Source organism: Kitasatospora sp. NPDC015121, assembly GCF_055562955.1.
Genome location: NZ_JBVHEH010000004.1, coordinates 119489 through 175744 on the forward strand (window position 1 = coordinate 119489; position 56256 = coordinate 175744).

Below are 56256 nucleotides of genomic sequence, written 5' to 3' on the forward strand. Positions count from 1 at the left end.
CGCAACCGGTCACCGAGTTGGAGCTGCCGTCCCAGACCGCGACGCCCTCCATCGGCTGCTCGCCGGAGCCGTCCAGCACGGCCGTCCAGGAGCCGGCGCCGTCGGCGGTGCCGGGCAGGTAGTGCAGGCTGTGGCCGAGCAGGTGGACGCCGGAGGTGAGGCCGGCGCTGTCGGTGAGCGCCTTGGTGGCGGCCGCGTACGAGGCGGTGCGGGCCTCGAAGTCGAAGTCCGGCATCGGGGCGGTCTTCACGCAGGCGGGGACGTCCGAGGTGCCGACCAGGTCGCAGCGCCGCCCGTCGCCGGGGCGGCTGTGCTCGGTGACGGGCAGCACCGAGCGCGGGGTGGCCGCGCCGCCGGCCGGGACGTCCAGCACGGTGGAGCGGGCGTAGAACCGGCCGGCGTCCTTGTCGTCGTCCCACATGCCGGTGCCGGCCCGCAGCAGCGAGCCGGCCACCGCGAGCACCAGGACGGCCGTCACCAGCCGGGTCCGCCGGTCGCGGTGGCCGACGCCGCTCTCCTCGGCGACGTACGCGACCGCGAACCAGCTGACCGCGAAGCCGACCGCCGCGCAGATCCAGAACAGCGGCGCGGCGTCCGGCAGGCCGCCGTGCGGGAAGAACTGGCGCAGGACCAGCAGCCGGTAGCTCTGGTCCTGCTGGCCGAAGCCGCCGAACACGACGTGCTTGACGAACCAGACCAGGAAGGCCAGCAGCGGCAGCCACAGCCACCAGGCGGCCAGGCCCACCAGGGCGTTCCGCCACGCTCCGCGGATCCGTGTGCGTGCCATCGGCGCTCCCCCGTTCCCGGCCCGCCCCCGCAGGCCCCCGGCCGTGTCCTTCCCGCCGCGCCCGCCCGGCAAGCCTGCGGACGGCCGGGCGGGCGCGGCGGGAACCGTCGAGGAGGGAGCATGCCATGACGGTCCGTCAGTCGGACGCGGCGGCCTCCCGCAGGGTGCGGGACAGCTCGCCGCGCAGCCGGGCGAACTCGGCGGTGCCGCGCAGCGCGGCCGGGTCGGTGGCGGCGTCGCGCGGCAGGTCGACGGGCAGGTCGGCGACCACCCGGCCGGGGTTCGCGGCCATCACCAGGACCCGGGAGCCGAGCAGCACCGCCTCGTCCACCGAGTGGGTGACGAACAGGACGGCGGTGCCGGCCTCGGCGGTGAGGGTGCGCAGCTCCTCCTGGAGGCGTTCGCGGGTCAGGGCGTCGAGCGCGGCGAACGGCTCGTCGAGCAGCAGCAGCCGGGGGCGGCCGGCCAGCGCGCGGGCGATCGCGACCCGCTGCTGCTGGCCGCCGGAGAGCTCCCAGGTGCGCCGTCCGGCGTAGCCGGACAGGCCGACCAGGTCGAGCAACTCGGCGGTGCGGGCGGCTCGTTCGGCCCGGGGCAGGCCGTGCCGGGCGAGCGCGAAGGCCAGGTTGCCGCCGACGGTCCGCCACGGGAACAGCCTCGGCTGCTGGAACACCAGCCCGGTGCCGTGCCCGGGCCGGGGCGGCGCGCCGTGCACCGCCGCCCCGCCCTCGACGGCCCGCTCGAACCCGGCGACCACCCGCAGCAGGGTGGTCTTGCCGCAGCCGGACGGGCCGACCAGGACGGTGAACTCGCCCTCCGCGACGGTCAGCGAGACGTCCGAGACGGCGGTGACCGCCGCCTTGCCGCGCCCCTGGTAGCGGACCGTCACGCCGGTCAACTCGACGGCCGCGGCGGCCCGTTCGGCGACGCCGGCAGCTGGCGCGGCGTCGGCGGCCGGCCCGGCGTCGGCGGCCGGCGCGGCGTCAGCCGCTGACACGGGCCAGCTCCTCGACGGCCAGCGCCTTGGCGAACACCGAGGCGTCGGGCACCGCGTCGACCTTCTGCTGGCCCTTCAGGAACACCGCGGCGTCGTGCAGGTTGTCGGCCAGCTTGCCGGGCGCGCCGGGCTTGCCCAGGTACTCGGGGCCGGCCTGCTCGGCGGCGGTGAGCAGGACGAGCTGCTTGAGCTGGGCGAGCGCGTCGGCGGGGCTGAGGTTCAGCTGCTTGGCGATCGAGGCGGCGGCCTGCTCGGGGTTGTCCTTGGCGAGCCTGACGGCCTGGTCCTCGGCCTTAAGCCAGGCGGTGACGATCTCGGGATGGGCCTGGGCGAAGGCGTCGGTGACCACGCCGAGGTCGGCGGTGCGCTTGCCCTGCTCGGCGAGCTGCCGGCTGGTCACCAGCACCTTGCCGTCCTTCTCCAGCTCGGTGAGGGTGGGCGTCCAGGTGTAGGCGGCGTCGATGTCGCCGCGCTTCCAGGCGGCCAGCGCGTCCTGCGGCTGGAGGTCGATGACGTTGACCTTCGCCGGGTCGACCCCGGCGGCCTGGAGGGCGGCGAGCAGCGAGTAGTGCGAGGTGGAGCCGAACGGGGTGGCGACCTTCTTGCCCACCAGCTGCTCGACCGAGGTGATGCCGCCGCGGGCGACCAGCGCCTCGTTCTCGCCGATCAGGTCGTGCACCCAGAGCACCTTGTACGGGATGTTCAGCGGCGCGGACAGGCCCTTGGTGACGGGGCTGGAGCCGGCCAGTCCGAGGTCGACCGAGCCGGCCAGCACGGCGGTGTTGACGTCGCCGCCGGAGTCGAACTTCACCCACTTGACGTCGGCGTCGGGCAGCGCCTTCTCCAGCAGCCGCTGCTCCTTCACCACCAGGTCGGCGTTGGGTATCTCCTGGTAGGCGATCCGGACGGTGGTTCTGCCCTTGCCGTCGGAGCTGCCGGATCCGGAACTGGAGCAGGCGGTGGCGGTGGCGGTGAGCAGGACGGCGGCAGCGGCGGCGGTGGCGGCGCGCTGGAAGGTACGGCGGTTCACGGTGGACTCCCTTGTCGGCGATGTGGGTGGGTGGGACGTCAGGCGCGGCCGCGCCAGGGCACGGCGACCCGTTCGACGGCCTTCAGCAGGCCGTCCAGGACGATGCCGGACAGGCCGATGGTGATGATCCCGGCGAGCACGACGGCGGTCTGGTTGTAGCGCTGGGCGTCGCGGATCATGCCGCCGATGCCGGGCACGCCGTTGATGGTCTCGGCGGCCACCACCGAGGTGTAGGCGACGCCGACGGCGATCCGCACGCCGGTGAGGATCTCCGGCAGCGCGGCGGGCAGCACCACGCCGCCGAGCAGCGACCAGCGGCCCGCGCCGAGCGCCCGGGCGGCCTCCAGCAGGTCGCCGGGCACGTTCCGGACGGCGGCCGCGGTGGCGGCGGCGACCGGCGGCAGCGCGGCGATCAGCAGCAGCCAGACCTTGGGCGACTCGTCGATGCCGAACCAGATCACCAGCAGGCTCAGGTAGGCCAGCGGCGGCAGGGTGCGCAGGAAGGTGACGGCGGGTTCCAGCACCACCGCGACGGGGCGCAGGGTGCCGATCGCCAGGCCGAGCGCGGTGCCGAACAGGACGGCCCAGCCGGTGCCCTGGGCGATCCGGCGCAGGCTCGCGGCGAGGTGCTCGCCGAGCAGGTGGCCGCTGTAGCCGCGGACGCCGTCGTGCACGGTGGAGGCCAGCACGAACTGGTGCCACACCTCGCCCGGCGAGGGCACCAACGCCCGCGGCCAGACCTCGAGTTGCACGACGACCTGCCAGCCGGCCAGCAGCGCGGCGAGCGCCAGCAGGCGCAGGGCCGTCCAGCGCAGCGCTTCGGCGAGGCGCTTGCGGGCGTGCGGGCGCGCGCCCTGGGCGCTCCCGGCCGCGGCCGCGGCCGTGCCCGCCGCGCTCACACCGCACCCCGCACGGCGTCCTGCCGGGCGTCCTGCCGGGCGTCCCGCTCGGCGTCCTGCTGGGCGTCCTGCTGGGCGACGAGCGCGCGGACCCGGGGGACGACCTCCTCGCCGACCCGGTACGCCTCCTCCAGGTGCGGGTAGCCGGAGAGGACGAACTCGTCGACGCCCAGCGCCCGGTACTCGGCGAGCCGGGCGGCGACCTCGTCGTGCGAGCCGACCAGCGCGGTGCCGGCGCCCTCCCGGACCAGGCCGATGCCGGCCCACAGGTTGGGGGCGACCAGCAGGTCGCGGGCGGTGGCGGTGCCGCCGCCGTGCAGGGCGGCCATCCGGGCCTGGCCGGTGGAGTCCATCGCGGCGAACCGGGCCTGGCTGGCGCGGACGGCCTCCGGGTCGAGGCCGGCCAGGATCCGGTCGGCCTCGGCCCAGGCCTGTGCGGAGCTGTCACGGGTGATGACGTGCAGCCGCAGCCCGTAGCGCAGCGTGCGGCCCAGGTCGGCGGCGATGGCGCGCAGCCGGGTGATCCGTTCGCCGATCGCCGCCGGCGGTTCGCCCCACAGGAGTTGGACGTCGGCGCGGCGGGCGGCGACCTGTTCGGCGGCGGGCGAGGCGCCGCCGAAGTACAGCGGGACGGGGTGCTCGACGGCGGGGTCGACGAGCTGGGCGGCGTCGAGGTGCAGGTGGGTGCCCCGCCGGTCGACGCGCTCGCCGTCGAGCAGGTCGCGCAGCGTGGCCATCACCTCGTCGGTGCGGGCGTAGCGCTCGTCGTGGGCCAGGTGGTCGCCGTAGGCGCGCTGTTCGGCGGGGTCGCCGCCGGTGACCACGTTCAGCCGGAGTCGGCCGCCGGCCAACCGGCGGAAGGTGTCGGCCTGTTGGGCGAGCAGGGTGGGGCTGGCGAAGCCGGCCCGGAAGGCGACCAGGAAGCCGATCCGGCTGGTGTGCCGGGTGAGCGCGGAGGCGAGGATCCACGGGTCGACGCAGCCGAGGCCGACGGGGGCGAGCAGCGCGCCGAACCCGGCCTGCTCGGCGGCCTGGGCGACCTGGGCCAGGTAGCCGACGTCGGCGGGCCGGCGGGTCGCGGAGCCGGTGCGGCCCTGCACGGCGGTGACGCCGCCGGGGTCGCGGCCGTCGCCGCCGGTGGGCAGGAACCAGTGGAACTCGGGGGTGCGGGGAGACACGGGGGTCCTCTTCTCCGGAGGTGGCCGGGGCAGGGGGGCGGGTGCGGCGCGGCCCGTCCGTCCCGTCGGTCCCCGTGCGGCCGTGCCGCGTACGGCCGCGCCGGTGCACGGAGCGGACGGGGTACGGGCGGTGCGGGGGCGGGCGCGGCGGCGGGGGCGTACCGGCGGCACCGCAGGCGGGCGTACCGGCCTGCGGACGCGGGGAGGCGGCGGCCTACGGGCGGGGGCGGGAGGGTGCGGCGCTCAGGCGCGGCGACAGGCAGGCGCTCAGGTGCGGCGACAGGCAGCGGAACACACCCGGAGAAGGTCGATGTGACCCCGGGTGGTGAGGAATACGTGCTGCGACATGCGCCGGAAGCTACCACGTCCGGGCCGGTCGGGGTCGGCGGGCGTCCACATCGTGGGACGGGTGTCCATCTGGCGTCGTCCGGTCGGAATGCGCACACCCACGCGCATTTCGGCACGGGCCCGGTGACGTTCGGTCAGGTCCCCGGTGCGCGGCGCGCAGCCCGAGCGGACATTTCGCTCAACCACTTGACCGCGTTCCGTACGCCGCTATCGTCTCCCTCAGTATCCGGTCTAGACCTATGGCCGTCTCCCGACCTGTCGCACCGGTCGCACGGAGGAGTCCCGCTCGTGTCCGCCCCACCGCGCCACGACGGCCCCCTCCCTGCCCCGACGGCCCGGGCGGACCTGAACCCCCACATCAGGAAGGCACCCCACATGCAGACCAAGAGAAAGGTGACCGCCGTCGTCGGCGCGCTGGTCGCCCCCCTGCTCGGCCTGACCATGACGGCGGGCACCGCCAGCGCGCACGGCTGGGTCACCAACCCGGCGAGCCGCCAGGACCAGTGCGCCAACAACGTCGTCAGCTGTGGCCAGATCAAGTACGAACCGCAGAGCGTCGAGGGCCCCAAGGGCCTGACCAGCTGCTCCGCCGGCCACGCCGAGTACGCCGAGCTGGACAACGACAACCTGGGCTGGAAGGTCACCAACGTGTCCTCCGTCCAGACCTTCACCTGGCACTTCACCGCCCGGCACTCCACCTCGAACTGGCAGTACTACATCGGCAGCAAGCTGATCGCCACGTTCCCGGGCAACAACGCCCAGCCGCCGGCCGACCTCAGCCAGACCGTGAACTTCGGCAGCTTCACCGGCCGCCAGAAGGTCCTCGCGGTGTGGAACGTCTCGGACACCGCGAACGCGTTCTACTCCTGCATCGACGTCAACATCGGCGGCACCGGCGGGACCACGGGCGGGACCACGGGTGGCACCACCGGCGGCACCACGGGTGGCACCACCGGCGGGACGACCGGCGGCACCACCGGCGGGACCACGGGTGGCACCACCACCGGTGGCACCACCGGCGGCACCGGCACCTGCAAGGCCACCGCCTGGAACGCGACCGCGGCCTACAACGGCGGCGAGACCGTCTCCTACGCGGGCCACAACTGGCGCGCCAAGTGGTGGACCCAGGGCGAGCAGCCCGGCAGCACCGGCCAGTGGGGCGTCTGGGACGACCTCGGCGCCTGCTGAGCTCCCCCACCACCCGTCGTACCCGGCGGACCCGGGTGACCGGCCGGGCGGCCCCCTGTGGGGGAGGGCCGCCCGGCCCGGCCACCCGGACCACCACCGGAGCACCGCACCACAGCACCACCGCACCACCGCCGTACGCGAAGCCCCCGACCACGCCCCGGCCCCACCCGGCGGCGCCCGGTCGGGGGCTTCCGCGTTCCCGGGCCCCGCCGACACCCCTTGCGTTCACCCTTGCCCACCCCCTCGTCCCCCCCTTGCGCAACCCCTCGCCCGACCCCCGCCCGACCCTTGACCTCCGGGCCCGCCATCCGTCCGCAGGCCCGCCCGCCCGCGACGGAGCACGGCCGTACCCCGCTCCGGCCCCCCGGTGGATCCCCCTGACGGCCCGTCCAGCATGATCTCCTCCCGTCCGCAGCCACAGCCGTGGCCGCAGCCGGCCACCCCGGCCCCGTCCGCCCCTGGAGTCGTCATGACGTCAGCCGTCCCCGCCCGCCCCCTGCCGACCGTCCGCCCGGCCGCCCCCGGGGACTTCGCCGAGTGGCGCGCCCTCTACCGGGGCTACGCCGAGTTCTACCGGGTCGAGCAGACCGAGGAGGCCGCCGCCCTGGTGTGGTCCTGGATCCAGGACCCGGACCACGAGGTGAACGCCCTGCTGGCCGAGGACGCCGACGGCCGCCCGGTCGGCCTGGCCCACTACCGCCCCTACGCCCGCCCGCTGGCGGCGAGCACCGGCTGCTTCCTCGACGACCTGTTCGTCTCCCCGGACGCCCGGGGCACCGGCGCCGCGGACGCCCTGCTGGCCCGACTGCGCGAGATCGCGGCCGAACGCGGCTGGAGCGTGGTCCGGTGGATCACCGCCGACGACAACCACCGGGCCCGCTCCAAGTACGACCAGGTCGCCACCCGGACCATGTGGGTGACCTACGACATGGCCCCGCAGTAGTCCTGGAGGTTGTCGCAGAAGGTGGTGGCGGGGCAGGGTGAAGTCCGCGCCGGAGCGGCGGAACGCGACGTCGTCGACCGACTCGGCATCGGACGCCCCCGCTGCTTCGCGGCGACGGCGGCGGCCCGAGCAGCTCCCCTCGCGGCTGCGGCGGCAGCGGCTCGGCGTTCAGCGTCCGGCCAGGGCACCACCGTTGACGTGCAGGGTCTGTCCGGTGATGTGCCGTGCGGCCGGTGAGGCGAGGAACAGCACGGTCTCGGCGATGTCGGCCGGTGTGCCGACCCGGCCGTTGGCCGTCTGGGCGAGCAGCGTGGCGCGGCGCTGCGGCGTCATACCGCCGCGGAAGAAGTCGGTGGCCTCGACGTAGCCCGGGGCGATGACGTTGGCCGTGATCCGGCGCTCGCCGAGCTCCTGCGCCAGGGTGAGGTTCCACGCCTCGACGGCGGCCTTGGCGGCGCCGTAGGAGCCGGATCCACCCCGGTGGGCCGCGATGGAACCGATGTTGACCACGGTGCCGCCGGAGGCCAGCCGCGGCTGCAGCGCGGTGGTGACCAGGACCGCCGAGAGCACGTTGGCGTCGAGGTTGGCACGCCACGCCGCAGCGACGCCGACCAGCCCGACCGGCGGCTCGGCGCCGATGTCGGTGTTGCCCCCGGCATTGTTGACCAGCACGTCCACCTCGCTCGGCAAGGCGTCGAGTGCCGCCTGGACCTGCGCGGGGTCGCTCGCGTCGAAGGCGACCGCGCGCACTTGGGGGCCCAGCCGGGCGGCGGTCTCCTCCAGCACGTCCTTGCGACGGCCGGTGACGACCACCCGGTCCCCCCGCGCGGCGAAGACTTCGGCCACTGCCCGGCCGATCCCGGTGCCACCACCGGTGACGACGACCTGTCGCATCCCCACTCCTCGTTTAGACCTAAATGCATGTGGGACACTACCAGCATGACCACGCCGGACCGCCCCCCCGTCGATCGCGCCGAGGAGATCTCCCGGGCCTGGCAGCGCGAGAAGCCCGGGCTGCCCGTCGACTCGATCGGCATCCTCACCCGCATCCGCCATGCCTCGAAGCTCCTCGACGACGAACGCCGCCGCGCCCTCAGCGAGGTCGACATGGACGCCGCCACCCTCGACCTGCTCAGCACCCTGCGCCGCTCCGGTCAGCCCTACCGCCTCTCCACCCGCGAGCTCGCCGCCCGCTGCCTGATCACACCCGGAGCGGTGACCCAGCGAGTCGATCGAGCCCAGCGGCAGGGACTCGTGCGCAGACTGGCCGCGCACCCCGGCACGCGCACCGTGCCCGTGGAGCTGACCCCCGAGGGCCACCGCGCCGTGGACCACGCCGTCGACGGCCTGCTGAACGACGAACAGGGCATCATCGAGGTCCTGACGCCACCGGAACAGAAGGAACTGGCCCGCCTCCTGACCGTGCTCCTGGGGGGCCTCACCCACCGCGCCCACGACCGCCACCAGGCCTGAACCGCACGAAGAGGCCCGATGGTGACCGCTCGCACGGCGTCGGCGACGCCATCGGCGACCGACTCGCACTCCCGGCCGGGCGCCGGCCGGCCGGGGCTGCCACGGGGCCGCTCCGCTAGTGGTTGTCGGCGGGTTCCGGCCGCGGTGCGGCGGCGGGCCGGGGGCGTTCCGCCCGGGGCAGGGTGCGGACGGCCGGGACCAGGAGCAGGACGACGAAGCTGACGCCGGCGATGACGGCGGAGGTGCCCTGCGCCGTACGGGCCCCGAGCAGTTCGCTGATCGGGCCGGCCAGCGCCTGGCCCGCGGGGAAGGCGATCAGCGAGCCGGCCACGTCGTAGGCGTAGACCCGGTTGAGCACCTCGCCCGGAACGTGCGTCTGGACGCTGGTCGCCCACATGACGCTCCAGAAGGCCCAGGCCGCGCCGCCCACCACGAAGCAGGCGGCCCGGCTCCAGAGCGGCAGCGCCAGCGCGTTCGACAGCGGCATCAGCGCCCACACCAGCATCGCCGTCGCCCCGGCGGCGAGGGGCCGGGGCGGGCGCAGCCTGACGCCGATCAGGCCGCCCAGGACGTTGCCCGCGCCGAAGGCCGTCCAGACCACGCCGAGGCCGGCCGAGCCGTACGCGCCGGTCACCAGCACGGTGGTGACCGGCCGGATGGGGCCGAAGGTGGTGAGGCCGTTGACGATCCAGACCCCGATCACCACGCACAGCCAGGTCCGGGACCGGAACTCCTGCCAGCCCTCGACGAGGTTGCGCCAGGTCGACGCCTTCCGGGCCGGTCGCGGTACGGCCGCCAGCCGCAGCATCAGCAGGCACAGTCCGCTGACCGCGAAGGTCCCGGCGTCCAGGGCCAGCACGGTGGCCACGTCGCCGACCGCCAGCAGCAGCGCGGCCAGGGTCGGTCCGCCCATGGTGGCGATCGCCTCGGCGATCCGGAGCGTGGCGTTGGCCCGCTGGAGGTCGGAGGCCACCTGCGGGACGACGCTGGCGACGCCGGGCTGGAAGGCCGCGGTGGCGGTGCCGCTGAGCGCGGCCAGGCCCATCAGCAGCCAGAGCGGCGGGTGCCCGACGGCGAAGGCGGTGGCGGCGCACCCCTGGACGACCAGCCTGACCGCGTCGGCGCCCATCATCATCCGGCGAGGGGTGAAGCGGTCGGCGAGCACACCGCCGAAGAGCACGAACACCGCCAGCGGGAGCATCTGCGAGGCGAGCACGTAGCCGACCCCGGAAGCGCCGTAGCCGAGCGAGACCACGCCGTACATCAGGGCGACCGGGAGCATCGCGTCGCCGAGCAGGGAGACGAGCCGGGCGGTGAAGTAGTAGCGGAAGTCCCGGGTCCACAGCGGGGCGGCGGTTCTGTCGGCGGGTTCGTGGACGCTGGCGGCCATGAAGGGTCCGTTTCTCGTTCGGCGGGTCAAAGGACGGGGTGCTGCCGGCACCCCGGCGGCGGAGGGCGCGCCCTTTCGGGCCGGTGCGGCGCCAGGAGGCCTGCCGGGGATGGGAACTGACGCCTGGTCAGCCGCCGGTGCCCGTTCAGGAGGCCGCGACCAGGCCGAGGCGGACGGCTTCGGCTCCGGCCTGGAACCGGGTGCGGGAGTTGAGGGTGGCGAGCAGTTCGGAGACGTGCCGGCGGCAGGTGCGCAGGGAGATGGAGAGCATCCGGGCGATGGCGTCGTCGGAGTGCCCGGCCGAGAGCAGTTCGAGGATGCTCGTGCGCAGGTCGCCGGCGTCCAGCCGGGGCGCGCTCTCGTCGGTGCGCTGGACGAAGGGGGCCGCGGTGTCCCACATGCGGTCGTGCAGGGTGCCGAGGAAGGCCGCGATCCGGGCGTCGGTGACCACGGTGGCGGGTGCCCGCTCGTCGGGTTCGGCCGGCAGGACGGCGAGTTCGCGGTCGAAGAGCAGCAGGCGCACCGGCACGTCGGCGGTGGTGCGGATCTCGGCACCGGCCCGGTGCAGCCGGTGCAGCCTGGAGCGGACGGCGGGGCTGGACTTGGCGGCGTGCTGGGTGAGGACCCGCAGTTCCACCCCGGCGTCGAGGTCGGCGAGCACGGTGTCCTCGGTGTCCGTGAGCAGGTCGTGCGGGTCGGTCGCCGTGTCGGCCGGGCGCAGGATCAGCAGTTCCTTGCGGCAGGCGTGGGCGGCCTCGCGCAGCCGGTGGGCCAGCGAGCCGAGGTCGTCGACCAGGAAGCTGGACCCGGCGGGGGTGTGCCCGTGCAGGAAGTCGACGTAGGTGCCGACGTAGCTGCGGATGCGGTCGCCCACCGCGGCCATCCGCTGCTGGCGTTCCTGGACCTCCAGCTGCCACGGTTCGATCAGGTCCGAGGCCGCGGACTGCGGGGACGCCGGCACCAGGACGCCGTGCGCGCCGACCGGGCGCAGCAGCCGCAGTTCCAGCAGGGCGGCCACCGCGGCCTCGGCCTCGGCCGCCGACAGGCCGAGCGCCCGGCGCACGGTGTGGACGTCGCTGCCCTCGCGGACCAGGAAGTGCAGGTAGACCGCGCGCGACAGGTCCTCGTGCCCTTCCGTTGACGCTCTCGTGATAGGTGATGCTGTCATCGAAGATCCCCCTCTTCAGGTGACTGTCCACTTCTGTCCCTGCACTTCCATGCCATGCGAGCGGCGTTGTGTTGCGAAGGATCACCGCCCAAGAATGGAGCGCGGAGCGGCTCAGAGTATAGGTGTCCGGCGGATAGGCGGACAAGGGTGTTCCGTTGCCGCGCCTGATCACCGTTCCTTGTCCGACCATGCCTACCGGTGTTCTCCGCGTGAGAAGGAGGTGCTCGTGTGGATGCATTCCCGCTGACCGCTGAACAGCGCAGCATGCTGTTTCTCGAAGGGATCTTCGGGCCCGGGATATTTCATAATGTGAGTTTCGGGGCCGCCGTCCCCGCAGGTGCCACCGGGGCTGCCGTCCTGGCCGCGATCGAGGCGCTGACCAGCGGACATGACGGCCTTCGCAGCCGTTCCGTCGGCCGGTCGAACTTCCTTCAGACGATCTCCGACGAGCCCGTCGGGACCGTGTCGAGGAAAGTCGCCGGAGGTGGGGTCGAGAGCGAGTTCGACCGCCTCCGCAGCGAGCTGCACAATGTGGACCTCGGACCCGGGAGGGTGCGATTCGACGTCCTGGAAGAGGACGACGGCACTCCGCTTCAAATACTCGGAACAGTGGCCCACCTGGTGGCGGACGGATATTCCGGCTCATTGCTCGCGGACAATCTTCTCGCCCTTCTCGAAGGGCGTCCGGTGGAATCCCCCGGGAGTTTTCCGGAGATCGCCCGGGCCCGGACGCCGGGCGACCGGGAGACGGCGGCCGAAATAGCCCACTGGCGGCGGGCCGCGGACGGGACGGAGCCGCTCGCCGGAATCCTGCGGCGCACCGCGCCGCGGAGCGCGTGGGTGCGCAATCAGGTCGACCGCGAGCTGCCGGGGGGAGCCGCGCACCGGCGGCTGCGCGCGTTGGTGCGGAGCTGCCGGGCCACCCCGTTCGCGGTGCTCGCCGCGGTGACCGCGGTCGCGGTGTGGCGGCGCTCCGGGCGCTCGGCCTTCCTGCTGCACACGCCGGTCTCCACCCGGCGCGACGCGGTGGAGCGGGCGACGGCCGGCAACTTCGTGATGGACCGTCCGATCCCCTGCCGGGTGGATCCGACCGAGCCGCTGTCCGCGCTGGTCGGGCGGGTGCAGGCGCAGGTGTGGCGGGCGGCGCGGTACGCCCGGCTGAGCGTGCCGGAGCTGCTGTGCGCGGTGCCCGAGTACAGGGCGGCACTGCTGGAGGACGGCGCCGACTACCTCCAGCTGCACGTGGACGTGCAGAGCGCGGGAGCCACCGGGGTGCTGAGCAGCCCCGGCGGGTCGACCGGCGTCCGCACCCTGGGCGCGTTCGCCCCGGCGCACGACCTCACGGTCACCACGCTGCGCTTCCGGTTCAGCGAGTCCCGTCTGTTCACTCGAACATTCTCCGGGGGTTCACCGGATGCTATCCGGGATGCCCTGGAACTGTGCTCGGAGGCGACGTCGATCTTCGACGCGATCGACCAACACACCGACACCGCTATGGAACTGGCGGCCCGCGTGGATCGGGGCGGCGCCCCGAATCGCGCGTTGATTGTCTAGACCACGAAGGATTTTGCATGGACATCACCATCGCCGACGAGTTCACGCGTTTCTTGCGCCCCTACTGTCGCGATCTGGCCGCCGACTGCGAACTCACCGACGACACACCGCTGGTGGAAGTCGGCATCGACTCGCTGCTCGTGGTCGAGCTGGTCACCGCGATCGAGGACCACTACGGGATCGAGTTCCCCGAGGAACTGCTCGAACCCGGCACCTTCGCCACCCCCGGCACCCTGCGACACGCCCTGGAGCCGCTGCTGTGACCACCCCGCTCCGGCTGCGCGGCCCCGACCGGGCGCTGCGCCGCCCGCAGCCGCTCGACCTGGGCGAGACCGTGGTCGGCCGCGTCCACCGGCAGGCCGCCCTGACCCCCGGGCGCACCGCCGTCCTGGACGGCGGGAGAGCGGTCGACTACGCCCGACTGGACGCCGAGGCCCGCCGCCACGGCGCGGCGCTGCGCGCGGCGGGCTGCGCCCCGGGCGAGCCCGTGCTGGTCCAGGGGCCTCGCTCGGCCACCGCGATCGCCGTCTTCCTGGCGATGGAGGACCTCGGCTGCGTGCACGTCCCGCTCGACCCCGACTGGAGCGCCGAACGCGTCGCCGAGGTGGCCCACCACAGCGGTGCCACCCGGCTGGTGCGCCACGGCGCGCCGGGGGGACCGCCCCCCGCGTCGCTGCGGCTGGTCGAACTGGCCGAGGAGCCCGCCGCCGCCACCGGGACGGCCGACGGGCCGGCCCCCCGCGGGCGGGCCGACCCCGCCGAGCCGCGGTACGCCCTGCACACCGCCGAGTTCACGGGCGGCGCCGAGGGCGCGGTGACGGCCCACGCCGGCATGGTCAACCACCTGTGGGCGAAGGTCACGGACCTCGGCCTCACCGCCGCGGACCGGGTCGCCTACAGCGCCCCGCAGGTGTTCGACACCGCGGTGTGGCAGATGCTCGCACCGCTGCTGGTCGGCGCGACGGTGGCGGTGGTCGACGAGGCCGACACCGCGTTCCCCCGCCGGCTGGCCGGAGCCCTGGACCGCACCGGCACCACCGTGGTCGAACTCGTGCCCACCGCCGTCGGCTGGCTGCTCGACCGCTTCGAGCGGACCGCCGGGAGGAACCCCGGCGGGCCCGGTGGCGCCCCGCCGACCGGTGGCGCCCCGCCGACCGGTGGCGCCCTGCGCCTGCTGGTCGCCACCGGCGGCGAGCTGAGCCCGGCGCTGGCCGCCCGCGTCGCCGCCGTGCTGCCTGGCGTCACCACGGTGTTCGCCAACGGCCCGGTCGAGTGCGCGGACGACGTGCTGCACCACCGGGTGGGCGTCGCCGACCTGTCCGCGGCGCGCGTCCCCCGGGGCCGTCCGATCCCCAACGCGGTGCTCTCCGCCGTGCTGCCGGAACCGGACGGCGCCTGGCGGCACGCCGAGCCCGGCGAGATCGGCGAACTCCTGGTCCAGGGCGCGCCGGTGGGCCTGGGGCACCTCGACCACGGCCGCGTCCGCACCGGAGCCTACCTGCGCGACACCACCCCCGACGCCGGACCGACCGGACTGGCCTTCCGCACCGGCGACCTGGTCTCCCTGCACGCCGGGGAGGTCCGCTACCACGGCCGTGTCGACCGCCAACTCCTCTACCGGGGAGAGCGGTTGGCCCTGGAGGAGGTGGAGCTGGAACTCCAGCGCCACCCCGGCGTGCGGCGCTGCGCGGTGCTCGCCGGCGAGCGCGACGGGGACGTCGAGCTCCAGGTGTTCTACGTCGCCTCCGACCCCGGCGACCCGCCCGACGGGCCGGCCACGGCCCCCGGGCACCCCGGCCTGCGGCTGAGCTGGACCCGCCGCACCGTCCTGCCGCTCACCCGCAAGGGCGAGATCGACCACCGGGCGCTGTCCCGCGCCCAGGACCCGTCATGAACCCCGCTGCCCCCACGAGGAGACCCGCCGTGCTGCGCGCCAACCACCCGTCCTTCCGCTCCGTCCTCGCCGACTCGGACATCGTCCGCGTCGCCGGGGCGCACCACGCCCTCAGCGGCTACCTGGCCCAGGAGGCCGGATTCCAGGCGGTCTGGTCCTCCAGCTTCGAGGTCTCGGCGTCCCGCTGCCTGCCCGACGCCAGCATCCTGAGCATGAGCGAGTACCTGGAGGCCGCGGCCAACATCCAGAAGGCGCTGAGCATCCCGGTGATCGCCGACTGCGACACCGGCTACGGCGACAACCTCAACGTGGCCCACATGGTGCACGAGTTCGAGGGGGCCGGCATCACCGCCGTGTGCATCGAGGACAAGCTGTTCCCGAAGATGAACAGCTTCGTCGGCAGCGGCCAGGCCCTGCTGGACACCGCCGGCTTCGCGGCCAAGATCCGCACCGCCAAGAACGCCCAGCACAGCTCCGACTTCTTCGTCATCGCCCGCACCGAGGCGCTGATCAGCGGCCTCGACGTCGACCAGGCGCTGGAGCGCTGCCGCGCGTACGCCGATTCCGGCGCCGACGCGGTGCTGGTCCACTCCAAGCAGCGCACCAAGGACCAGGTGCTGGCCTTCCTCGACGGCTGGGACGGGCGGGTCCCGGTGGTCGTGGTGCCCACCACCTACCCCGACTGGCACGTCGACGAGGCCCGGGCGGCCGGCGTCTCCGTGGTGATCTACGCCAACCAGGGCCTGCGCGCCTCGGTCTCCTCGCTGCGCGACGCCTACCGGGCGATCTACCGGGACGGGGACACCACCGGCATCGAGGGCTCGATCGCCTCGGTCGGCGACCTGTTCGAGCTCCAGCGGCTCGCCGAGTGGCAGAAGCTCGGTGTCTGAGCCCCGTCGCCGACCGGTCGGACCGCTTCCGAGGAAAGGCAGTTGACGTGCCTGTCGTCACCGGTGCCCACGAACTGCTCGACACCGAGGTCTTCGTCGACCTCTCCGCGTCGCTCGGCGTCAACCTCCACCTGAAGTGCGAGGGGCTCAACTTCGCCGGCTCGGTCAAGATCAGGTCCGCGACCTGGATGGTCGCCGAAGCCGAGCGGGCCGGGCTGATCGGCCCGGACACCACGCTGGTCGAGTCCTCCTCGGGGAACCTCGGCGTCGCCATGGCCGTGGTGGCCGCCGCCCGCGGCCTCCGCTTCCACTGCGTCACCGACGCGAAGTGCAACCCGTCCACGATCCGGCTGATGCGCGCCCTCGGGGCGACCGTGGAGGTGGTGGACGAACCCGCCGCGAACGGCGGCATGCTGGCCGCGCGCAAGGCCAGGGTGCGCGAGCTGTGCACCGGCGACAGCAGCCGCCTCTGGCTCAACCAGTACGAGAACGACGCGAGTTGGCTGGCCCACTACCACCACACCGGCCCCGCGCTGGCCAAGGAGTTCGGCACCCTCGACGTGCTGTTCGTCGGCGTCGGCACCGGCGGCACGCTCACCGGGTGCGCCCGCTACTTCCGCGACCACCACCCGGGGGTGCGGCTGATCGCGGTGGACGCCGAGGGGTCGGTCAACTTCGGCGGCCGACCCGGCCCCCGGCGGATCCCGGGGCTCGGCGCCGCCGAGCGGATGCCCATGGTCGACCCCGACCTGGTCGACCAGGTGCTGTGGGTCCCGGAGGCCGACACCGTCCGGATGTGCCGCCGGCTGGCCGCCCGCGGCCTGCTGCTCGGCGGCTCCTCCGGCACCGTGGTCAGCGCCGCGCTGGCCTGGCTCCGGGCGGAGGACCCGGACCGCGCCCTCACCGCCGTGGCGATCGCCCCCGACCTCGGCGAGCGGTACCTCGACACCGTCTACGACGACGACTGGGTCACCCGGCACTTCGGCGCGACCCTCGCCACCCCGCCCACCAGGGAGCCGCGCGCATGACCACGACCGCCCCCCACCCGCCCGCGGCCGCCGCCCTCGCGGTCCTGCCGCTGCGACCGGGCACCGCGGCCGCGGCCGCCGCCCGGGCGCTGCGCCGCCCCCGCGAGGTCCGGCTCGACCGGCCGCTCCACTGGTACGTGCTGGACACCGCCCGGCGCGACCCGGAACGGACCGCCGTCACCGACGCGGGCCGGTCCACCGACTACCGCACCCTGGCCCGCCGGGCCGCCGCCCTCGCCGGACGCCTCCGGCGGGACGGCCTGCGGCGCGGACAGGTGCTCGCCGCCACCGGGCCGCGCAGCGCCGACACCGTGACGGTGTTCCTCGCCGCCGACCTGCTCGGCGCGGTCTACCTGCCGGTCGACCCCGCCTGGCCGGCCGCCCGCACCACCGACGTGCTGCGCCGCTCCGGCGCGGCCCGGCTGCTCGACTACACCGGGACCTCCGGCGGCCCGGCCGCTTCGGCGGCCGCCGGAGCGGGCGTCCCGGTGGTCGAGCACCGGGACGCCGAGGAGGAGCCGCAGGCGCCCGCCGACCCCGGCGACCCGGCCGACGCCGCCTACCTGATCTTCACCTCCGGCACCACCGGCACCCCCAAGGGGGCGGTGGTGGAGCGGCGCGGCATGCTGAACCACCTCTGGGCCAAGGTCGACGACCTCGCCCTCACCGCGCGGGACGCCCTGGCGTTCACCGCCCCGCTGGTCTTCGACATCTCGGTGTGGCAGATGCTCGCGCCGCTGCTGGTCGGCGGGAGCGTCGCCGTCGTGCGGGACGCCGAGCTCGGCCACCCGCGGCGGCTGGCCGCCGCGCTGCGGCGCGGCGGCGCGGCGGTCGCGGAGCTGGTGCCCACCATGGCCGGCTGGCTGGCCGACGAGGCCGCCCGGCCCGGCGGCACCCGGCCCGCGCTGCGCGTGCTGATCTCCACCGGCGAGGAGCTGCGCCCGGGCCTGGCCCGGCGGATCGCCGACGCCTTCCCGGGCACCGCGCTGCTCAACGCCTACGGCCCCACCGAGTGCTCCGACGACGTGACGCACCACCGGGTCACGGCCGAGGACCTCGCCCTCCCCCGGCTGCCGGTCGGCCGTCCGATCGCGAACGCCGTGCTGCACGTCCTGGTCGCCGACCCGGACGGCCACTGGCGGCCCGCCGACCCCGGGGAGAGCGGGGACCTGTTCGTCGGCGGCCTGCCGGTCGGCCGCGGCTACGTCAACGACCCCGCCGCCACCGCGCGGGCGTTCTTCGCCGACCCCTTCGACCCGGACTCGCCCACCGGGCGGCTGTACCGCACCGGGGACCTGGCCCGGATCGAGGACGGCGTCGTCCACTACCTCGGCCGCGACGACCGGCAGGTCAAGGTGGCCGGGGTGCGGCTGGAACTCGACGAGGTCGAACTCGCCCTGGGCCGCCACCCCGCGCTGGCCGCGTGCGCGGTCACCGCGGCCGGCGACGACCTCGCCGCCCACTACGTCCCCCGCACCCCGGTCACGCCGACCGAACTGCGGGCCTTCCTCCGGGGCCTGCTGCCCGCCGGGCAGATCCCGCGCAGCTGGCACGAGCACACCCGGCTGCCGCTCACCGCCAACGGAAAGACCGACCACCGCCTCCTCGCCGAGGCCCACAGCCAGGAGGGCGACCGATGACCACCGCTGCCCCGCGCCCCGGGACCGACCGACTGCCGCCGCACGCGCGCCTCCTGCTCGCCCTGGCCCGGCTCCACCTGGACCCCGGGCACCTCGACCTGGTCCGCTCGCTGGCCGACCGGCCCGACCTCGACTGGGGCGCGTTCACCGACGCCGCCGCCCGGCACAAGCTGCTGCCGCTGGTCGGCCGCCACGTCCACCGGCACCGCCTGGACCGCAAGGGACCCGGCACCTTCCCCTACCCGTGGGCGTTCACCGGGGCCTACCTCGCCAACCGCGAGCGCAACCACGCCCTGTCCGACGAGTTCGGGCGGATCTTCCGCGAACTCGGCGCGGCCGGGATCCGGTACGCCGTCCGCAAGGGCTTCCCGCTCGCCGAGGGCGAGTACGGCGACCCGGCGCTGCGCCGGATGACCGACCTCGACCTGCTGCTGGACCGCGCCGACGCGGCCCGCGCCCGCGAGGTGCTGGAACGCCTCGGCTACGTCCAGGGCAACCTCGTCGCCGACGGCGAGCGGGTCGAGCCGTTCAGCCGTGACACCCAGGTGTTCTGGCGGCTGAACCTCAGCCAGCAGCTGCCGTACCGCAAGAGCGGCCACCGGGTGGCGGTGCCCGAGTTCGACGTCGACCTGACGCACGACATCTTCCAGAAGAAGTCCGGCCGCACCGCGCCCGCCGCCGAGCTCCTCGACCGGGCCGTCCCGCACACCGTGTGCGGCACCCCCGCCTGGATCCCCGCCCCGGAGGACCGGCTGCTCGACCTCTGCGCCCACCTGCACAAGGAGGCCACCAGCCTCTTCTTCATCGGCGAGAACATCGACCTGCAGATCGCCAAGTTCCTCGACGTCTCCCTGGTCGTCGCCCGGCTCGACGAGGAGGGCTGGAAGTCCTTCCTCGGCCGGGTGGAGGAGTACGGCGCGGGCGACATCGTCTACTACGCGCTGCACTTCGTCGACCAGCTCTACCCCGAGGCCGTCCCCGCCCCGGTCCTGGACCGGCTGCGGCCGGAGGACCTCGGCTACCTCGACGAGTTCGGCGACCTGGACGGCCAGCGCGCCCGCTGGTCGCTGGAGTTCCTGCCCCGGCTGTTCCAGTCGGCCCGGGGCGGCGAGGCCGGGGAGTCCGCCGTGCCGCTGGCCACCGGGGCCGAGGCGTGAGCGCCCCGGCGGCGCCCGGCCGCGTCCCCGACCTGCTGGTCCTGAAGGTCGGCGGCAGCCTGTTCTCCGACAAGCGGGCCGGCCTCGGCACCGACCCGTCGGCGGTCGCCGACTACGCCCGCCAGGTGCGCGACCTGGTCGACGCGCATCCGGGCCGGGTGGTCCTGGTCACCGGCGGCGGTGCCGCCTGCCACGAGGTCGGCCGGACCGTCGACTCCGCCCGCGACCCCTGGTCCGCCCTCGCCCTGACCGCGCCCGCCTTCGCCGTCCGCTGGGAGTGGGTCACGCAGCTGCGCCTGCTCGGCGTCCGCGCGGTGCCGCTCCAGCTCACCGGCCTGTACGGGCAGCACCCCGACGGCACCGAGGACGCCGACCCGGCCGTCGTCCGGCGGCTGCTCGCCGAGCACGCCCTGCCGGTGCTCTCCAGCGACTGCGTGCTCACCGCCGACGGCGGCCTGCGCATCGTCAGCAGCGACGAGGCCCCGGCCCTGCTGCTCGACCGGGACCCGGGCGGGGTGCGGATCGTCGCGCTGACCGACGTCCCCGGCGTCCTGACCGGGCCCGACGACACCAGCCCGGTGCTGCGCCGGCTCGACGCCGCCGACCCGTCCGCCGCCGACCACCTGCTGTGGCCCACCGGGTCCTGGGACGCCACCGACGCGATGCGCGGCAAGATCGCGGCACTGGCCGCGCACGCCCGCCGCGGCGCCCAGTGCGTGATCACCCGCGGCGAGCGCACCGGCGGCCTCGGCCACCTCTTCGCCCCGCTGGAGGACTGGCCCGCGGACCGGCGCCACACCGAGATCGTCACCGACCGGACCACCCCCGCGCGCACCGTGCTGCTCAACCCGGGCCCGGTCAACGTCCACCCCCTGGTGCGGGCCGCGATCGGCTCGCCCGACGAGTGCCACCGCGAGCCGGAGGCCGCCGCGTTGCTCACCTCGGTCGCCCGCAAGGCCACCGAGGTGGCCGGTGGCGGCGCGGACACGCACGCCACGGTGCTCCTCACCGGTTCCGGCACCGCCGCGCTGGAGGCCGCGATCAGCTCCGCCGTCCCGCCCGACGGCCGGCTCCTGGTCCTCGACAACGGCCACTACGGCGAGCGGCTGCACGCGATCGCCCGGACGCACCGGATCCCCGCCGTCCGGCTGGAGTTCGGCTGGGCCGCGCCGATCGATCCGGCCGCGGTCGAACGCGCCCTGGCCGCCGACCCCGGCCTCACCCACGTCGCCGTGGTCCACCACGAGACCAGCACCGGCATGCTCAACCCGGTCGCCGAGATCGGGCGGATCACCGCCGCGCACGGCCGCAGCCTGCTGGTCGACGCGATCAGCAGCCTCGGCGCGGAGGCCCTCGACGTGAGCGCCGACCGAATCGACTGGTGCGTGGGCACGGCCAACAAGTGCCTGGAGGGCCTGCCCGGCATCAGCTTCGTCACCGCCCCCCGGGCCCGCTTCGAGGAACTCGCCGGGCGCCCGCCCCGCACCTTCTACCTCGACCTGCACGCGAACTACCGGGCCCAGGTCGGCTCCGCCACCCCGCAGTTCACCCCGGCCATGCAGGTGCTGCGCGCGCTCGACGCGGCGCTCGACCTCACCCTCGCCGAGGGCGTCGACGCCCGGTCCGCCCGCTACGCGGCCCGCGCCGCCACCGTCCGGGCCGGCCTCGCCGAGCGCGGCATCCGGCTGCTGCTGCCGCCCGAGCAGCGCGCCGCCTCGCTCACCAACGCCTTCCTCGACGACGGCCTCGACTACCAGCGGCTGCACGACGGCCTCAAGGAACGCGGCTACGTCATCTACGCCACCCAGAGCGCCGACGCGGGCGTGTTCCGGATCGCGACCATGGGCCAGCTCACCGACCGCGACGTCCAGGGGCTGCTCGCCGCGCTGGACGAGGTCCGCAAGGAGCACGCCGCCGGATCCGCCCCCCGCCCCGCCCAGCCCTCCAGCCCCCGGAAGGAGAACCGGTGACCGCGCCCGATTCGACCGGCCCCGTCCGCCTCGCCGTGGTCGGCGGCGGACCGACCTGCACCTACGTGCTGGAACGCCTCGCCGCCCTGACCAACCGCCCGGACGGTCACACCGAACTGGAGGTCGTGGTGTACGACCTGTCCGGCGAGTTCGGCTCCGGCCAGGTGCACAGCCCCCGGCAGAGCCGCACCAGCTACCTCAACCGGATCGTCGGGCAGGTCGCCTTCGGCGCCGACGAGAGCGTGGTCGACGCCGGCCCGCTGCTGCCCGCCGCGGACCGCCCCACGCTGCTCGAATGGTGCCGCGACCGCTTCGCCGCGACCGGCGACGAGACCTACGACCTGGTCGCCGAGGACTGGCCCAAGCGCTACCTGCACGGCGAGGCGCTCCAGGACAGCTTCCGCCGCTACGTCGACCTGCTGCGCGCCGCTCCCGGCGTCACCCTGGACCTGCGGCGGGCCGAGGTGGTCGACCTGGAGGAGCGCGGCGAGCGGCTGGCCGTGCTCACCGCGGACGGCGCCGAGCCGTACCGGGCCGACCTGGTCCTGCTGCTGACCGGCCACTCGTCCAACGACCCCGCGCTCTCCCCCCGCACCGCGGAGTGGGCGGCCTTCGCCGCCGCGCACGGCGGCACCCTGATCCCCTCCGCCTACCCGCTGGAGCGCTCGCTGGACGTGCCGGGCACCGGCCCCGGCCACACCGTGGGCTGCCTGGGCATGGGGCTGACCGGCATCGACGTGATCCTCTACCTCACCGAGGGCCGCGGCGGCACCTTCGAGCCCGGCGCGGACGGCCGGCTGGCGTACCGGCGCAGCGGCCGCGAGCCGGACTCGGTGGTCGCCTTCAGCCGCAACGGCCTGTTCACCTTCGCCCGGCCGTACAACCAGAAGGAACGCGACATCGCGGCGCTGGAGTACCGGGGCGCGTTCCTGACCGTCCCCGCGGTCGGCGAGCTGCGCCGCACCGTCGGCCGGCCCAACCTGGTCGGCGGCCGCGAGCAGCGCCAACTGGACTTCGAGGCGCACCTGTTCCCGCTGATCGTGCTGGAGATGGCGCTGATCCAGTACAGCACGCTGTACGGTGCGGAGTTCCGGTCGCTGGCCGTCGAGGCCGCCCGGCCCGGCTACGAGAAGTTCCTCGCGGACGCGGGGGTCTTCGCCGACCCCCGCGCGGCGGCCGTCGCGCTGACCGGCCCGCTGGACGAGCTGGCCGCGGCCACCGCCGCCGCCGTCGACCGGGTGCTGGCGGGGGAGCGCGCGCTCGACGCCGCCGTCGGCCCGGCCGGGCTGCCGCTCGCCCCGGCGGTGCGGCGCTTCCTGACCGTGGTGTACGGCGCGGAGGCCGCCGAGCGGCTGCTCGCGTCGGCCGGCGACCCGGCCCGGTTCGCGGCCTCGGTGGCCGCCGGGACCTCCCCGTACCGGCACGCCACCCGGGCCGCCGAGCACGCCTTCTCCTGGGAGGTGACCATCGACCCGCTCCCGCGCGGCAGTTACCGCACCCCGGCGGAGTACCGGGAGGCGCTGCTGGACTTCCTCGACCGCGACATCCGCTGGGCCGCCCAGGGCAACCTGGACAACCCGGCCAAGGCCGCCGCCGACGCGGCCTGGCGCGACCTGCGCGGCGTGGTGATCGAGGCGGTCGACTTCGGCGGGCTGCGGGCGGGGTCCCACCGGACCTTCCTGGAGGTCTGGACGGGCCACCACAACCGGCTCTGCCAGGGCGCCTCCCGGGAGGCGATGGAGAAGGTCCGGGCGCTGGTCGAGGCCGGGCTGGTCGACGTCTCCCTCGGACCGGACACCTCGGTGGAGTGCGACGCCGCCGCCGGCGGGTTCCGGCTGCGCGGCGCGGTGACCGGCGCGGACCGGCTCGTCGACACCCTGGTCGACGCCCGGGTGCACGGCTTCGACGCCGCCCGCGACGTCATGCCGATCTACCCCAACCTGCTGCGCCGCGGGCTGGTCCGCAAGTGGGCCAACCCGGGCCTGGACGAACCGGACTTCGTGCCCGGCGGCCTGGACCTCACCCCGGAGTTCCACCCGTACCGCGCCGACGGCCGGGTGGAGCCGAGGATCACCGTCCTGGGGCCGCCCAGCGAGGGTGTGATGTACCACCAAATCGGTGCGCTGCGGCCCCAGAAGGACCACCATGTCCTGCGGGACATCCTGTCCTGGACCAACGCCTTCCTGCCTCGCCCGGCCGAGCCGGGCAGCCCGACCGAGAGGACCGGCTCATGACCGTCTTCGACCCCGCCGTGCAGTTCGCCGACATCACCGACGCCCACCGCGCCCTGCTGGCCGCAGAACTGACGGAGGATCAGGCCCGGGCCGGGATCGAGCTGCCCGGCTGGACCCGCGGCCACGTGCTGATCCACCTGGCCGACCTCTCCCAGGCCTTCGCCCGGCAGGCCCGGTACGCGGTCAAGGGCGAGCTGGTCGAGGTGTACGACGGCGGCCGGCCGACCCGGGACCGCCGGATCGAGGAGCTGCACGGCCGTCCGGTCGAGTGGCTGACCGAGCGGCTCGCCGAGGGCCTGACCGCGCTGGAGGAGTCCTGGGCCGCGCTGTCCGAGGACGACTGGCAGCGCCCCTCGGCCTACCGGGACTCGCCGCTGTGGGCGACCCGGCTGGCCTGGTGGCGGGAGAGCGCCCTGCACCTGGTGGACCTGGAGGTGGGCCGCCGCAGCGAGCAGTGGAGTGCCGAACTCTCCTCCCACGTCGTGGAGTTCCTCCAGTCGCGGCTCCCCGCCGGCACCCGGCTGGAGGCCGCCGACACCGGGCAGGCCTGGGGCGAGGGGCGCGTGGTGCGCGGTGACCTGCGCGCGCTGGCGGCCTGGATCAGCGGCCGTCCCGCTGCGGAGCGCCCGCGGACCGTGGACGGTGGTGGGCTGCCCGAGCTCACCACCTGGCCGTGAGCCGCCCGATGCCCCTCGACCTGTCCGCCCTCCCGGTCCGCTCCGCCCGGACCGCGGACCTGGGCCTGCTGACCCTGCGGGTCACCAGCAACCTCGAACGCTTCGACGGGCACGCCTACTTCGCCCGGGACGCCGCCGAGGGCACCGAGCCCGACTACCGGGTGGACTGCCTCGACCTCGACCGGGACGCCTTCGACCCGGCCGAGGTGGCGGCGGCCGCGGACGACTCGCTGCGGGCCCGCCGGTTCCGCGGCGGGTACTACCTCAGCCACATCCACGGCGAGCCCGCCTACCTGCGCACCGACGGCCGCCGGTTTTACGTCTTCGGCCGTCGGCTGGAGCGGACGGTGTGGCCGTACTTCGTGAAGCGGATCCTCACCGAGTTCGCGGTGGAGCACGGCTACCTGCACCTGAAGGCCGCCGGCTTCGCGCTCGGCACCGGCGGGGCGACCCTGCTGGTCGGGCCCAACGGCGGCGGGAAGACGGTCTTCCTCTCCCAGGCGTGCCTGGCCGGGGCGCGCTTCCTCACCAACACGCACGTGCTGGTGAGGGAGGGCGCCGCGTACGGGGTGCCGACCTCGGTGCGGGTGCGCCGGGACGCCCAGTTCGGGCCGCTGATCGACCGCCACGGCCTGACGCCGCACCTGGAGAGCGGGGACTACCTGGCCCCGGCCGACCTGGTCTTCGGCGGCCGGCCGGTGGACCGGGCGGTGGTGCGCAACGTGGTCGTCGTCGACTACGACCCGCGCGGCCGGACCGGCATGGAGGAGCTCGACCCGGCCGCGGCCGAGGCGTTCCTCGGCCAGTACGCGCACGCCGTCACCACGTACGGGCTGAAGGACGACGTGCTGGCCCACCAGGGCCGTGACGTGGTGGAGTTCAGCCGGGTGCTCATGCGGATGAACCACCAGCTGGCGGGCCTGGTGTGCAGCACGCGCTGCTTCCGGGTCAACGCCGACCTCCGCGACCCGGCCACCCGGGACGCGGTGCTGGCCCGGCTGTCGGACTGACCGCCCCGCCGCGCCGCCGCCGTCCGCACCGCACCGCCCCCGCCCCCGCCCCTGCCCCGGCCCGCCCGCATCCGCCCGGGCCCGCCCCGGCCACCCTTCCGTCGACGCATTGGACATGTCCATGACCACCATGACCCCGGACGCCCGCACCCTCGCAGTCCCCGCCGAGGCGATCCACACCTTCGGCCCCGAGGCGCAGCGCGAGATCGCCGCCTACACCTCGGAGTTGGCCGCCGCCACGGCCGGCCGGCGGATCGACGGCCTCGACGTCGACCTCGACCGGCTGCCCGCCTTCCGCGCCGAGATCGAGACCACCCGCGACATCATCGACTCGCGGGTCCACTTCATCGTCTACGACCGCGTCGAGGGCGTCGACACCCTGCGCGGCCAGGCCGTCTACGCCTGGCTGCTGGGCAGCGCGCTGGGCCGCCCGATGGTCCAGAACCACCAGGGCTGGCGCTTCATCGAGGTCTACGACCGCGGCAACCAGGGCACCGTCGAGCAGGGCGCCCGCTACCACCAGACCAAGCAGGGCTCGCACATGCACAACGACGCGGTCAACGACCCCGAGCCGATCGACTACCTGCTGCTGTCCTGCGGGCAGAGCGCCTACCTGGGCGGCGAGTCGATCCTGGTGGACGCCCGCTCGGTGCACGAGACGCTCACCTCGTACCCCGAGGTCCTCGACGTCCTCACCCGCGACTTCTGGTTCGAGAAGCGCGGCATGACCGCCGCCGAGGACGGCTTCTTCCGCTCCCCGGTGATCAGCTACAGCCCCGGGGGCGAGGCACTGGTCCGGTACTTCCGCACCTACATGGAGGGCGCCCACGAGAAGCTCGGCACCCCGATGGACGAGCGCCAGCGCGCCGCCCTCGACTTCTTCGACGCGGTGCTCGACCAGTCCGGCGTCCAGTACCGGATCCGGCTGGAGCGCGGCCAGACCCTGGTCTCGGCCGACGACCGCTTCCTGCACTCCAGGACGGCCTTCGTCGACCGGTTCGCGCCCCGCGAGATCGACCTCGACGCCGACCGGCCCGACCAGGTCAACCGGTACATGTTCCGCATGTGGTCCAGGAAGTGACCGCCGGCCCGTACCGGGAGATCACCACCGAGCGGGAGCTGCGCGAGCTGGTCCCCCCGCCGAACCCGGTGGTCCACCGCAAGAGCGTCGACCGCTTCGGCCCGCTGGAACGCACCTGGATCGCCCGGTCCCCGTTCTGCGTGCTGGCCACCTCCGGCGCCGACGGCAGCTGCGACGTCTCCCCGCGCGGCGACCCGCCCGGTTTCGCGCACGTCCTCGGCGACCGGCTGCTCGCCCTCCCCGACCGGCCCGGCAACCGGCGCGCCGACAGCTGGCGCAACCTGCTCGGCAACCCCCGGGTGGCGCTGATGTTCGTCGTCCCCGGCCGGGGCGACACGCTGCGGGTCAACGGCCGCGGCCGCCTGGTCACCGACGCCCCCTTCCTCGCCGACCTGGCCCACCGCGGCCACGTACCGACCCTGGCCCTGCTGGTCGAGCCCGACGAGGTCTACTTCCACTGCGCCAAGTCCTTCCTGCGCGCGGCCCTGTGGGACCCGGACAGCTGGGCCCCGGACGCCGTCCCCTCCCGGGCCCGGATCGCCCGCGCCACCGAGTGGACCGACGTCCCGCTCGCCGAGCTGGAGGAGCGCTACGGCCCGCGCTACGCCCGCCTGCTCTACGGCGCCCCGGCCACCGATCCGCCCTCCGGTCCGCCCGCCGATCCGTCCACCGGCCCGTCCACCCGCCCGTCCACCGACCGCCCCGCCGAAGAGAGTTGATGACCATGTCCGCCACCGCCACCGACACGGGTACGGCCCGCGCCCTACTCGAAGGCCTCGTCGACCACGGCTACACGATCGCCACCGGGGTCCCCTGCAGCCTGCTGGCCGGCGCCTTCCGCCTGCTGGAGGACGCCGACTCGGACCCGGCGCTGGCCGGCCTGCGGTACGTCCCCGCCCCGCGCGAGGACAGCGCCGTCGGCATCGCCTCCGGAGCCGTGGTGGCCGGTGAGCGCGCCGTGGCACTGATGCAGAACTCCGGTCTCGGCTACTGCCTGAACGTGCTCACCTCGTTCAACCTGATCTACGACGTCCCGGTGCTGCTGGTGGTCAGCTGGCGCGGGCACGACGGCAACGACGCCGTCGAACACGACGTGATCGGTGCCGAACTGCTCAACCTGCTCGACCTGTTCGATCTCCCGCACACCGTCCTCGACCACGCCGACGTGCCCGGTTCGGTGGCCGCGGTCCTCGCCCAGATGGAACAGCGCTCCCGCTGCGCCGTCCTCGTCGTCCGGGAAGGCATCTGATGTCCCAGCTCACGCTCTCCGGTATCGCCCTCGAACTGCTGCGCCGCCACCCCGACGCGGTGATCGTCTCCACCTGCGGCTACACCAGCCGCGAACTCTTCAACGCCGCCGACCGGCCCGAGAACTTCTACCTGGTCGGCTCCATGGGCATGGCCGCGCCGATCGCCCTCGGCATCGCCCTGGCCCGGCCCGGCCGCACCGTCGTCGCCCTCGACGGCGACGGCTCGCTGCTGATGAACCTCAACGTGCTCCCGCTGCTCGCCGCCACCGGCGCCGACCTGCTGCACGTGGTCGCCGACAACGGCATGCACGAGAGCACCGGCGGGCAGCGCACCGTCCAGCGCTCGGACTTCACCGCACTGGCCCGGGCCGCCGGCTACCCGCGCACCGTCCTGGTCCGCGACGCCGACGAGCTGCGGGCCGCCGAGCTCGGCCCCGGCCTCACCCTCCTGCACGCGCTGACCGGGCCCCGCGGCACCGGGGCCGGCCGCCGGGTCACCCACACCCCGCAGGAACTGGTCGACCGGGTCCGCACCGCCCTCGCCCGGCCCACCCCCGCCCAGCCCGCCCGCACCCTCCAGGGAGCCGCCGCGTGAACACCGCACCCGCCTTCTCCGTTATCCCCGGCAGCCAGGTGCACGAGGTCCTCGCCGGCCGGGAGAAGGACGTCGTCGACGTCGTCGAACGCGCCTACCGGCTGCACGGCGAGGGGAGCACCGTCAACCCCGACTCGTACTTCCTGCGCTTCCCCGACCGGCCGTCCTCCCGGATCATCGCCCTGCCCGCCTCGGTCGGCGGCGACGTCGACGTGCACGGCGTCAAGTGGATCTCCAGCTTCCCGGAGAACGTCGCCGACGGACTGCCCCGCGCCTCCGCGGTGCTGATCCTCAACGACACCTCGACCGGGTACCCGTTCGCCTGCCTGGAGAGCTCCATCATCAGCGCGGCCCGCACCGCCGCCTCCGCCGCGCTCGCCGCCGACCGGCTCGGCCGGGCCCGCGGCACCCGCCCGGCCCGGATCGGCTTCCTGGGCACCGGGCTGATCGCCCGCTACCTCCACGACCACCTGCGCGCCATCGGCTTCGACACCACCCGGGTGGGCGTCCACGACAGCGACCCCGCGCACGCCGAGGGCTTCCGCGACTACCTCGCCGCCGCCGGGGCCGACGCCGAACTCCACCCCACCGCCGAGTCGCTGGTCCGCGCCAGCGACCTGCTGGTGATCGCCACGGTCGCCCCCGCCCCGCACCTCACCGACCGCACCTGGTTCGACCACCACCCCCTGGTCCTCAACATCTCGCTGCGCGACCTCGGGCCGGAGGTCGTCCTCGACTCCTACAACGTCCTGGACGACGTCGACCACTGCCTCAAGGCCGACACCTCCCCGCACCTCGCCGAACAACGGGTCGGCCACCGGGGCTTCGTCGACGGCACCCTCTACGACCACCTCGTCGAGGACCGCGACGTCCCCGCCGACCGCACCGTGGTCTTCTCCCCCTTCGGCCTCGGGGTGCTCGACCTGGCGCTGGCCCGGCACGTCCACGACCGGCTCGCCGCCGCCGGCCGGCTCACCCCCGTCCCGGGGTTCTTCCACGACCTGCGCCGGCACGAGGCCCCGCCGGCCGCCGGGTGACGTCCGCGCCGGCGCTCCCGATCGCCGTCGTCCTGGCCGCCGGGCTGCTGCACGCGGCCTGGAACACCATGGCCAAGGCCGCCCGCGACCGGGACGCCGGACTCACCCTGATCAGCGTCACGAAGACCGTGCTCTGCCTGCCCCTGCTGCCGCTGTTCGCCCTGCCCGCCGCGGCGAGCCTGCCCTACCTGGTCGCCTCCGCGGCGGTGCACGCCGTCTACATGGCCCAGCTGTCCCGCGCCTACCGGCTGGGCGACTTCGGCCAGGTCTACCCGGTCGCCCGCGGCGTCGCCCCCGTCGGCGTCGCCGCGGTCGCGGTCGGCCTGCTCGGGGAGCGCCTCGGCCCCGGCCAACTCGCCGGGCTCCTCGCGGTCTGCGGCGGCCTGGCCGTGCTCTCGCTGAGCGGCCTGCCCGGCCGGGGCGGGATCGGCGGCCCGGTGGTCCGCGCGGCCCTCGCCACCGGCGCCACGATCGCCGCCTACACCCTGATCGACGCCGTCGGCGTGCGGCGCTCCGGCTCCGCCTTCGGCTACACGGCGTGGATGGCGGCCCTGGAGGGCGTGCTGGTCGCCCTGCTGATGCCCCGGCTGCGGCACCGGCCGCTGGGCGACCTGCTGCGCCCCGACCGGGTCCGCTCCGCCGTCGGCGGGCTGGTCGCCGCCCTCTCCTACGGCGCCGTCCTGTGGGCCCAGACCCGCAGCCCGGCCGCCGAGGTGGCCGCCCTGCGCGAGACCGGGATCATCTGGGCGGCCGTGATCGGCGCGGTGCTGTTCCGAGAACCCCTCGGCCGCCGCCGGATCTGCGCCGGAGCGGTGGTGGTGGTCGGCGTCGTCCTGCTCGGAGCGGCCCACTGAAGGGGCCGGGCCGTTCCCCCGGGGCGTTCCCCCCGGGCCGTTCCCCCGGGGCGACCCGCCGCCCTCCCGTCCGGTCAGCGGGTCGCCCCGGGGGGAAGGGTCCGGCCCCCGCGCGGCAGCGCGTCCAGGAAGGCGCGGGCCGGCGCGTCCAGCACCGGCGGGAAGAGCACCTCCCGGCGGTGCGCCAGCCGGGGCGCACGGACCGGCAGGGCCACCGCCCCGGCGGTCGCGGCCAGCGTGCGGGGCAGGACGGCGAGGCCGTGGCCCGCGGCGGACAGGGCGAGCAGCCCGGCCGGGTCGAGGCCGTCGTAGTCGGCGGCGACCGGGAAGGCGCCGCCGCCGGTGGCGGCGCGCAATTCGTCGAGCGGGGCGGCGACGCCGGGCGCGTCCAGCCAGGCGGCGTCGGCGAGTTGCCCGAGGTCGACGTCGGGGCGGTGGCGCAGCGGGTGCCCGGCCGGGCAGAGCACCGCGCACGGCTCCTCGCCCAGTCCGGCCTGCCGGACCGGCCCGAGGTCGCCCAGCGCGAGCGGCCCGCCGGGCGCCGCGTAGCCGTCGGTGACGCCGATCGCGCACCGGCCCGCCGCGACCTCGGCGGCCACCGCCCGCCGGCCCAGCACCCGGACCCGGACCCGCAGCCGCGGCTCGGCCGCCCGGACCCGGGCGAGCGCCCGGACCACCGTCGCGTCCATCCCCAACGGGGAGGCGGCGAGCAGGAGTTCGGGCCGCTCGGGGAGCGTGCTGCGGCGCACGTCGGCCCGGGCCGCGTCCATCCGCTCCAGCAGCAGCCGGGCGTGCTCCAGCATCCGCTCCCCGGCGACGGTCGGCCGGACCGGACGCCGGTGCAGCAACGCCGCGCCCAACTCGGCCTCCAGCGCGGCGATCTGCTGCGACACCGCGGACTGGGTGTAGCCGAGCTCCAGCGCGGCGGCGGAGAACGAGCCGAGCCGGGCGACCGTGACGAGGGTCCTGAGCAGGTGCGAATCCACACCCCCAGTGTGCGCCCGGGGCCGGAGGGGCCGATCAGTGGTGCTGATGGGCCAGCAGGAACGCGCGTTGGACCGTCGGGGCGGGGCGCGGTCAGGATGGCCGGCCATGGAGATCGAACACACCGCGCACACCGTCCGGGTCGCCCTGGTCGGCGACCGCTCCCCGCACGTTCCGGCGCACCGAGGGGGGCCGCGGATGCTGGCGGCGCTGTCGGAGGCGGGCGGGCCGGTCGTCGAGCCGTACTGGATCGGGACGGACGAGGTGGACGCGGCGGAGCTGGCCGGGTTCGACGGGGTGTGGCTGGTGCCGGGGAGTCCCTACCGGAGCGAGGCGGGGGCGGTGGCGGCGGCCCGGACGGCGCGGGAGCGGGGGGTGCCGTTCCTCGGGACGTGCGGCGGGTTCCAGCACGCGGTGCTGGAGTTCGCCCGGCACGCGTGCGGGATCGGCGGGGCGGCGCACGCCGAGCAGCAGCCCGAGGGCGAGGAGCTGCTGATCGTCCCGCTGTCCTGCTCGCTGTACCGGCAGGAGGGCGGGATCCGGCTGGTGCCGGGTTCGGCGGCGGCCGGGCTGCTCGGCGCCGAGCGGGTCACCGCCCGCTACAACTGCGGCTACACGCTCGCGCCGGACTACCTGGAGGTGCTGCGGGCGCACGGGATGCGGTTCACCGGGCACGACCCGGACGGTGAGGTGCGGGTCGCCGAGCTCCCGTCGCACCCGTTCTGGCTGGCCTCGCTGTTCCAGCCGGAGCTGACCCCGGAGCACGAGGGCCCGCACCCGTTCGTCCGCGCCTTCGCCGAGGCGGCTGCGGCCCGGGCGGCGACGCGGCGGGCGGTGCGGTAGGCGGTGGGGTAGGCGGTGCCGTGGGCCCGGTCTTCCCGGGGCGGCGCCGGGCCGACCGGGACCAGAACCACGTGGTTCCGGTCCTCCCGACCGTGGCGGCGGCGCCCCGACCGGCGGCTGCTCTGGTGGGAACTGGCCGTGCTGCTGCTGATCGCGGCCGCGCTGCTCGGCCTGCTGGCGGTCGGCGGCCCGGCCTGGCCGTTCTGAGCCCCGAACTCCCTTCCCCGGCCTCCTCGTTCCCCTCCCCCGACCCGCTCGGCCCCGACCCACTCGGCCCCGGCCTGCTCGGACCCGGCCCGCTCAGCCGCGCAGTCGGGCCAGCAGGGCGCTCCACCAGCCGCGCCGCTGCGGGGGCACCGCGGGCGGCGCGGGGGGCACGGGCGGCAGCGGCGGCGTCGGCACGGCGGCGGACGCCCCGGAGCGCTGTCCGGGAATCGGCGCCTGCAGCTGCGCGGGCGCGGGCACCGGCACCGCCGGGGCCGGCGTGGACACCGTCGTGTCGGCGCCGCCCGCCGGCTGGTGCGGGTGCAGCTCGCCGAGCGGGGTGAAGCGGGCCGGCAGCGCGGTCAGGTGCCGCGACATCCAGTTCCCGCGCCACTGCAACTCGTCTTCCTCGACCGAGAGTTGCAGGTCGGGCAGCCGGGTGAGCAGGATGTCGATGCCGGATTCGGCGATCGCCCGGCCGATCTCCTGGCCGGGGCACTCGTGCGGGCCGCTGCCGAACGCCAGGTGCGAGCGGTTGCCGAACAGCGGGGTGTCCAGGTCGGGCCGGACCGCCGGGTCGGCGTTGCCCGCGGCGACGCCGAGCAGCAGCATGTCGCCGGCCTTGATCGCGCGTCCGCCGAGCTCGGTGTCGCCGGTCGCCCAGCGGCCCGGCACCAGCATGAACGGCGGCGAGTCCCACAGGACCTGGTCGAGGGCGTCCGGCAGGGTCATCTGGCCGCCGGAGAGGTGGGCGCGGAAGCGGCTGTCGGTGAGCACCATCTTCAGCGTCTCGGAGATCAGGTTGATGGTGGTCTCGTTGGCGGCGAGCAGCACCGAGCGCAGGTGTTCCAGCACCTCCTCCTCGTTCAGCCCGGAGGGGTGCTCGATCAGCCAGGTGACCAGGTCCTGCCCGGGTTCGGCGCGCTTGCGCTGCACGGTGCGGCGCAGCGACTCGACCACGTACTCGTTGCTGGCGACGGCCGTCTCGGTGCCCCGGACCAGGTCGCGGGCGGCCTCGACCAGCCGGGGGCCGTACTCCTCGGGCATGCCGAGGAGTTGGGTCATCACCAGCATCGGCAGGTGCTCGGCGAACTGGGAGACCAGGTCGGCCCGGCCGCCGTCGCCGAAGTCGGCGATCAGCTGGTCGGAGAACCGGGTGACGTAGCGCCGCATGCCGCGCCGGTCGAAGCGGTTCAGGCCGTCGGTGACGGCGGTGCGCAGCCGGCGGTGCTCCTCGCCGTCGACGAAGGAGCAGGTCGGCTGCCAGGCGATCACCGGCAGCACCGGGGAGTCGGGGGCGACCCGGCCCTGCTTGAACTCGGTCCAGCGCCGGGAGTCCCGGGAGAACCGGGAGGGGGTGCGCATCGCGGTCAGGTTGGCCGAGTAGCCGAGCACCAGCCAGGCCGGCAGGTCGCCGTGCAGCAGGACGGGCGCGACCTCGCCGTGTTCGGCGCGCAGCTTCTCGTAGAAGCCGGCCGGGTCGGCCTCGGCCTCGGGGCCGAACAGCCGCAGCAGCCCGCCGTCCTGCGGCCCGCCCCCGCCGGAGGCGCGGTGGGCGGGGCAGCCGGGCGGCGGGACGGGCGCGCCCCGGTGGGCGTGCTGCTCGTCGTACGCTTCGTACGCTTCGTACGTCAAGGGGTGACTCCGGTGTCGAAGAAGGGAGTTGACGATCCGTCAGACTGCCGAGTGGGCGGCGGCGGGCCGGGCGGCGAGGTCGTACAGGTAGCGCATCAGGGCCATCAGGACGTCCCGGCTGGACTCCCGGGAGCGGGCGTCGCACTGCACGATCGGGACGTGGTGCGGCAGGTCGAGCGCGGCGCGCAACTCCTCGACGGGGTACCCGGGCGACTCGGGGAAGCCGTTCAGCGCGACCACGAACGGCACGCCGCGGTCCTCCAGCCGGCCGAGCACGTCGAAGGACACCTCCAGGCGGCGGGTGTCGACCAGCACGACGGCGCCGAGCGCGCCCTCGAACAGGCCGTTCCAGAGGAACCAGAACCGCTCCTGGCCGGGGGTGCCGAAGACGTACAGCACCAGTTCGTCGCTGATGGTGATCCGGCCGAAGTCCATCGCGACGGTGGTGGAGTTCTTCCGCTCCACCCCGGCCAGGTCGTCGATGCCGACGCCGGCCTCGGTCATGGTCTCCTCGGTGGTCAGCGGGCGGATCTCGCTGACCGCGCCGACCAGGGTGGTCTTGCCGACCCCGAAGCCGCCGACGACGACCACCTTGACGGCGGTGGCCATGCCGGCCGGAAGCCGGTCGGCCTCGCGCGGCCCGCGCGGCTCAGAGCCGTTGAAGTCCATGGATCACTGCCTCCAGCAGGGAAAGGTCGGGAAGGGCGGCCGGCGGGACCGGGGCGCGGACCTCGATCCGGCGCTCGGCGAGCAGGTCCGCCAGCAGGACGGTGACCAGGCTGTTCGGCAGCCGCAGGTAGGCGGAGATCTCGGCGACCGACAGCGGGGAGCCGCAGATCCGCAGGATCGCGGCGTGCTCGGGCTGCATGGTGGGCTCCGGCCGGGCCCGGGCGACCACCAGGGTGACCAGGTCGAACCCGGCGGTGGCGGACTTCCGGTCGCGCCCCCCGCTGATCACGTACAGCCGCTCCGGGTTGGCGTCCGCCCAGTCCTGGTTGCTCATCCCCGCACCTCGGTGTGGTCGGCGGCCGGTCGGCCCGCCGGCGGTGTTCCGGTGGTTCCAGTGGTTCCCGCGCTGCCGCCCGGCGGTCCGCACGCCGGGCCTCCCGGCGAGCCGCGCCCGGAGCCGCGCCCCGAGCCGCCCGGCGGTCCGTCCGGCGCGCCCGGTCGCCGCGCTAACGCGGTCCGGCCGCGCGTCGGGAGGGCGTCCGTCCCGGCCGGCCGGCGGGCGGGCGGGGCGGCGGCGCGGGTCACGCGATCTGCTCGCTGCCGCGGACGGGCGTGGTGAGGTGCTCGCCGATCCGGGCGACCAGGTCACGCATCCGCTGCCCGACCAGTCCGGCGTCCACGCCCTCGTCGGCGAGGACGGCCAGGTAGGCCCGGGAGCCGGCCGCCATCAGGTAGAAGAACCCGCCGCCGACCTCGATCACCACCAGCCGCATCCGGCCGTCGCCGTCCGGGAACTCGTGGCCGACCGCGTTGGCCAGGCTCTGCAGCCCGGCGCAGGCGGCGGCCAGCCGGTCCGCGGTGTCGGGGTCGGTGCCGTGCTGGGCCAGCCGCAGGCCGTCGGCGGACAGCACGATGACGTGCCGGATGCACGGAACGGTCTCCGCGAGGTCCCTGAGCAGCCAGTCCATGTTGGTCCGTTGCTGAATCACTTGTCGCCTTTCCCTGCTGACTCGTCACTGGCGTGGCCGGGGCCGCCGACCGGTCCGGCGGTCGGCGCGGTGCCGTTCACGCCGTTGGTGAAGGCGGCCAGCCACAGGCCGGGCTGGACCGGCTCGGGGGCGGATGCGGGTGTGGGGGTCTGCGGTGCCGGGAGCGGGGCCGGGGCCGCCGGGGCGGGCGCGGGCTGCGGCGGGCGGGCGGCGGCCGGGGCCGCGCCGAAGCGGGACGGGGCGGCGTGCCGGCGGCGCTGCGGCAGCCCGTTCGCGGTGCGCTCCAGCACCACGGGCACGTCGTCCTCGTACGCGGCGGGAGCCGCGGCGGTCGGCGCGGCGACCCGGGGGAAGGCCGCGGTGGCCGCGAAGCCCCCGGCGGGGGTGTGGGTCGCGGCGGCGGGGCGGCGGCGCGGCGGGGTGTCGACCGTGTCGCCGGTGGCCGGGTAGGCCTCGCTCGCGGCCTGTCCGGCGTGCGCGGGGAAGGCCAGCGGGGTGGTGGTGGCGATCCGGCCGATGCCGTGGGCGCGGCTGGGCGCGGGCGCGGTGGTGATGTAGGCCTCGGGCACGATCAGCACGGCCCGCACGCCGCCGTACGCGGACGGGCGCAGCGAGACCTGGAAGCCGTACGCGCGGGCCAGTCGGCCGACCACCGCGAGGCCGAGCCGGGGGGCCTCGCCGAGGCCGTTCAGGTCGATGCCGGACTCGGCCTCGGCGAGCATCCGCTCGGCCCGGGCGCGGCCCTCCTCGCCGAGGCTGAGGCCGCCGTCCTCGATCTCGATCGCGATGCCGGTCTGCACCTCGACGGCGGTGAGGTGGACGCTGGTCTGCGGCGGCGAGTAGCGGGTGGCGTTGTCGAGGAGTTCGGCGAGCGCGTGGATCAGCGGTTCGACGGCGGGGCCGACCACGGCGACCTCGGAGACCGGGTGCAGTTCGACCCGGCGGAAGTCGAGGATCCGGGAGATGCCGCCGCGCAGCACGCTGTACAGCGGGACGGGGTTGTTCCACTGGCGGCCGGGGCGGGCGCCGCCGAGCACGGCGATCGAGTCGGCGAGGCGGCCGATCAGCGCGTTGCCGTGGTCGAGCAGCAGCAGGTCGTCGAAGACGGCGGGGTCGTCGCCGTGCCGGTCCTCCATCTTGCGCAGGTCGATGGCCTGCCGGTGGACGATCGCCTGCACCCGGCGGGCGATGTTGACGAAGGCGCGCTGCGCGGACTCGCGCATCGCCTCCTCGTTGTCGACGGCGTCGAGGACGGCGCGCAGCACCGCGTACCGGAAGTCGTGGAACTCGTCGCCCGCGTTGTTGACGTGCTGCTGCTCGTAGGAGCGGAGCACGTCGGTGATGAACTCGCCGCCCTGCATCCGGGCGACGGCCTGCGGGAGTTCGTTCCGGGCGAGTTCGAGCATGCCGGCCTGCTGCCGGGCGAGGCGGTGCCGGTGCTCGGCGTCCCGCCGCTCGGCGTCCTCGCGGAGCAGTTCCAGCGCGCGGCCCCGGCGCACCGCCTCGTACCCGGCGACCGCCACCGCCAGGGCGCCCACCAGCCCGCACCCGATGATCCCCGAGGTCGCCGCGCCCGGGGCCGCGGCGGCGAGGCCGACGGCCGCGCCGATCACCACCGCGGGCAGCAGGCAGACCAGGACGGCCGCGGGCAGCCGTCCTCCTGACGACGATCCGTCTGGTGACGATCCGGCTCGAAGCATCGGCTTCCTCATACGCTCGGGGGGACGGGGGTGCGGGCGGGGCCGGGCGGTGCGGCGGGGCCCGGGGCGCGAAGCAGCATAGCCGGTGCACGGTGCGTCTGACGGGCCGTCAGAGTTCTTTTCCCCCAGGAGAGTTGCGCTGGTGGGAAGGCTCGAACGGCGCCCGGCGGAACGGTTCGCACCGCCCCGCGCCCGACTCATAGGCTTGTCGCACCACGCGCCCCCGCAGTAGCCCCCCGCGCCGGATTCACCCGGACGAGCGGCGCTTGCGGCAAACTTCCGACCGTTCCCGACCGCTGGTGCTAGGCGCGCGTTCCCCCACCATCCCTTCACCCTTCCTCCGCACCGCCGCGCACCGCCGCACCACCGCCGTCCGCGTCCGCGCCGAGGTCCTCAGGCCAGCTCGACCACCTTCCGCCCGCAGCGCAGGAACACCCGCCGGGTCGCCTGCGGCCGCGCCAGGTCGTGCGCGCCCAGCACGACCCGCAGCCGTTCGTCGGCGTCGGCGCGGCCGAGCGGGACGGTCCGCCGCGCGCCGTCGGTGTGTTCGACGACGAGCCGGAGGCCGCCCGCCTCGGCGACCCGGCGGACCTGGTTGAGGCTGGGGAGCTCGCCGCTGACCCCGACCAGCAGTTCGCCGAGCGTCGCCGCGCCGTGCGCGGCGGAGTCGACGGCGGGCAGCGGCCCCGCCTGGGAGTAGCGGCGGACCGAGAACCGCGCCCGGAAGGCGTCCCGCGCGGCGAGCGCGGCCGGCTCGCCGTGGACGGTGGCGGTGACGGCGGCGGCCAGCAGGGTCTTCACGGCCATCGGGTGCCGGCGGCCGTCGTCGACCTGGGCGAGCAGCAGGTCGACCTCCTCGTCGAGGAGTTCGGTGAGCGCGCGCAGGTAGGCGGGCAGCAGCCGGTCCGCGCAGGACATCAGCCGGCCGAACATCTCCTCGGCGGGGAACCCCAGCCCGACGTAGTTGTTCCGGGACTTGCTCATCTTGGCGCCGGTGCCGTCGGTGCCCTCGATCAGCCCGGTGGCGAGCACCACTTCGGGCTGCTGCCCGCTCGCGCTCATCACCCGGCGGCACATCTGCAGGTTCAGCAGCTGGTCGAGGCCGCCGAGTTCGACGTCCGCGACGAGTTCCACCGAGTCGAGCGCCATCACCACGGAGTAGACGAGCTCGGCCAGGGTCAGCCCGCTGCCCTCGGCGAGCCGGTTGCGGAAGTCCTCGCGCTGGAGCGCGGCGGAGGCGGGCAGCCGGGCGAGCACCTCCAGGAAGCGCGGCAGCGTCATCGGCTCCAGCCACTCGCCGTTGAACCGGAACTCCGCCCGTTCGAAGTCGAAGAACGGCCCGACCTGCTGCCGGTAGGTGGCGACGTTGCGCCGCACGTCCTCCCCGGTGAGCGGCGGCCGTTCGGCGCTGCGGCCGGACGGGTCGCCGATCCGGGCGGTGACGTCGCCGACCAGGAACACCACCCGGTGGCCCATCCGCTGGAGCCGGCTGGCCAGGATCATCGGGACGGCGTGCCCGAGGTGCACCTCCGCGCCCGTCGGGTCGATGCCGAACTTGACCGTCAACGGCCGCCCCAGCGACAGCAGTTCGGCCAGCCGCCCGCTCCCGGGCAGCACCCGCGCGGCCCGCGCCCCGAGCAGTTCGGCCTGCCGCCGGGCGGGCAGCCCGGACAGGTCGGCGGCGCGGCGCCCCGCGAGCAGCCCGAGCAGCCGGGCCAGCTCCGGGCCCTCCCGCCACTCCCCCTCGTCCTCGATCAGTTCACGCAGTTGCCGGACGCTCCGGTCGAACGCGGTGGCGGTGGTGGTGGCGGTCATGGCCGTCCTCTCGGGGGGGGCGTCGGCGCACGGCGCGGCGGCAGGGCACGGCCGCGCGGCGCGAACGGGGGTGCTGGGGGGGCTCGGAGGAGGCCGGACGGCAGGGGGTGCCGGCCGGCCCGCGGAGGGGCGGCCGCCCACGACTCGCGGCAGCGGTGGCCGGACCGCGCCGGCGCCCCGCCCGCGGAAGGCGGGTCGAGGCGTCGGCGGGAACGTCCGGAAGGGGAACCGGGAGGCTCGGTCACCCGCAGGAGGGGCGGACCGCGGGGCGGTGTGCACCGCCACTAATATCGCTTCACCACGCGAGCCTCCGGGGACAGGGGACGGCGGGAGCGCGAGGTGCGCCCGGCAGCGCCGTCGCCGCCCATCCTGCCCCACCCGCCCCGCCGCGCGCACCCGGATTGTCCGTCGCCGCTCCTCCCCGCCGGGGCCGCCCCGTTTTCCACCCGCCCGCACCACGCGTGCGCCTTGGCAGCGGCGGTACGGCCTGCGAAGGTGACGGGGTATCAGCCCACCATCCGCTTGTCCGACCGATCGCCCGCCCGCGAGGAGGACCCGCATGACCGCACCGGTGCTGACGGTGGACCAGGTGGTCGACCGGATGGCGGGGCTGGCCGCCGAACTCCCGCCCGGTGACGGCGTCGCCGTGTTCAACGCGGTGTACCTGACCGTCACCCGCCTGGTGCGCGAGCAGCTCGCCACCGCGTACTTCGACGACCCCGCCACCATGGCCGAGCTGGACGCCGTCTTCGCCGCCCGCTACCTCGCCGCCGTCGACGACGACCTGGCCGGCCGCCGCCCGGCCGCCTGCTGGCGGCCGCTGTTCGAGCTGCGCGCCGCCGCGGGCATCCACCCGCTGCAGTTCGCGCTGGCCGGGATGAACGCCCACATCGAGAACGACCTCCCGCTCGCCGTCCTGGAGACCTGCCGCCGCACCGGCCGCACCCCGGACCGGCTGCACGCCGACTACCTGCGGATCAACGACCTGCTCGCCCGGGTCGAGGACCGGGTCCGCGACGCGCTGCTGCCCGGCCCGGACGACCTGCCGGTGGCCGACCCGCTGATGCACGTGGTCGGCGTCTGGTCGATCGACCGGGCCCGGGACGCCGCCTGGGCCTCCGTGCTCGCCCTCTGGGAGCTGCGCCGCCTGCCGCCCGCCCGCGCGCTGGTGGCCGACGCCCTGTCCGGCTCGGTCGGGATGGTCAGCCGCGCCCTGCTGACCCCGTTCGGCCCGAACTGACGGACCCGTCCCCGATGATGGTGCCCGGAACCCCGCGCTCCCGCCGGGGGCCGTCGGACGGGACGGAACGCCGATGCCCAAGCACCACCAGCCGGACCCCCGGTCCTTCGTGCAGGTCGCCCGGCGGCCGAGCCTCGGCGTCGAACTGTCCACCGGCCGGGCCTGGATCGGCGTCGACCAGCAGGTCGGCCACGGCTCCGCGGACGCCCTGTTCGCGCTGACCGACGAGCAGTACGCGACGGCGCTGGCCGGCGAGTGGCTGGGCCCGTTCGAGGGCGAGTGCTGGCGGGGCGGGCACGACGACCTGCTGCTGTTCCACCCGGGCGGCGGCTCCTGGTCGCCGGAGCGCTGGTCCCCGGCCCGGGCCCGCCCGCTGCCGCCCCGCTTCGAGGGCGAACTCTGGTGGCACGTCGACGCGCTGGACGGACCGCCCGACGGCCCGCCCGCCGCCGTCTCCCGCGCCCTCGCCGCCGGCACCGGCACCGCGGCGTTCCGCCTCACCGGCGACGGCGCCTACCCGCGCCCGGCCGCGCTGATCGGCGGCCTGGGCCCGGGCAGCGACCGCGCGCGGGCCCGCGCCGTCCTGGGCGAACCGCTCCCGGCGGACGGCGGCCCGGACGGCGACGTGCACGCCGTCGAGGGCGACCGCGTCCGGCTCGGGTACGTCGACGGCGGCCTGGCCACCGTCGCCCTGGAGCGCCCGGCTCCCCGGCCGCTGCCGGAGGGCCCGGTCGGCGCGCTGCTCGCCGTGCTCGGCGAGCCCGAGCAGGGGGAGGCCTTCCGCGCGGTGGCCCGGGCGGCCGGCGGCGCGCACCGGCGCTGGGCGGCCTCGTCCGGGTCCTCCCGGCGGCTGCTGGTGTTCGACGGCGGCACCGAGGTGCAGAGCGAGGACGGCCGGGTGCTGGGCGTCCGCCGGCCCGCCGCCGGCCTGCTCCCCGGCTCCCGGGCCGAGGTGCACGCCGTGCTCGGCCCACCGTCGGCCACCGTCCGGGGCGTCGACCTGCACCGCTACGGCGTCCGCGACCTGCTGGTCGGGTACGGCTCCGAGTTCGACTCCGCGCATCCGGCGGCGGCGCCGGGCGCGCTGACGGCGGTGCCGCGCGGCGCCGACCTCCCGGCCGACCCCTACCGCTGGCGCTCCGGCGAGTTCACGCTCTTCCTGGACGTCCTGGGCCGCCCGGAGGCGCACCCGCTGGTCGCCCACGTCCGCGCCCTGCCGGGCGTGCGCCTGGCGGCGCACCGGGGCGCGGTCGCCGAGGTCGTGATCGGCGCGGCCGGGCACCGGGCCGAGCGCTTCGCCGCCTTCGTCGACGGCATGCCCGCCGAGCCCGTTCGCGCGGACGTCCCCCTCGGGCGGCCCGACCAGCGCGGCGAGCACGACGACCTGCGCGAGTTCGCCCGGGGTTGGATCCACGTCCACGCGCCGGACGGGGACCGGGTCGGCACCGTCACCGTCACCCGGCGGCCCCCGCGGGTCCGCTGACCGGCGGCGCTGTCGCACCCCGCCCCTACGCTCGGCCCATGAGCGTCTCCCTCTACTACAGCGCGCGCCGCCCGGCGCCGCTCACCGCCGCCGAGCGGGCGGCCGTCGAGCGGATCACCGCCGCCCACCGGGCGGCCTTCCCGTACCCGGACGAGGAGGACCTGCACCTCTACGGGGACGGCGGCGGCGAGCCGGACGGCCTGCTGGCCGGCTCGACCAAGCTGCCGGTCGACCCGGACCGGGCGCTGCCGGTGATCGACCACGTGCTGGGCGCGGTGACCGAACTGCGCCGCGCCCTGCCGGGGGCGGCGTGGCACGTGCACCTGGACGACCTCGACGTCCCGTGGACGGAGGACGACGGCTACGGCTTCTGAACGGAACGGAACGGGGCGGGGCCGGCGCGCTGCGCGCCGGCCCCGCCCCGTTGCCGCTCACGCCCAGCTGGAGTGCAGCGGCTTGCCCTCGGCGTAGCCGGCCGCGCTCTGGACGCCGACGATCGCCTTCTGGTGGAACTCCTCCAGGTCGCCCGCGCCCGCGTAGGTGCAGGAGGAGCGGACGCCCGCCACGATCGAGTCGATCAGGTCCTCGACGCCCGGGCGGGCCGGGTCGATGAACATCCGCGAGGTGGAGATGCCCTCCTCGAACAGGGCCTTGCGGGCGCGGTCGTAGGCCGACTCGTCCGAGGTGCGGTTGCGCACGGCGCGGGCCGAGGCCATGCCGAAGCTCTCCTTGTACTGGCGGCCGTCCGCGGTGGTCTGCAGGTCGCCGGGCGACTCCAGGGTGCCGGCGAACCAGGAGCCGACCATCACGTTGGAGGCGCCGGCGGCCAGCGCCATCGCCACGTCGCGCGGGTGGCGCACGCCGCCGTCCGCCCAGACGTGCTTGCCGAGGCGGCGCGCCTCGGCGGCGCACTCCAGGACGGCGGAGAACTGCGGGCGGCCGACGCCGGTCATCATCCGGGTGGTGCACATCGCGCCGGGGCCGACGCCGACCTTGAGGATGTCCGCGCCCGCCTCGACCAGGTCGCGCACGCCGTCCGCCGAGACCACGTTGCCCGCGACGACCGGCACCTGCGGGTCGAGCCCGCGCACCGCGCGCAGCGCGTTGATCATCGACTCCTGGTGGCCGTGCGCGGTGTCCACCACCAGCGTGTCGGCCCCGGCCTCCAGCAGCGCCTTGGCCCGGCCGGCCACGTCGCCGTTGATGCCGACGGTGGCGGCGATCCGCAGGCGGCCGGCCGCGTCGACGGCGGGGGTGTAGAGGGTGGCGCGCAGCGCGTTCTTCCGGGTCAGGATGCCGACCAGGGTGCCGTCGGCGGCGACCACGGGGGCGAGCTTGCGGTGCGCCTCGTTGAGCCGGTCGAAGGCGGTGCGCGGGTCGATGCCCTCGTCGAGCAGCAGCAGGTCGCGGGACATCACCTCGGAGAGGCTGGTGAACCGGTCCACGCCCTGGCAGTCGCTCTCGGTGACCACGCCGACGGGCTTGCCGCCCTCGACCACGACCAGCGCGCCGTGCGCCCGCTTGGGCAGCAGCGAGAGGGCGTCCGCGACGGTGTCGCCCGGGCTGAGGGTCAGCGCGGTGTCGTGCACCAGGTGCCGCTGCTTGACCCAGCCGATCACCTCGGAGACGACCTCGATCGGGATGTCCTGCGGGATCGCCACCAGCCCGCCGCGCCGGGCCACCGTCTCGGCCATCCGCCGCCCGGCGATCGCGGTCATGTTCGCCACCACCAGCGGGATGGTGGTGCCGGTGCCGTCGTTGGAGGAGAGATCGACACCCTGCCGGGAGCCCACCGCGGAACGGCTGGGGACCATGAAGACGTCGTCGTACGTGAGGTCGTACGCGGGCTTGAGGTCGTTCAGGAAGCGCATGAAGGGGCTCTCTGGCTGGGGAGAAACGTTACGGCGCGGCGCGGCCGAGCCGCACACACCCAACGTTCGATTCTCGTTCATTCCCCCGCGCCGGGCCAGCTCACGCCCGAATCCTGAAGACCACCACAACCGGCACCCCCGGATCCCGGAACCTCCTCGTACGATCCTCCAATGGCCCCCGGAGCCCACGGTGCCATCGGTGCCGTCGGGGCACCGGGCCGGCCCCCGCAGCCGCAGCACCGGCCGGTCCGGCGGCGGCCTTCCGCACCCCTCCGCCCCTCCGGACGCGCCGCGGCCCCCTGCGGCGCGTGGCGCGCTGCCGAGGGGGCCGAGAAGGGCGGGTTCCGCTCCGGAGGGGCTCAGTAGCCGCGCCAGTGGGAGCCGTAGCCGCGGGCGGCGGCCATGTTGTCCATGCTGCCGTAGCGGACGTCGCAGTAGCGGGAGCTGGCGACCAGGTTGTCGACGGGGTTGCGGATGTCCGTGTGGCCGGGCAGCGCGTACGCCTTGAAGGTCGGCTGGATCATCTGGGTGAGGCCGATCGACGGGGTGCCCTTCTTGGCGTTCGAGTCCCAGTTGTTCTGGGCGTTCGGGTTGCCGGAGGACTCGGCGATCGCGGCGGCCCGCATCGCCTTCGCGGACGGGACGTGCTTGCCGTTGGCGGCCAGCACGTCGCGGGCCTCCTCGATCCAGCCGTCCAGGTTGTTCGCGTAGGTCTTCTTCGCGGGGGCGGCGGGCTCCTCGGCCTTCGGCTGCTCCTGCTGGGCGGGCTGGGCCTGCGGCTGCTGCTGGGGCTGCTCCTGCTGGACCGGCTGGGCCTGCGGCTGCTCCTGGGCGGGCTGCGCCTGCTCCTGCTGGGCGGGCTGGGCCTGCTGCTCCTGCTGCTGGACGGGCTCGCGCTGCTCGCTGCGGGAGGCGGCCTGGTCGTCGCCACCGGTGGTGGCCGCGGTGTCGGCGGCGGCGACCGCCGCGCTGTCGGTGCGGCCGGACGCCGGGCCGGCGAACGCCTGCGTGACGGGCAGCAGGGTGCCCACGGCGATGGCGCCCACCAGACCGAAGCCGAGGACGGCGTCGGGCATGCGGTGGTGGCCCATCCGGACCTGCGGGAGTCGGCCGAGGCCGTGCTTGATGCTTCGCATTTCGGGTACCTCCGAGAGTCGGTTCCAGGTCACGCCGAGCCCGGGTGGACGTGCGGGATCCCCGCTCGGTGCGGGTTCCTCGGCCCGGGACGGCCGGCCCGGCGGCTCCTGCTCACCGGGGACGCGTGCGCCGCGCTGGTCTCGCGGTCCGCTGCGTCGTGTCAGCCCCGTGAGCACTCGGACCGGCTCGGGGCACAACCACGAGACTGCCGGAGGCCCAACGGCGCGGCAAACACCCGGAGATGGGCCCTGCACAACTCCTTCACATCCCGAATCCCCTTGCACCGCAAGGGAGTTCACCGGCTCCGACCCCCCTTATTCCGAGCCGGCTGTGAAGAAGGCCACAGCGGCGCCCCACCCGCCCCCGCCGGCGGCTCCCCGGCCCCCGCCCGGTCCCGCCAAGGCTTCCGCGCCCTTCGGCCCCCCTCCGGGCCCCGCGCGGCGTGTGACCCCGGCCACCGCCCGGCCCTGTGACGCCGCTCTCCCCCCGGCCACCCAGCGCAGCCGCCCGACCACCCGGACCGCACCGCGCGTGACCCGGCTCACGCCCCGTCAGCCCCGTTCCGTCCCGGCTCGTCCGCTTCCGTTCCGCTTTCGCTCCGCACCGACCCGCCTCCCCCGCCCCCGGACCCGCCTGCTTGACTGCGGCGGGAGGTCGGGATGGAGGGGCTGCTGGCGGCGTTCGCGCCGATCTGGGTGCTGACGGCGGTCGGCTGGCTGGCCGGGCGGACCGGACTGCTGGGGGCGGACGCGGAGGCGGTGCTCGGACGGTTCGTGTTCCACGTGGCGATGCCGGCCGCGCTGTTCACCGTGGTGGCGCGCACCGACCTGGCCTCCTTCGCCGACACCTGGGTGCTGGCCTTCGCCGCCGGGACGGTCCTCGCCTCGCTGCTGGGCCTGCTCGCCGGCCGGGGCCCGGCGCGGGGCCCGGCGCGGACCACCGCCGAGCGGACGGTGGCGGTGATGGCGGCGGGCTACGTGAACTCGGGCAACCTCGGCATCCCGGTGGCCGCGCAGGTGCTGGGCGACGCCTCGTACGCCGCGCCGGTGCTGCTGTTCCAGGTGCTGCTGGTCACACCGGTGGTGCTGGCGGTGCTGGACACGACCACCGGCGCCGCCCGGCCGTCCCCCGGCCGGCGGCCGTGGCGGGTGGCCCTGCGGCGGCTGGCGCTGCTGCCGCTGCGCAACCCGGTGATCCTGGGCGCGGGCCTGGGCGCGCTGTTCTCGGCGGCGGGCTGGCGGCTGCCGGACCCGCTGGCGCACTCGGCGGAGCTGCTGGGCGCGGCCGCCGTCCCGGCCGCGTTGGTCACCCTGGGCCTGTCGCTGCACGCCCCGCCCGGCGCGGCGGCGCAGCGCCCGGAGCGCGGCGAGCTGACCGTCGCGGTGCTGGTGAAGGCGGTCGGGCAGCCGCTGGCCGCGCTGGCGGTGGGCGCGCTGCTGCTGCGGCTGCCGGGGCCGCAGCTGCGGGCGGCGGTGCTGCTGTCGGCGCTGCCGACGGCGCAGAACGTGTACGTGTACGCGCGGCTGTACGGGGCGGCGCCGGTGCTGGCCCGGTCGGCGGTGCTGGTGTCGACGGTGCTGTCGATGCTGACGCTGTCGGTCATCGCCTGGTCGCTGGGGGGCGGTTGACTCCGGCCCCGGCGGCGTGCGGCAGGTCACAGGCTTCGCCCCGGCGGGGGCGGCTCCCGTAGAGTTCGGCGGTACGGATGGGGCGATCGAGGAAGCATCGGCAGTGACGAACCAGCAGAACGGCCCGGGCAGCGCCCCGGTCGAGGACGACACCGACTACGGCAAGGGCATCGACCCCGAGCGCCTGGAGCTGTGCCTGGAGGTGCTCGCCGAGCTGGACGGGATCCACGTCGACCACCCGGACGCGATCCGGGTCCGGCTGGCGGTCGGCGGGCTCTTCCGCACCCTGAAGCAGCGCCGCCGCCAGGAGACCCGGGCCCGGAAGACCGCCAACGACCGCGCGGTGACCGCGCGGACCGCGACGGGCGCGCCGGGGCGGATCGACGACGAGACGGCGGGCGCGTTCGGGCTGAGCACCGAGACCACCACCGAGCTGGCCGGGATCCTGGAGCGCCCGCGCTCCTGCTACACCTGCAAGCAGCGGTACGTCGAGGTGGACGCGTTCTACCACCAGCTGTGCCGGAACTGCGCCGCGCTGAACCGGGCCCGCCGGCACGCCCGGGCGGACCTGACCGGCAAGCGCGCGCTGCTGACCGGCGGCCGCGCCAAGATCGGCATGTACATCGCGCTGTGCCTGCTGCGCGACGGCGCGCACACCACCATCACCACCCGCTTCCCGAACGACGCGATCCGCCGCTTCACCGCGATGCCGGACAGCGCCGAGTGGATCCACCGCCTGAAGGTCGTCGGCATCGACCTGCGCGACCCGGCGCAGGTGATGGCGCTGGCGGACGAGGTCGCCGCGGACGGCCCGCTGGACATCCTGATCAACAACGCGGCGCAGACGGTGCGCCGCTCCCCCGAGGCGTACCGCGAGCTGGTCGCGGCCGAGAGCGCGCCGCTGCCGGCCGGGGCGCTGCCCGCTTCGACGGTGATCGGCCGGTTCGGCTCGGGCGCGGTGGACGTGCCCGCCCTGCCGGGGCAGAGCCGCGGCGAGCAGCCGTCGGTGAGCGCCGCGGAGGTCACCTCGCTGGCGCTGGTGACGGGTTCGGCCTCGCCGGAGCGGATCGCGGCCGGCACCGCGATTGACGCGGGCGGCCTGGTGCCCGACCTGGCGGACACCAACAGCTGGGTGCAGACCGTCTCCGAGGTCGGCCCGATCGAGCTGCTGGAGGTGCAACTGTGCAACTCCACCGCCCCGTTCATCCTGATCTCGCAGCTGCGCCCGGCGCTCGCCGCGTCCTCGGCGCGCCGCAAGTACGTGGTGAACGTGTCGGCGATGGAGGGCGTCTTCGAGCGCGGCTACAAGGGCTCGGGCCACCCGCACACCAACATGGCGAAGGCCGCGCTGAACATGCTGACGCGCACCAGCGCGCAGGAGATGTTCGAGACCGACGGCATCCTGATGACCGCGGTGGACACCGGCTGGATCACCGACGAGCGCCCGCACCCGGAGAAGATGCGCCTGCACGAGGAGGGCTTCCACGCCCCGCTCGACCTGGTGGACGGCGCGGCCCGGGTCTACGACCCGATCGTCCGCGGCGAGCTGGGCGAGGACCTGTACGGCTGCTTCCTGAAGGACTACCAGAAGGGCAAGTGGTGACGGACCCCCGGCTCCAGCTCCGGCTCCCTCCCGAGGCGCACCCGTCGCCGCCGCTGGTCGGCGCGGGCGTGATCGTGCCGACCGGGGACGGGCGGGTGCTGATCGGGCGGCGCACCACGGCCGGCGAGCCGCCGACCTGGAGCCTGCCGGGCGGCAAGGTCGACCACCCCGGCGAGTCCTTCGAGGCGGCCGCCGCCCGGGAGTTGGCCGAGGAGACCGGCATCGTGCTGCCCGCCGAGGAGATGCGGGTGCTGGCGGTGCTGCTCGACCACGAGCTGGGCCGCACCCGGGTGACGGCGGCGGTGCTGGCCCCGCCGAGCCTGGCCGAGGCGCTGGTCACCGAGCCGCACGCGTGCGCCGGTTGGGAGCGCGTCGCGCTGGACGCGCTCCCCGAGCCGATGTTCTACCCGTCCGCGCAGGTCCTGGCGGCCTGGCTGCCGGAGTACCGCGCCCCCGGCGGCACCTGGCACTATCCGACGGGCCCGCAGGGCTCCTGACGGCCCGTCAGAACCCCTTGCCTCCCTCCGCGCGGAAACTTCGTTGACAAACCCTTGGAGGTTTCGCGAAGATCCGGATCCACATGATCCGATTGTCAGGGGAGGCGGGGTACGCGATGCGTGGAACGACGGTCCGGCGGAGCCGGGCGCTGGGGTGGAGGACGGTCGCGGCGCTCGCCGTGGTGGCGGCGGGCGCGCTGGGCGTGCCCGGCCAGGCGGCCGCGACCGAGGGGGCGCCGCAGGTCGTCGCCCGCTGGAAGCTCGCCACCGCCGGCGGGACCCCGCAGGTCAGCCCGGGCGAGGGCACGGGCGGGGTGGGCCTCCGGCTCGGCGGCGGCGCCCTGATCGACGGCACCGAGCACATGCTGCTCGCCCCCGGCGTCCTGCGGCTGGACGGCGTCGACGGCTACGCCGAGGCCACCGGCCTGTCGCTGCGCACCGACCAGAGCTTCACTCTGGCCGGCTGGGCCAACCCGTTCGGCCACGGGGCCGGCTACCCGGTCGGCAACCCGGAGCGGGACATGACGGTCTTCTCCTTCGCGGGCGCCGACGACAGCGCGGTGACCGTCCGCTGGCACTACCTGCGGACCGACCCGGCCTTCGGCCCGATCGGCGAGTGGCAGGCCGAACTGCGCGACGCCGACGGGACGGGGAGCGTCACCACCCGGGTCAACCACAGCGACGAGTTCTCCCTGCTGGAGCACTGGACGCACCTCGCCGTCAGCTACGACGCCACCGCGGGGCGGTTCAGCCTCTACGTCAACGGCGGCGTGTCGCGCCAGATCTGCGCGGACGACGCCACCGACTGCCGGACGTACCTCTCCACCGTGGACTCCGTCACCCCGGCGTTCGACGCCACCGGCGGCCTGCAGATCGGCCGGTCCCTGGTGGACGGCGCGTGGGCGGAGCAGTTCGAGGGCGAGCTGGACGACGTCTGGCTCTACCGGGGGGCGCTCGGCGAGGCGCAGATCTCCGCGCTCGCCTCCGACCCGACCGGCGACATCGCCACCCCGACCGGCACCTGACCGACCGGCAGGACGACCGGCAGCCGACCCGACCGGCAGCCGGGCCCGTCGGGCCCGGCCGGGGCGCGGAGGCTACTTCCGCCCGGCCGCCCGGAGTCCGACCTCGGCGGGGGTGCGGGCGCCGGCCCGGCGGACCAGCAGGACGAAGGTCCGGGCGTGCGAGTCGCCCTCGGCGACCCGCGGCCAGTCCAGCGCGGCGAGCGCCCGGGACGCGGCGGCGTGCGGTTCGCCGTGCACCAGCACCTCGGCGTGCGAATCGCCCCCGCCCGCGCCGAACGACACCTGGACGCCGACGAGTTGGTCCCGTCCGAGGTCGCCGGACAGGGCGTCGGCGAGCGCGGGCGGCACCGGGTTGCGGACCAGCCAGTCCTGCACGTCGTGGAAGCGCTTGCCGCCGCCCCAGCCGACCACGCCGCCGTGGATGGCGTGCCAGCCGGGCAGGCCGTCCGGGTCGGAGGGGTCCAGGTGGCCGGCGAACCGGCCGTTGTGCGCGACGAGTTCGATCAGCGCGGCACCCGCGGTGGAGGCCCAGACCTCGACCGCCCGGCGCACCGGGTCCTGGTCGCCGCTGCCGCCGCCGGCCGTCCCGCCCTCGAAGAGGGTGACCCGGTCCGGGACGGCGGTCTCCGGGCGGTTCCGGTCCGCCAGGAAGACCAGGTCGACCCGGTGCGGGTCACCGTCCGCGACGTCCGCCGGAACGTCGCCCAGCCGCACCGCCAACTCGCCCGGTCCGCGGACCTCTTCGCCCTCGACCCGCCACGGTTCGCCGTGCAGCGCGGACAGTTCGTCCGCCACCGCGCCCAACACCGCCTGCGCGGAAGGCCGTTCCGCGCTCCTGCCGGAAGCCCCCGGGCCGGTCCCGGACCGGCCGCGCCACCATGATCCCCATGCCATGGCGGACACCGTAACGTTGTGCGGGTTCGCCCACAATGTGCCCGTGAGGGGTTCGGTCAGGTGGTCGATGTCGTCCACGGTGTGTATCGTCGCACTGCGCGATCAGGGACTTACCGCGGGCAGCAGCTGGGGGCGGCAATGGCTGTGCAACTACCATCGGGGCTCAACCACCTCATGGGTCTACTCGGCGTGCGCTTCCCGGGGGCCAACGAGGACGAACTCAACCAACTGGCCGACCAGTTGGAGAAGTTCGCCGGGGCGCTGGACAGCGCCCAGATGACGGCGGACAAAGCGCTGACCATGCTGCACGAGGTCTACCAGGGCGACTCGGCGGACCGGCTCGCCGAGCTGTGGAGCACCATCACCAAGTACTCCAAGAAGATCACCGAGATCTGCCACACGGTGGCCAAGGTGCTGCGCGCCGCGGCGGTGGTGGTCGAGCTGGCCAAGACCCAGTCCATCACCCAACTGTTCTCCATCCAGGCGCAGTTGGCGGCCGCCTCGTCGACCGGCCCGTGGAGCGCGGCGGCGGTGCTGCGGATGGGCCGCGAGATCATGAACCAGCTGCTGGAGGCGGCGGTCGGCAAGCTCGCGCAGGCCATCACCCGGCCGATCGAGGACATGATCGTGAACGCCGCGCAGAAGGTGCTGCCCACCCCGTCCAGCAACTCCAACGGCCAGGGCTTCAACATCGACCTCGCCCAGCTCGCCGAGTGCGCGGCCGGCCTGCGCCGGGGCGCGGACGACATCGAGTCGCACGGCACCAGCTTCAAGCGGATCGTGCAGAGCCTGCGGATGGGCGAATCCGGCGACAAGTTCGGCAAGTTGGTCATCGAGGCCGCCCAGAAGATCCTGCAGACCATCGCGGAGGACGTGCTCAAGCGGATCCTCGCCTCGTACCGGGACACCGCGGGCAAGATGGACCGGCTCGCGGGCAACCTGAACGAGAACGAGGACAGCAACCGCACGGTGCTGAACAGCCTCACCTCCTTCGCCTCCAACCCGGTCAGCCCGAACGCGACGCCGAGCGGCGCGCTCTCCGGTTCGCTGAACTCGCCGCGCCTCGGCGGCGGCGACGCCGGCCTCGCCGCGTTCGCCTCCCTGATGCCCAAGCTCGGCCCGACCGGCTCCCGTTCCGGCGCCGGCGGCGGCGGGCGGAGCGGTTCCGGGCTCAACACCCTCGGCCTCAAGGAGCCGCTGCTGCCCGGCGCGCACGGCTCCGGCGGCGGCAGCGGGTCCGGCGGCAGCGGCGGCGGCTCCGGGTCCGGCGGCAGCGGTGGCAGTGGCTCCGGCGGTGGGGTCGGCGGCGTGGTCGGGGGCGGCTTCGCCACCCGGCTCGCGGTGCCCGGCAACGGCGGGAGCGGCCGCTCCGGCACCCGCATCGAGACCCAGAAGAGCTCCGAGAACGGCGGCGGCAGCGGCAGCGGCGGCTCCGGCTCGCCCGGCACCGCGACCAACAGCGTCAACCGCGGCGCGGTGCCGCCGGGCGGCATGATGGGCGCGATGGCGATGGGCCACGGCGGCGGCTACGGCCCGGTCGGCAACTCCGCCGTCCGCAACGCCCAGCGCCGGGCCGCCGGCCGAAGCGCCGCTACCGCCGGCGAGGGCCAGGACGGCACCACCGGCCCCGACGGCCTGAGCGCCGTCGACCCGTCCACCGGCGCCACGTACCCCGGCATGCAGTTCGGCCGGGTCACCCCGCACCGCCAGGCCCCGGCCGAGCAGGAGCCCGCGGGCCGGCACGACGACCGCTACGACGACGACTACGACCTCGAACTCGACGGCGTCGACGACATGGACGGCGTCAACGGCTACGAAGCCGCGGAGTGACCCCGCCCGGGCGCCCCGCGTCCGGCCGAACCGACCGAGTGCCCCCGGCACCCGCGCGACCGCCCCTCGGGGGGCGGCGCCGGGCGGCCGGGGGCACTCGGGCTTCCGGCCACCGGAGCGGCCCCCGGTCACGCGGTCACGTCACCACGCCGTCCCGGCACGTTGCACTTCGACGCACTCCTGTGAATTGACCGTGAACCGTAAACTTTTCGGCGTGCTGGTATGGACCACGAACGAAGCAGGTGGCTAGGGTCGTAACGGTTCGCGTCCGCGACCACCTGGACCCCCTGCGACGGGACGTGGCCGTGGCCGAGACTCTGCTCGCCTCCGCGTACGAGGCCGAACGGCTGGACGCCACCGCCGCCTGGGTCGCCCGGCACCGGCCGCCGGGCAGCGGGGCCCTGGCCGAACTGGGCGCCGGGGACGGCGCGCTGACCGGCCGCCTGCTGCGGGCCGGGTACACCGTGCACGCCGCCGAACCCGATCCGGCGCTGCGGGCCAGGCTCTGGGACCGGCTCCGGGGACGGGCCCGGCTCCGGCTGAGCGGGGCCGACCTCGCCGCCCCGCCGCCCGTCCGCCGCCGCTTCGGCGCCGTCCTGCTGATCGACGCCCTGCGGGCCGGCCACGACCTCGAACTGCTGCACGACCTCCCCACCGACCTGCTGTTCGTCGCCCTGGACCCGCCCGCGCTGGACGTCCGGCTGCGCCCGTGGCTGTCCGCCCAGCAGGGCTGGCTGCTGGTGGAGGAGGTCGACCTGGCCGCCCCGCTGCCCGCGCAGCGCGCCCTCGCCCCGGGCAGCCGGGGCGTCCTGCTCCGCCGGGCCCGCTGAACCCGCCGGCCGGGCCGGTGGAGCGGCGTCAGGGCAGCCGGGCGACCACCTCGTCCATCGCCGCCCGCCCGGCCTCCAGCGCGGCCCGCAGCAGCACGCCGTCCCGGGCCAGCCGGCCGACCCTCGGGGCGCCCGGGCCGGGGCGGACGGAGAGCACGGCGGGGCCGTCGCCGGGCGGGGCGAGGTCGTGGCGGCCGAGCGACTCCTCGTCCGCGCGCAGCCGTTCGGCCCGCCCCAGGTAGGAGTCGCGCAGCGGCGCGGGGTAGCGGCGCAGCACCGTCCGGGCGATCAGCCGGGAGCCGCGCGAGGGGCCGGTCGCGGTCGGCCCCGGGGCCGCGAGCGGGCCGCGCGAGCGCAGCACCAGGACGTGGGTGGCGCCCTGGGCGAGCGCGGTGCGGAACGGGACGGACTCGGCCAGTCCGGCGTCGTAGTAGTGGTCGCCGTCGATCTCCACCGGCGGCCCGGCGAGCAGCGGGAGGGCGGCGCTGGCGCGCAGGGCGAGCCGGAGCCGGGCGGGGTCGGTGAGCAGCGGGTGCAGGTCGACGGCGGCGCCGGTGCGGGTGTGGGTGGCGAGCGGGTGCAGGGTGGTGGGGTTGGCGAGGATGGCGTCGAAGTCCATCCGGGCGACGTGCGCGTACAGGTGCTCGACCAGGTGGTCCAGGTCGACGACGGGACGGCCGCGCAGCACGTTGCCGGGGCGCACCATCGCCCGGGCGTACTCGGCGTCGGCCCAGCCGGCCAGCTGTCCGGCGTCGCCGCTCAGCAGCCAGGCGCCGGTCAGGGCGCCGGCGGAGGCGCCGTAGACGGCGTCGAAGGCACTGGTCAGGCCGGCCTCGTGGAGGGCGAGGGCCATGCCGCCGGAGATGATGCCGCGCATGCCGCCGCCCTCGACGGCGAGGGCGATCCGCAGGCCGTCGGTGCGCTCGCCGGGGCGGCTGCCGGTGCGCCGCCGTTCGGCGAGCGCGGTCAGGACGCGGTCGTGCCCGCGCCGGGCCTCGGTGTCCTGCTGGTCCACAGCCTGCTCCCGTGCTCGTGCCCTCGTGCGTCCGTGCCCGCGCGTCCGCGCCCCGAGGGGTGTCCGGACCGCCTGGAAGTGTCGCACACGAACCCGGCGCGCCGTCCGGCCGCGCAGACCCGGCAGTGCGCCGCGGACGCCTGGCCGGAGGCCGAGGCCCCGGGCCCGGTCGGCACCGTCGCCGACCCCGAGCCGCCCGCCCACCCCGTGTCGTCACCCTGCGCCACGCTAGGGTGACGACATGTCGATACTCGGTACCGCCGCCTACGCCGACCACGCCACCGCCGTGCCCGAACTCGTCGCCCGGGCCGTCGAGTTGGCGAACCGGCTGGGGTTCGCCCAGTCCTGCCGCCCGGAGCAGGGCCGGCTGCTGCAGGCCCTGGCGGCGGGCGCGGATCCGGGCCGGGGCGGGGCGATCGGCGAGACCGGCACCGGCTGCGGGGTCGGCCTGGGCTGGCTGCTGGCCGGGCGGCGGCCCGGCGTGCGGGTGGTGAGCGTCGAGCGGGAGGCCGAACGGGTGGACGCGGTGCGGGAGTTGTTCGCCGACGTGCCGGACCTCGAACTGCTGCACGGCGACTGGACGCGGATCCACGAACGCGGACCGTTCGACCTGCTGGTGCTGGACGGCGGCGGCAACGGCAAGCGGACCGCGGCCGCCGACCCGGAGCGGCTGCTCACCCCGGGCGGCACCCTGGTGGTCGACGACCTGACCCCGCTCACCGCCTGGCCGCCGACCCACCGGGGCGAGCCGGACACCGGCCGCACCGCCTGGTACGACCACCCGGCACTGTCGACGACCGAGGTCCGGCTGGCGCCGGACCTCGCCGCCCTGATCGCCACCCGCCGTCACCGACAGCCAAGCTGACGAAGCGTCAGGAGTTCGGATCCCCCGGACGCCGCACAGGACGGCCCGGTCGGCGCCGGGGTCGAGGCCGCGGACGAAGCCGACGCCGACGCCGACCAGCACCACGCCATCCCGGTTGAACGCCGCGCCCTCGCACCAGGGGCCGGCGGCGCTGCCCGCCACGCACCCGCCGCCGTGGATCCGAACCAGGACGGGCAGCGCGGCGACCTTCCCTCGCCCTTATGTCAACGCCATTGACCTTAAGGCCGCCCGCGCGTTCTCATGGCGGAACCCGGGCCCCGCCGTCTCCGCTCCGGGCCCGGAGACCCCCATGCACCGCGAAGGAGCCCTCCGCCATGGCCGCCGACCCCGTCCACACCCTCCGGGACGCCCAGCCCACCCCGTTCTGGCTCGACGACCCCGCCCGCCCGGAGGCCCGTCCCGCCCTGACCGGCGACACCCGGTGCGACCTGCTGGTGGTCGGCGGCGGCTACAGCGGCCTGTGGACCGCCCTGCTCGCCAAGGAGCGCGACCCGTCCCGGGACGTCGTGCTGGTCGAGGCCCGCGAGAGCGGCTGGGCCGCCTCCGGCCGCAACGGCGGCTTCTGCGAGTCCAGCCTCACCCACGGCCTGGCCAACGGCCACCAGCGCTGGCCGAACGAACTCGCCACCCTGGAACGCCTCGGCCACGCCAACCTGGCCGCCATGCAGGACGCCGTCGCACGCTACGGCATCGACTGCGACTGGCGGCGCAGCGGCTCCCTCACCGTCGCCACCGAACCCCACCAGGTCGCCGAACTGCGCGAGTTCGCCGAACTCGCCGCCCGCCACGGCACCCGCTTCGACGTCCTCGACCGCGACGAGGTGCGCGCCGAGATCGACTCCCCGACCTTCCTCGGCGGCGTCTGGGACCGCGACGGCGTCGCCATGCTCAACCCCGCCCGGCTCGCCTGGGGCCTGCGCCGCGCCTGCCTCGACCTGGGCGTCCGCCTGTACGAGCACACTCCGGCCACCTCCCTGGACGCCTCCCCGACCGGCGTCACCGTCCGCACCCCGTACGGCCGGGTCGGCGCCGAGCGGGTCGCCCTCGCCACCAACGCCTTCCCGTCCCTGCTGCGCCGCCACCGCCCGTACACCGTGCCGGTGTACGACTACGCGCTGATGACCGAACCGCTCACGGAGGACCGACTCGCCGCCGTGGGCTGGCGGAACCGGCAGGGCTGGGCCGACAGCAACAACCACTTCCACT

52 protein-coding genes (2 of these 52 only partly in view) are annotated in these 56256 nt (G+C 75.3%); 33 read left to right on the forward strand and 19 right to left on the reverse strand.

The annotated features are described in order from the left end of the window. The 5 genes from ACZ3J7_RS06490 to ACZ3J7_RS06510 all read right to left on the reverse strand — a co-directional run. Nucleotides 1–787: the start of a hypothetical protein gene (locus ACZ3J7_RS06490; protein ID WP_465617475.1), read on the reverse strand. Its footprint begins 986 nt before the window's first position; the window shows 787 of its 1773 coding nt (coding positions 1–787); the start codon lies at nt 785–787; the stop codon falls past the left edge of the window. 136 nt (nt 788–923) lie between these two features. Then, nucleotides 924–1685, reverse strand: a complete 762-nt coding sequence (locus tag ACZ3J7_RS06495; protein ID WP_465618014.1) for an ABC transporter ATP-binding protein — start codon at nt 1683–1685, stop codon at nt 924–926. 85 nt (nt 1686–1770) lie between these two features. Further along, a complete protein-coding gene (locus ACZ3J7_RS06500; RefSeq protein ID WP_465617477.1) occupies nt 1771–2814 on the reverse strand; it encodes a taurine ABC transporter substrate-binding protein in 1044 nt (347 codons plus the stop codon). Nucleotides 2815–2852: 38 nt separating this feature from the next. Further along, on the reverse strand, nt 2853–3713 hold the full coding sequence (locus ACZ3J7_RS06505; protein WP_465617479.1) for an ABC transporter permease: 861 nt from the start codon (nt 3711–3713) through the stop codon (nt 2853–2855). Further along, the gene (locus ACZ3J7_RS06510) at nt 3710–4891 is read right to left on the reverse strand and encodes an LLM class flavin-dependent oxidoreductase (RefSeq protein ID WP_465617481.1); all 1182 of its coding nucleotides are present in this window, start codon (nt 4889–4891) and stop codon (nt 3710–3712) included. The genes ACZ3J7_RS06505 and ACZ3J7_RS06510 overlap by 4 nt, the downstream gene beginning before the upstream one ends. Nucleotides 4892–5614: 723 nt before the next feature. Here ACZ3J7_RS06510 and ACZ3J7_RS06515 point away from each other — a divergent pair. Further along, complete coding sequence (locus ACZ3J7_RS06515) at nt 5615–6427, forward strand: lytic polysaccharide monooxygenase (protein ID WP_465617482.1); 813 nt, start codon at nt 5615–5617, stop codon at nt 6425–6427. Between the two features lie 469 nt (nt 6428–6896). Further along, nucleotides 6897–7370: a GNAT family N-acetyltransferase gene (locus ACZ3J7_RS06520; protein ID WP_465617484.1), complete on the forward strand. Its 474-nt coding sequence runs from the start codon at nt 6897–6899 to the stop codon at nt 7368–7370. A 168-nt stretch (nt 7371–7538) separates the two neighbouring features. Here the strand turns inward: ACZ3J7_RS06520 and ACZ3J7_RS06525 are convergent, their stop codons facing one another. After that, nucleotides 7539–8264 carry an SDR family NAD(P)-dependent oxidoreductase gene (locus ACZ3J7_RS06525; protein ID WP_465617486.1) on the reverse strand — a complete coding sequence of 242 codons (726 nt, stop codon included), beginning with the start codon at nt 8262–8264 and terminating at the stop codon, nt 7539–7541. Nucleotides 8265–8309: 45 nt separating this feature from the next. Between ACZ3J7_RS06525 and ACZ3J7_RS06530 the strand changes: the two genes are divergently transcribed. Continuing rightward, nucleotides 8310–8843, forward strand: a complete 534-nt coding sequence (locus tag ACZ3J7_RS06530) for a MarR family winged helix-turn-helix transcriptional regulator (protein ID WP_465617488.1) — start codon at nt 8310–8312, stop codon at nt 8841–8843. A 115-nt stretch (nt 8844–8958) separates the two neighbouring features. Here ACZ3J7_RS06530 and ACZ3J7_RS06535 read toward each other — a convergent pair whose 3' ends face one another. Together ACZ3J7_RS06535 and ACZ3J7_RS06540 are read right to left on the reverse strand one after the other, a co-directional pair. Continuing rightward, a complete protein-coding gene (locus ACZ3J7_RS06535; RefSeq protein ID WP_465617490.1) occupies nt 8959–10233 on the reverse strand; it encodes an MFS transporter in 1275 nt (424 codons plus the stop codon). A gap of 145 nt (nt 10234–10378) precedes the next feature. After that, nucleotides 10379–11401: a hypothetical protein gene (locus ACZ3J7_RS06540; RefSeq protein ID WP_465617491.1), complete on the reverse strand. Its 1023-nt coding sequence runs from the start codon at nt 11399–11401 to the stop codon at nt 10379–10381. 264 nt (nt 11402–11665) lie between these two features. On the opposite strand from ACZ3J7_RS06540, the gene ACZ3J7_RS06545 reads away from it, so the two are divergent. The 17 genes from ACZ3J7_RS06545 to ACZ3J7_RS06625 all read left to right on the forward strand — a co-directional run bounded on the left by ACZ3J7_RS06545 (nt 11666) and on the right by ACZ3J7_RS06625 (nt 30272). Continuing rightward, nucleotides 11666–12955 (forward strand): condensation domain-containing protein, encoded by a 1290-nt coding sequence (locus tag ACZ3J7_RS06545; RefSeq protein WP_465618016.1) that lies wholly within the window; start codon nt 11666–11668, stop codon nt 12953–12955. Between the two features lie 17 nt (nt 12956–12972). After that, entirely contained in the window at nt 12973–13218 is a 246-nt protein-coding gene (locus ACZ3J7_RS06550) for a phosphopantetheine-binding protein (protein WP_465617493.1), read from the forward strand. After that, nucleotides 13215–14849 carry an AMP-binding protein gene (locus ACZ3J7_RS06555; RefSeq protein WP_465617494.1) on the forward strand — a complete coding sequence of 545 codons (1635 nt, stop codon included), beginning with the start codon at nt 13215–13217 and terminating at the stop codon, nt 14847–14849. The genes ACZ3J7_RS06550 and ACZ3J7_RS06555 overlap by 4 nt, the downstream gene beginning before the upstream one ends. Next, a complete protein-coding gene (locus ACZ3J7_RS06560; protein WP_465617496.1) occupies nt 14846–15739 on the forward strand; it encodes an isocitrate lyase/phosphoenolpyruvate mutase family protein in 894 nt (297 codons plus the stop codon). Before ACZ3J7_RS06555 ends, ACZ3J7_RS06560 begins: the two co-directional genes overlap by 4 nt. Nucleotides 15740–15786: 47 nt before the next feature. After that, nucleotides 15787–16767: a 2,3-diaminopropionate biosynthesis protein SbnA gene (sbnA, locus tag ACZ3J7_RS06565; RefSeq protein ID WP_465617498.1), complete on the forward strand. Its 981-nt coding sequence runs from the start codon at nt 15787–15789 to the stop codon at nt 16765–16767. Beyond that, on the forward strand, nt 16764–18407 hold the full coding sequence (locus tag ACZ3J7_RS06570; RefSeq protein WP_465617500.1) for an amino acid adenylation domain-containing protein: 1644 nt from the start codon (nt 16764–16766) through the stop codon (nt 18405–18407). The genes sbnA and ACZ3J7_RS06570 overlap by 4 nt, the downstream gene beginning before the upstream one ends. Then, nucleotides 18404–19564, forward strand: coding sequence for a nucleotidyltransferase domain-containing protein (locus ACZ3J7_RS06575; protein WP_465617503.1), 1161 nt, complete (start codon nt 18404–18406; stop codon nt 19562–19564). Before ACZ3J7_RS06570 ends, ACZ3J7_RS06575 begins: the two co-directional genes overlap by 4 nt. Then, nucleotides 19561–21534: an aminotransferase class V-fold PLP-dependent enzyme gene (locus ACZ3J7_RS06580; protein ID WP_465617505.1), complete on the forward strand. Its 1974-nt coding sequence runs from the start codon at nt 19561–19563 to the stop codon at nt 21532–21534. Before ACZ3J7_RS06575 ends, ACZ3J7_RS06580 begins: the two co-directional genes overlap by 4 nt. Continuing rightward, on the forward strand, nt 21531–23768 hold the full coding sequence (locus ACZ3J7_RS06585) for an FAD/NAD(P)-binding protein (RefSeq protein WP_465617507.1): 2238 nt from the start codon (nt 21531–21533) through the stop codon (nt 23766–23768). The genes ACZ3J7_RS06580 and ACZ3J7_RS06585 overlap by 4 nt, the downstream gene beginning before the upstream one ends. Continuing rightward, nucleotides 23765–24445 (forward strand): maleylpyruvate isomerase family mycothiol-dependent enzyme, encoded by a 681-nt coding sequence (locus ACZ3J7_RS06590; RefSeq protein ID WP_465617509.1) that lies wholly within the window; start codon nt 23765–23767, stop codon nt 24443–24445. Before ACZ3J7_RS06585 ends, ACZ3J7_RS06590 begins: the two co-directional genes overlap by 4 nt. Nucleotides 24446–24453: 8 nt before the next feature. Next, nucleotides 24454–25455, forward strand: coding sequence for a FomB family phosphonate monophosphate kinase (locus ACZ3J7_RS06595; RefSeq protein ID WP_465618018.1), 1002 nt, complete (start codon nt 24454–24456; stop codon nt 25453–25455). A gap of 121 nt (nt 25456–25576) precedes the next feature. After that, entirely contained in the window at nt 25577–26536 is a 960-nt protein-coding gene (locus tag ACZ3J7_RS06600) for a TauD/TfdA family dioxygenase (protein ID WP_465617510.1), read from the forward strand. Next, nucleotides 26521–27255: a pyridoxamine 5'-phosphate oxidase family protein gene (locus ACZ3J7_RS06605; protein ID WP_465617511.1), complete on the forward strand. Its 735-nt coding sequence runs from the start codon at nt 26521–26523 to the stop codon at nt 27253–27255. The genes ACZ3J7_RS06600 and ACZ3J7_RS06605 overlap by 16 nt, the downstream gene beginning before the upstream one ends. Next, nucleotides 27255–27785 (forward strand): thiamine pyrophosphate-binding protein, encoded by a 531-nt coding sequence (locus ACZ3J7_RS06610; RefSeq protein ID WP_465617513.1) that lies wholly within the window; start codon nt 27255–27257, stop codon nt 27783–27785. Before ACZ3J7_RS06605 ends, ACZ3J7_RS06610 begins: the two co-directional genes overlap by 1 nt. Beyond that, entirely contained in the window at nt 27785–28381 is a 597-nt protein-coding gene (locus ACZ3J7_RS06615; protein WP_465617515.1) for a thiamine pyrophosphate-dependent enzyme, read from the forward strand. The genes ACZ3J7_RS06610 and ACZ3J7_RS06615 overlap by 1 nt, the downstream gene beginning before the upstream one ends. Next, a complete protein-coding gene (gene sbnB, locus ACZ3J7_RS06620; protein ID WP_465617517.1) occupies nt 28378–29418 on the forward strand; it encodes a 2,3-diaminopropionate biosynthesis protein SbnB in 1041 nt (346 codons plus the stop codon). Before ACZ3J7_RS06615 ends, sbnB begins: the two co-directional genes overlap by 4 nt. Further along, nucleotides 29415–30272 carry an EamA family transporter gene (locus ACZ3J7_RS06625; protein WP_465617519.1) on the forward strand — a complete coding sequence of 286 codons (858 nt, stop codon included), beginning with the start codon at nt 29415–29417 and terminating at the stop codon, nt 30270–30272. Before sbnB ends, ACZ3J7_RS06625 begins: the two co-directional genes overlap by 4 nt. A 74-nt stretch (nt 30273–30346) precedes the next feature. Here the strand turns inward: ACZ3J7_RS06625 and ACZ3J7_RS06630 are convergent, their stop codons facing one another. Beyond that, on the reverse strand, nt 30347–31258 hold the full coding sequence (locus ACZ3J7_RS06630; protein ID WP_465617521.1) for a LysR family transcriptional regulator: 912 nt from the start codon (nt 31256–31258) through the stop codon (nt 30347–30349). A 106-nt stretch (nt 31259–31364) separates the two neighbouring features. On the opposite strand from ACZ3J7_RS06630, the gene ACZ3J7_RS06635 reads away from it, so the two are divergent. Next, nucleotides 31365–32099: a CTP synthase C-terminal region-related (seleno)protein gene (locus ACZ3J7_RS06635; protein WP_465617523.1), complete on the forward strand. Its 735-nt coding sequence runs from the start codon at nt 31365–31367 to the stop codon at nt 32097–32099. 15 nt (nt 32100–32114) lie between these two features. Then, a complete protein-coding gene (locus tag ACZ3J7_RS06640) occupies nt 32115–32306 on the forward strand; it encodes a hypothetical protein (protein ID WP_465617525.1) in 192 nt (63 codons plus the stop codon). Nucleotides 32307–32399: 93 nt separating this feature from the next. Here ACZ3J7_RS06640 and ACZ3J7_RS06645 read toward each other — a convergent pair whose 3' ends face one another. The 6 genes from ACZ3J7_RS06645 to tyrS form a co-directional block, all read right to left on the reverse strand. Further along, complete coding sequence (locus tag ACZ3J7_RS06645; protein WP_465617527.1) at nt 32400–33938, reverse strand: cytochrome P450; 1539 nt, start codon at nt 33936–33938, stop codon at nt 32400–32402. Between the two features lie 39 nt (nt 33939–33977). Continuing rightward, nucleotides 33978–34607 carry a GTP-binding protein gene (locus ACZ3J7_RS06650; protein WP_465617529.1) on the reverse strand — a complete coding sequence of 210 codons (630 nt, stop codon included), beginning with the start codon at nt 34605–34607 and terminating at the stop codon, nt 33978–33980. Next, nucleotides 34588–34941 (reverse strand): DUF742 domain-containing protein, encoded by a 354-nt coding sequence (locus ACZ3J7_RS06655; protein WP_100835214.1) that lies wholly within the window; start codon nt 34939–34941, stop codon nt 34588–34590. The genes ACZ3J7_RS06650 and ACZ3J7_RS06655 overlap by 20 nt, the downstream gene beginning before the upstream one ends. Before the next feature lie 247 nt (nt 34942–35188). Beyond that, the gene (locus tag ACZ3J7_RS06660) at nt 35189–35596 is read right to left on the reverse strand and encodes a roadblock/LC7 domain-containing protein (protein WP_465617531.1); all 408 of its coding nucleotides are present in this window, start codon (nt 35594–35596) and stop codon (nt 35189–35191) included. Then, nucleotides 35593–37296: a sensor histidine kinase gene (locus tag ACZ3J7_RS06665; RefSeq protein ID WP_465617533.1), complete on the reverse strand. Its 1704-nt coding sequence runs from the start codon at nt 37294–37296 to the stop codon at nt 35593–35595. The genes ACZ3J7_RS06660 and ACZ3J7_RS06665 overlap by 4 nt, the downstream gene beginning before the upstream one ends. Before the next feature lie 393 nt (nt 37297–37689). Then, nucleotides 37690–39111, reverse strand: a complete 1422-nt coding sequence (tyrS, locus tag ACZ3J7_RS06670; protein ID WP_465617535.1) for a tyrosine--tRNA ligase — start codon at nt 39109–39111, stop codon at nt 37690–37692. A 559-nt stretch (nt 39112–39670) separates the two neighbouring features. On the opposite strand from tyrS, the gene ACZ3J7_RS06675 reads away from it, so the two are divergent. From ACZ3J7_RS06675 to ACZ3J7_RS06685, 3 genes are all read left to right on the forward strand, one after another. Continuing rightward, nucleotides 39671–40351: a DUF5995 family protein gene (locus ACZ3J7_RS06675; protein WP_465617537.1), complete on the forward strand. Its 681-nt coding sequence runs from the start codon at nt 39671–39673 to the stop codon at nt 40349–40351. Nucleotides 40352–40424: 73 nt separating this feature from the next. Continuing rightward, entirely contained in the window at nt 40425–41834 is a 1410-nt protein-coding gene (locus ACZ3J7_RS06680) for a hypothetical protein (protein WP_465617539.1), read from the forward strand. Nucleotides 41835–41872: 38 nt separating this feature from the next. Then, on the forward strand, nt 41873–42208 hold the full coding sequence (locus tag ACZ3J7_RS06685) for a hypothetical protein (protein ID WP_465617541.1): 336 nt from the start codon (nt 41873–41875) through the stop codon (nt 42206–42208). Between the two features lie 57 nt (nt 42209–42265). On the opposite strand, the gene ACZ3J7_RS06690 is transcribed toward ACZ3J7_RS06685, so the two are convergent. Both ACZ3J7_RS06690 and ACZ3J7_RS06695 read right to left on the reverse strand, forming a co-directional pair. Continuing rightward, nucleotides 42266–43705 carry a GuaB1 family IMP dehydrogenase-related protein gene (locus ACZ3J7_RS06690; RefSeq protein WP_465617543.1) on the reverse strand — a complete coding sequence of 480 codons (1440 nt, stop codon included), beginning with the start codon at nt 43703–43705 and terminating at the stop codon, nt 42266–42268. A 359-nt stretch (nt 43706–44064) separates the two neighbouring features. After that, entirely contained in the window at nt 44065–44841 is a 777-nt protein-coding gene (locus ACZ3J7_RS06695; RefSeq protein ID WP_465617545.1) for a transglycosylase SLT domain-containing protein, read from the reverse strand. A gap of 660 nt (nt 44842–45501) precedes the next feature. Between ACZ3J7_RS06695 and ACZ3J7_RS06700 the strand changes: the two genes are divergently transcribed. From ACZ3J7_RS06700 to ACZ3J7_RS06715, 4 genes are all read left to right on the forward strand, one after another. Next, nucleotides 45502–46470, forward strand: coding sequence for an AEC family transporter (locus tag ACZ3J7_RS06700; protein ID WP_465617547.1), 969 nt, complete (start codon nt 45502–45504; stop codon nt 46468–46470). Nucleotides 46471–46573: 103 nt separating this feature from the next. Further along, entirely contained in the window at nt 46574–48073 is a 1500-nt protein-coding gene (locus ACZ3J7_RS06705; RefSeq protein WP_465617549.1) for an SDR family NAD(P)-dependent oxidoreductase, read from the forward strand. Then, nucleotides 48070–48570, forward strand: coding sequence for a nucleotide triphosphate diphosphatase NUDT15 (locus ACZ3J7_RS06710; protein WP_465617551.1), 501 nt, complete (start codon nt 48070–48072; stop codon nt 48568–48570). The genes ACZ3J7_RS06705 and ACZ3J7_RS06710 overlap by 4 nt, the downstream gene beginning before the upstream one ends. A 116-nt stretch (nt 48571–48686) precedes the next feature. After that, entirely contained in the window at nt 48687–49595 is a 909-nt protein-coding gene (locus tag ACZ3J7_RS06715; RefSeq protein WP_465617553.1) for a LamG-like jellyroll fold domain-containing protein, read from the forward strand. A gap of 72 nt (nt 49596–49667) precedes the next feature. Here the strand turns inward: ACZ3J7_RS06715 and ACZ3J7_RS06720 are convergent, their stop codons facing one another. After that, a complete protein-coding gene (locus ACZ3J7_RS06720; protein ID WP_465617554.1) occupies nt 49668–50390 on the reverse strand; it encodes a DUF6348 family protein in 723 nt (240 codons plus the stop codon). Between the two features lie 273 nt (nt 50391–50663). Here ACZ3J7_RS06720 and ACZ3J7_RS06725 point away from each other — a divergent pair, with 273 nt between their 5' ends. Together ACZ3J7_RS06725 and ACZ3J7_RS06730 are read left to right on the forward strand one after the other, a co-directional pair. Then, complete coding sequence (locus ACZ3J7_RS06725) at nt 50664–52319, forward strand: WXG100-like domain-containing protein (RefSeq protein ID WP_465617556.1); 1656 nt, start codon at nt 50664–50666, stop codon at nt 52317–52319. A 305-nt stretch (nt 52320–52624) separates the two neighbouring features. After that, nucleotides 52625–53149: a methyltransferase domain-containing protein gene (locus ACZ3J7_RS06730; RefSeq protein ID WP_465617558.1), complete on the forward strand. Its 525-nt coding sequence runs from the start codon at nt 52625–52627 to the stop codon at nt 53147–53149. A 28-nt stretch (nt 53150–53177) separates the two neighbouring features. Here ACZ3J7_RS06730 and ACZ3J7_RS06735 read toward each other — a convergent pair whose 3' ends face one another. Beyond that, a complete protein-coding gene (locus tag ACZ3J7_RS06735; protein ID WP_465617560.1) occupies nt 53178–54164 on the reverse strand; it encodes a patatin-like phospholipase family protein in 987 nt (328 codons plus the stop codon). Nucleotides 54165–54405: 241 nt separating this feature from the next. On the opposite strand from ACZ3J7_RS06735, the gene ACZ3J7_RS06740 reads away from it, so the two are divergent. Both ACZ3J7_RS06740 and ACZ3J7_RS06745 read left to right on the forward strand, forming a co-directional pair. Then, nucleotides 54406–55029, forward strand: coding sequence for an O-methyltransferase (locus tag ACZ3J7_RS06740; RefSeq protein ID WP_465617561.1), 624 nt, complete (start codon nt 54406–54408; stop codon nt 55027–55029). 335 nt (nt 55030–55364) lie between these two features. Then, a protein-coding gene (locus tag ACZ3J7_RS06745) for an NAD(P)/FAD-dependent oxidoreductase (RefSeq protein ID WP_465617562.1) crosses the window boundary here: on the forward strand, nt 55365–56256 show its 5' portion. The gene runs 509 nt beyond the window's last position; the window shows 892 of its 1401 coding nt (coding positions 1–892); the start codon lies at nt 55365–55367; the stop codon falls past the right edge of the window.

Coding starts and splice junctions, on each gene's coding strand:
- ACZ3J7_RS06515 (WP_465617482.1), top strand. CDS start 5,615: ATGCAGACCAAGAGAAAGGTGACCGCCGTCGTCGGCGCGCTGGTCGCC.
- ACZ3J7_RS06520 (WP_465617484.1), top strand. CDS start 6,897: ATGACGTCAGCCGTCCCCGCCCGCCCCCTGCCGACCGTCCGCCCGGCC.
- ACZ3J7_RS06525 (WP_465617486.1), bottom strand. CDS start 8,264: ATGCGACAGGTCGTCGTCACCGGTGGTGGCACCGGGATCGGCCGGGCA.
- ACZ3J7_RS06530 (WP_465617488.1), top strand. CDS start 8,310: ATGACCACGCCGGACCGCCCCCCCGTCGATCGCGCCGAGGAGATCTCC.
- ACZ3J7_RS06535 (WP_465617490.1), bottom strand. CDS start 10,233: ATGGCCGCCAGCGTCCACGAACCCGCCGACAGAACCGCCGCCCCGCTG.
- ACZ3J7_RS06540 (WP_465617491.1), bottom strand. CDS start 11,401: ATGACAGCATCACCTATCACGAGAGCGTCAACGGAAGGGCACGAGGAC.
- ACZ3J7_RS06545 (WP_465618016.1), top strand. CDS start 11,666: ATGCTGTTTCTCGAAGGGATCTTCGGGCCCGGGATATTTCATAATGTG.
- ACZ3J7_RS06550 (WP_465617493.1), top strand. CDS start 12,973: ATGGACATCACCATCGCCGACGAGTTCACGCGTTTCTTGCGCCCCTAC.
- ACZ3J7_RS06560 (WP_465617496.1), top strand. CDS start 14,846: ATGAACCCCGCTGCCCCCACGAGGAGACCCGCCGTGCTGCGCGCCAAC.
- ACZ3J7_RS06570 (WP_465617500.1), top strand. CDS start 16,764: ATGACCACGACCGCCCCCCACCCGCCCGCGGCCGCCGCCCTCGCGGTC.
- ACZ3J7_RS06575 (WP_465617503.1), top strand. CDS start 18,404: ATGACCACCGCTGCCCCGCGCCCCGGGACCGACCGACTGCCGCCGCAC.
- ACZ3J7_RS06590 (WP_465617509.1), top strand. CDS start 23,765: ATGACCGTCTTCGACCCCGCCGTGCAGTTCGCCGACATCACCGACGCC.
- ACZ3J7_RS06595 (WP_465618018.1), top strand. CDS start 24,454: ATGCCCCTCGACCTGTCCGCCCTCCCGGTCCGCTCCGCCCGGACCGCG.
- ACZ3J7_RS06600 (WP_465617510.1), top strand. CDS start 25,577: ATGACCACCATGACCCCGGACGCCCGCACCCTCGCAGTCCCCGCCGAG.
- ACZ3J7_RS06610 (WP_465617513.1), top strand. CDS start 27,255: ATGACCATGTCCGCCACCGCCACCGACACGGGTACGGCCCGCGCCCTA.
- ACZ3J7_RS06615 (WP_465617515.1), top strand. CDS start 27,785: ATGTCCCAGCTCACGCTCTCCGGTATCGCCCTCGAACTGCTGCGCCGC.
- ACZ3J7_RS06635 (WP_465617523.1), top strand. CDS start 31,365: ATGGAGATCGAACACACCGCGCACACCGTCCGGGTCGCCCTGGTCGGC.
- ACZ3J7_RS06650 (WP_465617529.1), bottom strand. CDS start 34,607: ATGGACTTCAACGGCTCTGAGCCGCGCGGGCCGCGCGAGGCCGACCGG.
- ACZ3J7_RS06655 (WP_100835214.1), bottom strand. CDS start 34,941: ATGAGCAACCAGGACTGGGCGGACGCCAACCCGGAGCGGCTGTACGTG.
- ACZ3J7_RS06665 (WP_465617533.1), bottom strand. CDS start 37,296: ATGCTTCGAGCCGGATCGTCACCAGACGGATCGTCGTCAGGAGGACGG.
- tyrS (WP_465617535.1), bottom strand. CDS start 39,111: ATGACCGCCACCACCACCGCCACCGCGTTCGACCGGAGCGTCCGGCAA.
- ACZ3J7_RS06675 (WP_465617537.1), top strand. CDS start 39,671: ATGACCGCACCGGTGCTGACGGTGGACCAGGTGGTCGACCGGATGGCG.
- ACZ3J7_RS06680 (WP_465617539.1), top strand. CDS start 40,425: ATGCCCAAGCACCACCAGCCGGACCCCCGGTCCTTCGTGCAGGTCGCC.
- ACZ3J7_RS06685 (WP_465617541.1), top strand. CDS start 41,873: ATGAGCGTCTCCCTCTACTACAGCGCGCGCCGCCCGGCGCCGCTCACC.
- ACZ3J7_RS06690 (WP_465617543.1), bottom strand. CDS start 43,705: ATGCGCTTCCTGAACGACCTCAAGCCCGCGTACGACCTCACGTACGAC.
- ACZ3J7_RS06695 (WP_465617545.1), bottom strand. CDS start 44,841: ATGCGAAGCATCAAGCACGGCCTCGGCCGACTCCCGCAGGTCCGGATG.
- ACZ3J7_RS06700 (WP_465617547.1), top strand. CDS start 45,502: ATGGAGGGGCTGCTGGCGGCGTTCGCGCCGATCTGGGTGCTGACGGCG.
- ACZ3J7_RS06715 (WP_465617553.1), top strand. CDS start 48,687: ATGCGTGGAACGACGGTCCGGCGGAGCCGGGCGCTGGGGTGGAGGACG.
- ACZ3J7_RS06725 (WP_465617556.1), top strand. CDS start 50,664: ATGGGTCTACTCGGCGTGCGCTTCCCGGGGGCCAACGAGGACGAACTC.
- ACZ3J7_RS06740 (WP_465617561.1), top strand. CDS start 54,406: ATGTCGATACTCGGTACCGCCGCCTACGCCGACCACGCCACCGCCGTG.